General features: G+C 34.3%; 50 protein-coding genes (1 of these 50 running past the window's edge). 22 read left to right on the plus strand and 28 right to left on the minus strand.

All coding sequences use genetic code 11. From position 1 onward, the window contains the following. Positions 1–269 precede the first annotated feature (269 nt). From ACODSB_RS02600 to ACODSB_RS02645, 10 genes are all read right to left on the minus strand, one after another. Positions 270–1,619 carry a glycoside hydrolase family 28 protein gene (locus ACODSB_RS02600; RefSeq protein WP_488935886.1) on the minus strand — a complete coding sequence of 450 codons (1,350 nt, stop codon included), beginning with the start codon at positions 1,617–1,619 and terminating at the stop codon, positions 270–272. 100 nt (positions 1,620–1,719) lie between these two features. Beyond that, complete coding sequence (gene pelA / locus ACODSB_RS02605) at positions 1,720–3,729, minus strand: pectate lyase (RefSeq protein ID WP_488935887.1); 2,010 nt, start codon at positions 3,727–3,729, stop codon at positions 1,720–1,722. A gap of 26 nt (positions 3,730–3,755) precedes the next feature. Continuing rightward, complete coding sequence (locus ACODSB_RS02610) at positions 3,756–5,351, minus strand: glycoside hydrolase family 43 protein (protein WP_488935888.1); 1,596 nt, start codon at positions 5,349–5,351, stop codon at positions 3,756–3,758. A 294-nt stretch (positions 5,352–5,645) separates the two neighbouring features. Beyond that, complete coding sequence (locus ACODSB_RS02615) at positions 5,646–6,866, minus strand: glycoside hydrolase family 88/105 protein (protein ID WP_488935889.1); 1,221 nt, start codon at positions 6,864–6,866, stop codon at positions 5,646–5,648. 22 nt (positions 6,867–6,888) lie between these two features. Then, entirely contained in the window at positions 6,889–8,079 is a 1,191-nt protein-coding gene (locus tag ACODSB_RS02620; protein WP_488935890.1) for a glycoside hydrolase family 88/105 protein, read from the minus strand. 321 nt (positions 8,080–8,400) lie between these two features. Beyond that, positions 8,401–9,366: a DUF4861 family protein gene (locus tag ACODSB_RS02625; RefSeq protein WP_488935891.1), complete on the minus strand. Its 966-nt coding sequence runs from the start codon at positions 9,364–9,366 to the stop codon at positions 8,401–8,403. An 11-nt stretch (positions 9,367–9,377) separates the two neighbouring features. Beyond that, positions 9,378–10,313, minus strand: coding sequence for an alpha/beta hydrolase fold domain-containing protein (locus ACODSB_RS02630; RefSeq protein ID WP_488935892.1), 936 nt, complete (start codon positions 10,311–10,313; stop codon positions 9,378–9,380). A gap of 104 nt (positions 10,314–10,417) precedes the next feature. Continuing rightward, the gene (locus ACODSB_RS02635) at positions 10,418–12,091 is read right to left on the minus strand and encodes a RagB/SusD family nutrient uptake outer membrane protein (protein WP_488935893.1); all 1,674 of its coding nucleotides are present in this window, start codon (positions 12,089–12,091) and stop codon (positions 10,418–10,420) included. A gap of 12 nt (positions 12,092–12,103) precedes the next feature. Then, positions 12,104–15,208 carry a SusC/RagA family TonB-linked outer membrane protein gene (locus ACODSB_RS02640; protein WP_488935894.1) on the minus strand — a complete coding sequence of 1,035 codons (3,105 nt, stop codon included), beginning with the start codon at positions 15,206–15,208 and terminating at the stop codon, positions 12,104–12,106. 42 nt (positions 15,209–15,250) lie between these two features. After that, a complete protein-coding gene (locus ACODSB_RS02645) occupies positions 15,251–16,681 on the minus strand; it encodes a glycoside hydrolase family 28 protein (protein ID WP_488935895.1) in 1,431 nt (476 codons plus the stop codon). 290 nt (positions 16,682–16,971) lie between these two features. On the opposite strand from ACODSB_RS02645, the gene ACODSB_RS02650 reads away from it, so the two are divergent. Beyond that, the gene (locus ACODSB_RS02650) at positions 16,972–18,000 is read left to right on the plus strand and encodes a LacI family DNA-binding transcriptional regulator (protein WP_488935896.1); all 1,029 of its coding nucleotides are present in this window, start codon (positions 16,972–16,974) and stop codon (positions 17,998–18,000) included. Positions 18,001–18,223: 223 nt separating this feature from the next. Here ACODSB_RS02650 and ACODSB_RS02655 read toward each other — a convergent pair whose 3' ends face one another. From ACODSB_RS02655 to ACODSB_RS02690, 8 genes are all read right to left on the minus strand, one after another. Then, the gene (locus tag ACODSB_RS02655; protein WP_488935897.1) at positions 18,224–19,846 is read right to left on the minus strand and encodes a UxaA family hydrolase; all 1,623 of its coding nucleotides are present in this window, start codon (positions 19,844–19,846) and stop codon (positions 18,224–18,226) included. A 41-nt stretch (positions 19,847–19,887) separates the two neighbouring features. Further along, positions 19,888–21,336, minus strand: coding sequence for a tagaturonate reductase (locus ACODSB_RS02660; protein WP_488935898.1), 1,449 nt, complete (start codon positions 21,334–21,336; stop codon positions 19,888–19,890). Between the two features lie 206 nt (positions 21,337–21,542). Beyond that, entirely contained in the window at positions 21,543–22,211 is a 669-nt protein-coding gene (locus ACODSB_RS02665; RefSeq protein WP_488935899.1) for a bifunctional 4-hydroxy-2-oxoglutarate aldolase/2-dehydro-3-deoxy-phosphogluconate aldolase, read from the minus strand. 12 nt (positions 22,212–22,223) lie between these two features. After that, entirely contained in the window at positions 22,224–23,246 is a 1,023-nt protein-coding gene (locus ACODSB_RS02670) for a PfkB family carbohydrate kinase (RefSeq protein ID WP_488935900.1), read from the minus strand. 109 nt (positions 23,247–23,355) lie between these two features. Further along, positions 23,356–24,762: a glucuronate isomerase gene (uxaC, locus tag ACODSB_RS02675; RefSeq protein WP_488935901.1), complete on the minus strand. Its 1,407-nt coding sequence runs from the start codon at positions 24,760–24,762 to the stop codon at positions 23,356–23,358. A 25-nt stretch (positions 24,763–24,787) separates the two neighbouring features. Further along, on the minus strand, positions 24,788–25,579 hold the full coding sequence (locus ACODSB_RS02680; RefSeq protein ID WP_488935902.1) for a gluconate 5-dehydrogenase: 792 nt from the start codon (positions 25,577–25,579) through the stop codon (positions 24,788–24,790). 4 nt (positions 25,580–25,583) lie between these two features. Then, positions 25,584–26,423 (minus strand): 5-dehydro-4-deoxy-D-glucuronate isomerase, encoded by an 840-nt coding sequence (gene kduI / locus ACODSB_RS02685; protein ID WP_256635295.1) that lies wholly within the window; start codon positions 26,421–26,423, stop codon positions 25,584–25,586. A gap of 92 nt (positions 26,424–26,515) precedes the next feature. Next, the gene (locus ACODSB_RS02690) at positions 26,516–28,075 is read right to left on the minus strand and encodes an MFS transporter (protein WP_488935903.1); all 1,560 of its coding nucleotides are present in this window, start codon (positions 28,073–28,075) and stop codon (positions 26,516–26,518) included. 403 nt (positions 28,076–28,478) lie between these two features. Here ACODSB_RS02690 and ACODSB_RS02695 point away from each other — a divergent pair, with 403 nt between their 5' ends. The 9 genes from ACODSB_RS02695 (at position 28,479) to ACODSB_RS02735 (ending at position 38,628) form a co-directional block, all read left to right on the plus strand. Then, the gene (locus ACODSB_RS02695; RefSeq protein WP_488935904.1) at positions 28,479–29,420 is read left to right on the plus strand and encodes an alpha/beta hydrolase; all 942 of its coding nucleotides are present in this window, start codon (positions 28,479–28,481) and stop codon (positions 29,418–29,420) included. A 764-nt stretch (positions 29,421–30,184) separates the two neighbouring features. Continuing rightward, positions 30,185–30,499: a hypothetical protein gene (locus ACODSB_RS02700; RefSeq protein WP_053472007.1), complete on the plus strand. Its 315-nt coding sequence runs from the start codon at positions 30,185–30,187 to the stop codon at positions 30,497–30,499. A gap of 228 nt (positions 30,500–30,727) precedes the next feature. Next, a complete protein-coding gene (locus tag ACODSB_RS02705) occupies positions 30,728–31,417 on the plus strand; it encodes a hydrolase (protein WP_073488212.1) in 690 nt (229 codons plus the stop codon). Between the two features lie 228 nt (positions 31,418–31,645). Further along, positions 31,646–33,433, plus strand: coding sequence for an amidohydrolase (locus ACODSB_RS02710; protein ID WP_488935905.1), 1,788 nt, complete (start codon positions 31,646–31,648; stop codon positions 33,431–33,433). Position 33,434: 1 nt separating this feature from the next. Beyond that, positions 33,435–34,805, plus strand: a complete 1,371-nt coding sequence (locus ACODSB_RS02715) for an alginate export family protein (RefSeq protein ID WP_488935906.1) — start codon at positions 33,435–33,437, stop codon at positions 34,803–34,805. Positions 34,806–34,830: 25 nt separating this feature from the next. Continuing rightward, entirely contained in the window at positions 34,831–35,394 is a 564-nt protein-coding gene (locus tag ACODSB_RS02720; RefSeq protein WP_488935907.1) for a 2'-5' RNA ligase family protein, read from the plus strand. A gap of 197 nt (positions 35,395–35,591) precedes the next feature. Continuing rightward, on the plus strand, positions 35,592–36,515 hold the full coding sequence (locus ACODSB_RS02725) for a helix-turn-helix domain-containing protein (protein ID WP_488935908.1): 924 nt from the start codon (positions 35,592–35,594) through the stop codon (positions 36,513–36,515). 332 nt (positions 36,516–36,847) lie between these two features. After that, a complete protein-coding gene (locus tag ACODSB_RS02730) occupies positions 36,848–37,573 on the plus strand; it encodes an SDR family oxidoreductase (RefSeq protein WP_488935909.1) in 726 nt (241 codons plus the stop codon). A 290-nt stretch (positions 37,574–37,863) separates the two neighbouring features. After that, positions 37,864–38,628, plus strand: a complete 765-nt coding sequence (locus ACODSB_RS02735; RefSeq protein ID WP_256635303.1) for an SDR family oxidoreductase — start codon at positions 37,864–37,866, stop codon at positions 38,626–38,628. A gap of 86 nt (positions 38,629–38,714) precedes the next feature. Here the strand turns inward: ACODSB_RS02735 and ACODSB_RS02740 are convergent, their stop codons facing one another. The 4 genes from ACODSB_RS02740 to ACODSB_RS02755 all read right to left on the minus strand — a co-directional run bounded on the left by ACODSB_RS02740 (position 38,715) and on the right by ACODSB_RS02755 (position 41,668). Beyond that, entirely contained in the window at positions 38,715–39,221 is a 507-nt protein-coding gene (locus ACODSB_RS02740; RefSeq protein WP_488935910.1) for a hypothetical protein, read from the minus strand. A 163-nt stretch (positions 39,222–39,384) separates the two neighbouring features. Continuing rightward, entirely contained in the window at positions 39,385–39,843 is a 459-nt protein-coding gene (locus ACODSB_RS02745) for a PepSY-like domain-containing protein (RefSeq protein WP_488935911.1), read from the minus strand. A gap of 89 nt (positions 39,844–39,932) precedes the next feature. Then, a complete protein-coding gene (locus ACODSB_RS02750) occupies positions 39,933–40,631 on the minus strand; it encodes a LytR/AlgR family response regulator transcription factor (RefSeq protein WP_488935912.1) in 699 nt (232 codons plus the stop codon). Then, positions 40,631–41,668, minus strand: a complete 1,038-nt coding sequence (locus ACODSB_RS02755) for a sensor histidine kinase (RefSeq protein WP_488935913.1) — start codon at positions 41,666–41,668, stop codon at positions 40,631–40,633. Before ACODSB_RS02755 ends, ACODSB_RS02750 begins: the two co-directional genes overlap by 1 nt. A 162-nt stretch (positions 41,669–41,830) precedes the next feature. Here ACODSB_RS02755 and ACODSB_RS02760 point away from each other — a divergent pair, with 162 nt between their 5' ends. From ACODSB_RS02760 to ACODSB_RS02775, 4 genes are all read left to right on the plus strand, one after another. Continuing rightward, the gene (locus tag ACODSB_RS02760; RefSeq protein ID WP_053472019.1) at positions 41,831–43,216 is read left to right on the plus strand and encodes a TolC family protein; all 1,386 of its coding nucleotides are present in this window, start codon (positions 41,831–41,833) and stop codon (positions 43,214–43,216) included. A 12-nt stretch (positions 43,217–43,228) separates the two neighbouring features. Next, complete coding sequence (locus ACODSB_RS02765) at positions 43,229–46,519, plus strand: efflux RND transporter permease subunit (protein WP_053472020.1); 3,291 nt, start codon at positions 43,229–43,231, stop codon at positions 46,517–46,519. Positions 46,520–46,590: 71 nt separating this feature from the next. Then, positions 46,591–47,676, plus strand: a complete 1,086-nt coding sequence (locus tag ACODSB_RS02770) for an efflux RND transporter periplasmic adaptor subunit (RefSeq protein WP_488935914.1) — start codon at positions 46,591–46,593, stop codon at positions 47,674–47,676. 235 nt (positions 47,677–47,911) lie between these two features. Then, positions 47,912–48,457, plus strand: a complete 546-nt coding sequence (locus ACODSB_RS02775) for a hypothetical protein (RefSeq protein ID WP_488935915.1) — start codon at positions 47,912–47,914, stop codon at positions 48,455–48,457. A gap of 35 nt (positions 48,458–48,492) precedes the next feature. Here ACODSB_RS02775 and ACODSB_RS02780 read toward each other — a convergent pair whose 3' ends face one another. Beyond that, positions 48,493–48,792, minus strand: coding sequence for a hypothetical protein (locus tag ACODSB_RS02780; RefSeq protein WP_488935916.1), 300 nt, complete (start codon positions 48,790–48,792; stop codon positions 48,493–48,495). A gap of 422 nt (positions 48,793–49,214) precedes the next feature. Here ACODSB_RS02780 and ACODSB_RS02785 point away from each other — a divergent pair, with 422 nt between their 5' ends. From ACODSB_RS02785 to ACODSB_RS02795, 3 genes are read left to right on the plus strand one after another with little or no spacing between them, the layout of a single operon-like run. Continuing rightward, positions 49,215–49,823, plus strand: coding sequence for a hypothetical protein (locus ACODSB_RS02785; RefSeq protein WP_488935917.1), 609 nt, complete (start codon positions 49,215–49,217; stop codon positions 49,821–49,823). A 48-nt stretch (positions 49,824–49,871) separates the two neighbouring features. Next, entirely contained in the window at positions 49,872–50,567 is a 696-nt protein-coding gene (locus ACODSB_RS02790; RefSeq protein ID WP_488936024.1) for an AAA family ATPase, read from the plus strand. Continuing rightward, a complete protein-coding gene (locus ACODSB_RS02795) occupies positions 50,560–51,216 on the plus strand; it encodes an HNH endonuclease (protein ID WP_488935918.1) in 657 nt (218 codons plus the stop codon). The genes ACODSB_RS02790 and ACODSB_RS02795 overlap by 8 nt, the downstream gene beginning before the upstream one ends. A gap of 66 nt (positions 51,217–51,282) precedes the next feature. Here ACODSB_RS02795 and ACODSB_RS02800 read toward each other — a convergent pair whose 3' ends face one another. From ACODSB_RS02800 to ACODSB_RS02815, 4 genes are all read right to left on the minus strand, one after another. Further along, the gene (locus tag ACODSB_RS02800; protein WP_488935919.1) at positions 51,283–51,516 is read right to left on the minus strand and encodes a hypothetical protein; all 234 of its coding nucleotides are present in this window, start codon (positions 51,514–51,516) and stop codon (positions 51,283–51,285) included. Between the two features lie 694 nt (positions 51,517–52,210). After that, entirely contained in the window at positions 52,211–52,759 is a 549-nt protein-coding gene (locus ACODSB_RS02805) for a type 1 glutamine amidotransferase domain-containing protein (protein WP_488935920.1), read from the minus strand. A gap of 348 nt (positions 52,760–53,107) precedes the next feature. Beyond that, on the minus strand, positions 53,108–53,341 hold the full coding sequence (locus ACODSB_RS02810) for a hypothetical protein (protein WP_488935921.1): 234 nt from the start codon (positions 53,339–53,341) through the stop codon (positions 53,108–53,110). After that, positions 53,310–53,462 carry a hypothetical protein gene (locus ACODSB_RS02815; protein ID WP_488935922.1) on the minus strand — a complete coding sequence of 51 codons (153 nt, stop codon included), beginning with the start codon at positions 53,460–53,462 and terminating at the stop codon, positions 53,310–53,312. The genes ACODSB_RS02810 and ACODSB_RS02815 overlap by 32 nt, the downstream gene beginning before the upstream one ends. A gap of 175 nt (positions 53,463–53,637) precedes the next feature. Here ACODSB_RS02815 and ACODSB_RS02820 point away from each other — a divergent pair, with 175 nt between their 5' ends. The 5 genes from ACODSB_RS02820 to ACODSB_RS02840 all read left to right on the plus strand — a co-directional run bounded on the left by ACODSB_RS02820 (position 53,638) and on the right by ACODSB_RS02840 (position 56,426). After that, positions 53,638–54,135 (plus strand): hypothetical protein, encoded by a 498-nt coding sequence (locus ACODSB_RS02820; RefSeq protein ID WP_488935923.1) that lies wholly within the window; start codon positions 53,638–53,640, stop codon positions 54,133–54,135. A gap of 6 nt (positions 54,136–54,141) precedes the next feature. Next, positions 54,142–54,750, plus strand: a complete 609-nt coding sequence (locus ACODSB_RS02825; RefSeq protein ID WP_488935924.1) for a hypothetical protein — start codon at positions 54,142–54,144, stop codon at positions 54,748–54,750. Between the two features lie 52 nt (positions 54,751–54,802). Then, positions 54,803–55,399 carry a hypothetical protein gene (locus ACODSB_RS02830; RefSeq protein ID WP_488935925.1) on the plus strand — a complete coding sequence of 199 codons (597 nt, stop codon included), beginning with the start codon at positions 54,803–54,805 and terminating at the stop codon, positions 55,397–55,399. Further along, a complete protein-coding gene (locus ACODSB_RS02835) occupies positions 55,399–55,980 on the plus strand; it encodes a hypothetical protein (protein ID WP_488935926.1) in 582 nt (193 codons plus the stop codon). Before ACODSB_RS02830 ends, ACODSB_RS02835 begins: the two co-directional genes overlap by 1 nt. A 101-nt stretch (positions 55,981–56,081) precedes the next feature. Then, complete coding sequence (locus ACODSB_RS02840; RefSeq protein ID WP_488935927.1) at positions 56,082–56,426, plus strand: hypothetical protein; 345 nt, start codon at positions 56,082–56,084, stop codon at positions 56,424–56,426. A gap of 580 nt (positions 56,427–57,006) precedes the next feature. Here the strand turns inward: ACODSB_RS02840 and ACODSB_RS02845 are convergent. Then, on the minus strand, positions 57,007–57,671 hold the 3' portion of the coding sequence (locus ACODSB_RS02845) for a gluconokinase (RefSeq protein ID WP_488935928.1). Its footprint extends 772 nt past the window's final position; 665 of the gene's 1,437 nt are visible here — the last part of the coding sequence; the start codon falls outside the window, past its right edge; its stop codon occupies positions 57,007–57,009.

A 57,671-nucleotide genomic window follows, 5' to 3' on the forward strand; every position in this document is an offset into this window, starting at 1 on the left:
GATTTTAGATTTTAGATTTTAGATTTTAGATTTTAGATTTTAGATTTTAGATTTTGAAATGCGGAGCTACTTGCGTTCCTTCGACTTCGCTCAGGAGGACATGTCTTTACGGATGCTCTTTGCGTAGACGCACTGCTGTGCGTCTCTACAGAAAAACCTTTGTACCTTTGAACCTCTGTAACTTTGTACCTAAAATAAACGCACTTCTGCGCACCTCTACAGAAAAAACCTTTGTCCCTTTGAACCTCTGCACCTTTGAACCTAAAAAATTAAGGTTTCGAAACCGCCGTAGGTACTGTCGCTCTTTGTCCTATAAAAACATCTGTCATTAAAACATTTTCGGCATTTTCGTTGGAGAGGGCGTTTTTTGCTTCTTTAATTTCAATATTTTTCAGTGAGATGTTTTTGATTTTTTTATCGGGAAAACCCTGAATTACAATTCCGGATTCTGATGCTTTATTACAAGTAATATTCGAGAATGAAACATTCGATATATCCGATTGAAATCCTTTTCCTTCTCCGTGATAATTGGCTGTAATATAAATACAATCTTCAACCTGATCCAACTGAATATTCCGAACGAATATATTTTTAATAAAACCACCTCTATCGGCATTGGTTTTTAAATAAATTCCTCTTTTTAAGTATCCGATAGTTTTGCAGTTCTCTACAAAAACATTTTGAACTCCGGCCGACATTTCGCTGCCAATTACTACGCCATGAAGTCCTTTAAAATTACAGTTTCTAATGATTATATTTTCACTTGGAGTCGCTGTATTGGCTCTACCTTCGTGATCTCTGCCTGCTTTTATAGCAACGTTATCGTCACCGTTATTAAAAGTTACATTTTCTATTAAAACATCTTTGGCATATTCTGGATCGATTCCGTCGTTATTGTGATTTAAAGATTTATAACTGATACCGCGAATAGTTATACTTTGCGATTTTAAAAGATGCAGACACCAAAACGGCGAATTTTCGATTCTCACATTTTCGACTAAAATATTTTTAGAATTCAAAAATTGGATCATCTGCGGACGCAGGAAATAGCCTTCGCCAAATTTTCTGTCTTTCAGCGGAACATTATTATGGTTCATTTCACGGCTTAAATCCTTGCCTGAACCTTCTTTTGCTTTAAAACTTTTCCACACTTTTCCTCCTTCTCCATCAATTGTTCCTTCACCTGTTATGGCAATATTGGTACATTCATTAGCATATATAAGCGGACTGTAATTATATAGCATAGTTCCTTCCCAGCTTGTTAAAACCATTGGAAGGTATTCCTGCGGGTTGTCACTAAATTTAATCTTTGCTCCTTTTTCTATTTTCAGGTTTACATTGCTTACAAAATGAATTGGTCCGTTTATTTTATAAATGCCTTTTGGCACAATAATAGTTCCGCCATTATTCTTTTTGCACAATGCCATCGCTTTATCAAAAACAGCTTTGTTATTTGTAATTGAATCTCCTTTTGCACCTAATTTTAAAATATTTACCTGATAAGCAGGAAAAACCGGAAGCTGGATTCTGTTTACAATAGAATCAACTTTTGCCGTTGGAAAATCATTGTTCTGAGCAAATGAGCTAAAGCTGATTAATATGAGGATAAGATATTTCATTTTTTTAGGTTCTAAGGTGCTGAGATGCAAAGTTTCTGAGATACTGAGATGCTAAGATTCTGGAGTCAAACAAAACTTAGAGTCTTAGCATCTTAGAAACTTAGTAACTAAGATACCAAGGTATCGTTGTATCTTTTAAAATATTTTCTATCGAATATTGATCTGCTTCTGATTTTGTAAGCTGATGTGACCATGATACTCTTTTCGCTGGTTGAAATCCTTCTCCGCTGTTATTGTATTCGGCATAAAAGGTGTTTTTTTCTGCATCTGGTTTTGACCAGTTTTCCCAGCCTTCGGGTTTTATATGTTTTCCTAATTCGCAGTTTATATAAACGGTTTTGGCATAAATTCGCCACGGCCTTCCTAAATAAACGGCATTGGCAGAAGGTTCTGCCGTTAGTTTACAATTTTTAAAAACAAAGCCGTACGCTGTTCCTTCTGGAGTTGAAGCGGCTGTTACGTAGGAACTTTTAATGCTGTGAATGACACAGTTTTCAAACAATGCTGTTGCACCTCCAAAAATAAAATCGGTTGTTCCTTCAATATAACAGTCTTTAAAATATTGTTTGGCATTTTTTCCTGATAAATAAAGAGTATCCTGATTTCCCAAAATAATACAATTTGAAATTTTAGCCCGATTGCTTACCACTGATAATGCAATTGCCTGACCTTTATCTCCAGAAGCATTTTGAATCGTTAAATTTGATGCCGAAAAATCATCTCCTTCCACTAAAACAGTTGAAGTATAAAAGGTGCTGTTGCGTCCTAAATTGATCTTCGAAAAATTGTCATCAAAAGTAATAATGGTGTTTTCTTTGCTTTCTCCCAATAAAATCAAATTGTTGTTCCATTCCGGGATTCTAAGCTTTTCTTTATAGGTTCCGTTTTTTATAAAAATAGTCACTTTTTCATAAGGAAATGACGGACTTGCATAAATAGCATCTTGTATTTTGGTAAAGTCACCAGAGCCATCCTGAGCAACCGTTAAGAAGTTAGCTTTTTTTTTCTCTGATGCTGTTTCCGAAACTTTTACACCATTTTTAACTGCCCAGGAATCGTATTTTTTCAAAACTTCTTTTGGCTCGTCTGTGTACCAGGCGTAACCATTTCTTCGTTCTGCCCCTATTTCATCCAGTGATTTCTTTTTGATTCCGTCACGATCACTAAAGAAAGGTTCGTTATTGTCCAACTCCATAAATCTCGCCCAGATTGGTGAAGCATTTTGAACCGGAATCATTTTTTTATCGATAATTTTTCCGGCGTCATTTAAAACACATTTTTCTTCCAGATTGGTAATTTTTGTTTTTTCAAACCAGATATTGGCACTTTTTACAGCAGTAATTATTTCTGGTGAAGGTTTTTGAATGGACATTAAAAGCAAAACAATTTTAGCCGATTCTTTTCCGCTAAGCGAAGGAAGTTCATACGCTCTTGCCTTTGCCGGAAGTAATGTAACCTCATCATGCTGCGCGCACCAAGCCGTTAAAACTCCGTTTTGTTTGTATTGTGTTTTAATAATGCAGTCAATACCTTTATCAAAAGCTGTTTTTGTTTTGGCAACGATTTCTTTTGAGGGTTTAATGCTGTAAAAATCAGTTTCTTCAGCAACTTCTTTCATCACATTTAAAATGCGAACCATCGAATCGTCATTATATGTTATATGGGTGTAATATCCTTTTTTTAAGGGATAAAACTGAGGCCAGCCGCCGTTTGCATATTGCGCTTCTAACAAATAATTTAAACCTTTTAAAAAGGATTCTTTATAGCGTTCGTCTTTAACCTGCGCATACATTTTAGACAAAAAAAGCATTTCCTGAGTCGTTGCTCCATTGTCTGTCGTGGTTTCTTTTGTGGTTTTCTTTATTTCAAGTAATTCTTTTTTCTGCGATGGAGTCAGCTCATTCTGCATTTGAATGTTCTTTGGCCAGCCTCCAATATCTCTTTGATAAAGCAAAACATTTTCGGCAATCTTTTTCGCTTCTTCTGTACCAAACCAGGACGCATCACTTTTGCGAATAATATCCGGCCAGTTTTTATAAGTATTTTGCGCATTTACTGCGAAACTAAAACCAACAATAAAAAGCAGTACTATTTTTTTTAGTGGAATCATTTTATTCTTTTAGTTTTTGATCATTTTTATTTCGTTATTCTAAACCAATCAACGGCAGCATTTCCAGAATCGTTTGTTATTTTTTCGCCTAAAGCAAAAAGCCCGACTTTCGCTCCAATCCATTTTCCTTCTTTCGAAATAAAATCAGTTCCTATTGATTGATAGTTTTTATCGTCTAAACTGTAAAAGAAACTACACACTCCGCCTTTCTTAATTTTAACTTTTAAATAAACAGTATTGTTAGCAATCAAAATAGGTTTTGTTTCTGTTTCTGAAACCGTTTTATTGAAAGTTCCTGTTTTTTGGTTTAGATATAATTTTCCTTCTACATTTTTAAAACATAAATAACTATAATCTAATCCCATGATAATTAGTCCGGTCGATTCGCCGTTTAATCTGGTATTGAAAGTTATTTTGGCTGTAGCCGAAAATTCTTCGGCAGGAAACTTTTGAAGAAGCAAATTCGGTGCATCAAATATTTTATTATCCTTGATTGTTGTTACGCAAAATAAATTCAGATATCCCATACTAGTAGGAAATCCCCAATTAATCTGCGAATTTGCCTGCCACTGCCATTGTAAACCTAATTTTGGTTCATTAAGTTCATCTGAAGCTGCCGGATTTTCAATTGGATATTTTTTGCCAACATTTGGCTTTTTAAATGTTTTAACTGGTTCGCCTATTCCGTTTTTATCAAAATCCTGTCCCATAACCGGCCAGTCGTTTTCCCATTTCATAGGCTGCAAATGCACAATTCTTCCGTAAGCGCCTTTATCCTGAAAATGAATAAACCAATCTTCACCCGTTTGTGTCTGCACCCACGCGCCCTGATGCGGGCCGTTTATTTGGGTTGATCCCTGTTCTAAAACTTTTTTCTTTTCATAAGGCCCAAAAACATTTTTAGATCTTAAAATAGTCTGCCAGCCAGTAGGAACGCCGCCTGCCGGAGCAAAAATGTAATAGTAATTGTTTCGTTTGTAGAATTTTGGACCTTCAATTGTGCCTTCGCTTTCATGTCCGTCAATCACCATAACCTCATCATTATTAGCAATTGTTCCTTCTGCATTCATGGTGCAGACTACCAATAAACTTTTAATCTGCGCACGGCTTCCGGCAAAGGCATGTGCTAAATATACTTTTCCATCGTCATCCCAAAGCGGACTCGGATCAATCAATCCTTTTCCGGCTTTTACCAAAAGTGGTTCTGACCAAGGCCCTTCAGCCTTTTTAGCTTTTATCATGTAAATCCCAAAATCAGGATCTGGATAATAAATATAAAATTCGTTGTTATGAAAAGTAATACTTGGTGCCCAAACTCCATTTCCATGCTGTACTTTATCGTAAGTTTCAAAAGGCGGCTGTTTTGGCAATGCATAACTTAAAATTTTCCAGTTTACCAAATCCTTAGAATGCAGAATCGGCAGCCCGGGAATACAGTTAAAAGATGATGCTGTCATATAAAAATCATCTCCAACCCTAACAACATCAGGATCTGAATAATCAGCATGAATGATAGGATTGGTATACGTTCCGTTCCCATTATCCGGTGTCCAGACTTGTGCCGAATTTTTCTCCAAAGAGAAAAAGGAAAGGAAAAGGAAAATGATTTTTATATTTTTCATTTTTGTATTGTTTTGTTTTTTTGTCATTTCGAGGAACGAGAAATCGCACTAGAAACTCTACAAAGTATGTTGACAATCTGTGTCGATAAACGAGTGCGATTTCTCGTCCCTCGAAATGACAAACTATGTGCTTTAAACCCGACAAGTTTTAAAAACCTGTCGGGTTTCTATCGTGATTTGCAATTGGAGTTTCTTTGCGGTGCTTCGACTTCGCTCAGCAAGACAAAGCGTGCGTTCACTCTTAACTTATAATTCAAAATTCATAACTCACAATTAACAATTAACAATTAACCTCTATCTGTTTAACTCCAAAGCAGCCAAAATAAAAGGCCCGGTCGCTTTAGGGTCATTGTCTTTTTTCTTTTCATTTACGTAATATTCATAAGAACCATCACGATACGGAGTTCCACCTAAACCCGCAACCTGACAGCAGTTTGTTAAGGTAATACCGCCGTCTTCGTCAACTTTTTTGATTAAGATTTTAGTCAGTCCATCAAAAGCTTTGTTGGCCAGTTTTTTATATTTTGCAGGTAAATATCCTTTATTTGCTCCTTTTGCAAAAGCATAAGTAAACATTGCTGATCCTGAGGCTTCTAAATAATTTCCTTTTTCTCCACCTTTATCTGTAACCTGATACCACAATCCGGATTTATCCTGATATTTAGCCAAAGCTGCCGAAGCATTATTCAAATACTTAATTAACTCTGCTCTTTTTGGATGGTCTTTTGGCATATAATCCAGAACATCAACTAGAGCCATTACGTACCAGCCTAAAGCTCTTGACCAAAAGTTTGGAGAATTTCCTGTTTTTTTATTTGCCCAAGGCATTGCTTTGCTTTCGTCCCAGCCGTGGTATAACAATCCAGTTTTTGGATCTGTAGCATGAAGCTGAATCAACTCAAATTGTTTTGCGATATCGTCAAAGCTTTTTCCGTTTTCAAACGTTGCTGTGTATTGTGCGTAAAATGGTTCTCCCATATACAAACCGTCTAACCACATTTGGTTTGGATAAATTTGTTTGTGCCAAAAACCGCCGCTTGCTGTACGAGGCTGTTCTGCTAATTGCTTGCGAACCAATTGCATTGCTTTTAAATATTTATGCTGTTTTGATTCTGCATAAATATCAAAAAGCAAACGTCCCGGAACAACTAAATCAATGTTGTATTTATCAAATTCGTAAGTTTTAATACTTCCGTCTTCCTGAACCAATTCATCAACATAACCTCTTACATAAGCTTTGTAGCGCGGATCTGGATTTTTCTTGTACAATTCTTCTATCGAATGCAAAACTAAGGCATGAACATAATCCCATTTTGGTTTTTTAGAATCGTCAAGCATATAACTTTCAGGATGACGTTTCATTAAGGTTAAAGCCATTTTATCTGACCATTTCAGGTCTTTAGAAATCACAATTTCTTTTTTTGCAGGTTCTTGCGAAATCGCTTTACAGCCTGTTAAAGCAATAGCGCAAACTAATAAAACCGACATAAAACTTTGTTTCTTAGTATTTTTCATTTCAAAATATATTTTAATTCTATTATTTTTCTAATTCAATTGAAGCCATTAAAAATGCTCCCAAACCGATCGCACCATTCTCTTTTGTTTTGGCAATAAGATAATAATCATTTGTACCGTCTCTAAATGGTTTTCCTCCTAAACCTACATTTGCCGATACATTCAGAATATTTACTTCTCCTTTTTTATCAACCTTAACAAACTCTTTTACAAAACTGTCAAATGATTTCTTTGCTGTTTTTTTATAACTGGAAGACAAATATCCTTTGCGTGCTCCTTTTGCAAAAGCATAAATGATCATTCCTGAACCAGATGGTTCTGTATAATTGGCATATAACTGTGTTTTATCTGCTACTTGGTACCATAATCCTGTATCGCTTTTGTATTGATCTACAGCCGCTGCAATTTCATTTAAATACTGAACCAGAACTTTATATTTTGGATGAGATTTTGGAAAATAATCCAGCGTTTCTACGAGCGCTGTCATATACCAGCCAATTCCGCGTCCCCAAACTGTTGGCGAAGTTCCGGTTTGTTTGTCTGCCCAGGCAATTTCCTTGCTTTCGTCCCAAGCCTGATAAACCAGTCCGCTTTTTTTATCGATCATATGATCGTGAACTAATTCAAATTGTTTTGCAATATCATCTAAACTTCTTCCTTTTTCATATTTCACCGTAAATTGGGTATAAAAAGGTTCAGCCATATACAAGCCGTCAATCCACATTTGATTCGGATAAATCTGTTTGTGCCAAAATCCTCCGCTCGCCGTTCTTGGCTGATTTTCTAATTGATTTCTCAATTTTCCAATAATTTCAAAATAGCGCGAATCCTTTGTTACATCATATAAATTGAACAGCAGTTTCCCCGGATTCAAACAATCAATGTTGTATTCTTTAGTTTCGTATTTTTTAAGATTTCCGTCACTGTCAATCATACCGTCAACATAGTTTTTGATATAATCGAGATATTTTTTATCACCTGTTTCCTGATATAATTTCTCAAAACCAGACAATACAAAACCCATTTTATAATCCCATTTCGGACTGTCATTCCCATCTAATTTCCATGCTTCGGGATATTTATCCAAAATAGAAATTGCAGTTCTCTCAGACCATTTTAAGTTATCCGGAAGCACATTTTCGGGATTGTTTTGCGCAATTACAAAAACATGGAGAAGCAGAAATAATAGTACGGATGCTTTTTTATACTTCATAATTTATATATTTTTTTTGCCACAGATTTCACAGATTAAATGGATTATTCTTTGCTTGTTTTTAATTAACTATGTGTTAAATGCATTTCACGCAGATTAATTTAAACACATAGAAACATAGCTTTTAGTACTTGATAAAAGGCGTTTCACTTGCATTAACAAACATAGTACGCTATGTGTTAGAAGCGAGCTTCTTTTTATACTCTTTTAAAACATCATAAATTCTATGTTTCTATGTGTTAAATATTTTTCACGCAGATTTTGCAGATCAGCAGATTTTTTAATCTTTTTTAATCCTTTAAATCTGTGGCAAAAAATAACTTACATCTTCCCTTTTTTATTTAAAACCTCTAATTGTGCATCTAAATATTTAACGAAATCTTCCTGTGATTTTATTCCGTTTTGTTCTTGTTCCCAGGCACCTAAAAGATAAAAAGAATTTGCTTTTGTTGTTGGTTTAAAAACCAATAAATAATCTAAATCCGTATCGGCGATATTTTCGATTGTGTTGACTTCATAAAAAATACCCAGTCCTAATTTATCCGGAACCAAAGACTGTATGCCATATGTGGCTATATAAGCCCATTTTTTGTTTTTACTTTCTTTTTTAAGCAATTCCGTATTCTTTTGTTTTACAATTCCCGTACAGATTCCTTTAATTTCTTTGGAGGCCTGAATCGTATGTTTTGTATATAATTGATCTGGCTTTATAGTTAAAGTAGAAGTAAAATCAATTTTATCAGATGCTGTCTTCCATCCATAATAATTCACTTTCACGCCCGATTCGTTGTCTTTATTTACAACTGTTGCAATCGTAGAATCTACTTCACGGAAATGCAGTTTTTCATTGTTTAAATAACGATCGATAGAACCAATTCCGATTGCTTTTCCGGCTTTTAGAATATCAGCTCCCCAATCGCTCATTTCATGATACGAATCAAAATTATCCTGCCCGACTTTTGGTAAAATTATAGCTGGCGTTTTCTTTCCAAAAATATCAATCGCATTTCTCCAGTCTAAGTATAAACGGTAACCAATTCTGTTATTTTCCCATCCCGGACCTTCGTAACGAATATCAAAAGAATGATCTGTATGTTCCGGTGCCAGTTTTAATCTGTCTACATTATTAAAAGTCGTTCCGCCAATGTATTTGCGTCCTTCCCAATGTCCGTCTGTTTTTGCCGAAATTTCAGCATACGTTTTAGCCGTTTTAATATCATATTTTTGAGCATTAACTGATGTAAAACCAATTAAGAATAAAGCTGCGGCTGTAATTTTTGTTTTCATTTTATGGTAAATTATTTGAATATCTTATTTAGAAATTGGACTGTAAAATTGGCTGTTTTAGAAAACCAGGGTTCAAAAAACCAAAAAGAATGCGGTGAGTTTTCTAGTGTTTGAACTTCATTGTAAATTTTATACTGGTTTAAAATTTTTATCATATCATCTCTCCCGGCATGAAACCTGTCAATACTGCTGTTTATAAACAATGCTGGCGGCGTGTTTTTATCAGTATGGCTTAAAGCCGATGCATTTTTCCAATTTTCCGGTTTTTCCTCATAAGAACCTCCAAGCCAAAACGATGCCATTTCTCCTTCTGAAGATTCCGGATGCCTGAATGCCAAAACGCCGTCTATATCAATAATTGCATTTACTTTTGATGATGATTTACTTTGATTTGAAGCATCTTCAAAAGTTGGATTTTCATTTGTTGTACCAATCAAAGCTGCCATTTGTCCGCCCGAAGAACAGCCTAAAACCGCAATTTTGTCTAGATCTACTTTGAATTTCGCTGCGTTATCTTTTATAAATTTAATCGCATTTTTTACATCATAAACTCCGTAAGGATATTTTGCCTCAAGCGACAATCTGTATTCAATTGTAAAACAGGAATAACCGTAAGATGAAATTTCTTCTGCCAAAGCGTTCATCTGAATTTTATCTCCAGATCTCCAGCCTCCGCCATGAATCATAATAACGGCAGGATTTTGCTTTTTTGTGTTATATACAAAAGCATCAAAATGCAAGGTTCTTTCGTTCTCTTTAAAGTAAATTATATCCTTAATTTGAATCAGACTCTTATGATTTTCTAAAACCGGAATTGTAATTGACGGATATTTTTTTATCAATTTAGCATACGTGCTTTTTACCGTGTACGAGGTGTCAACAGCGTAAGTCTGCTGCGCGTTTATTGCACAAGACAGCATGAATAAAATCAATATTATTTTTCGCATTACAATCCTTTTTACTTTTTAGTCAGAAAGGAGTCCGACACTTGGGTCGAACTCCTCCTTAACTTCTTCAAAAAAACTAATAGTCTCAAAAAACTAACAAATTACTAATAACCAGGATTCTGAGGAAAATCTTTATTCTGGTTTAAATCCAATGCCACTTGCGGAATTGGTCTTAAAATTTTAAGTTGTCCGCCAACACCAACAAAATTTGCGGCCTTAATTTTATAATTATGAGCCGATGCTCTTGCAACTAATGTTCCCGTACGTTTTAAGTCAAACCAACGCTTATATTCTCCTAAAAGTTCTCTACCTCTTTCATCTAAAATATAATCGATGTTGAATTCTGCCGCTGTCGCATTTGCAACTCCGGCTCTTCTTCTCACTTCGTTTAAACGGTCTAAACCAGTTCCCGGCTGTCCTGCTTTTAAATAGGCTTCGGCAGCGATTAAATAGGTTTCTCCCAATCTTGAAACAATAATATCTCTTGTACTTACTGGCCCTGTACTTGAAGGCGTTGTAGGATCTGGATCGTCAAATTTCTTAACCGGAATTGTATAGCAGTCTAAGTTTTTAATTAAAGTATGCGCCGCAGAATATTCGCCCCAGGGATGGTATACAAACGTTGCCGATTTTCTAGCTGCATTTGCTGTTTCCCAAGCTGTTCTGTCTGCTGGTGTAAACCATTTTGGCTCGTAAAAATGTCTCACTTTTAATGAAGTCGGATTTGTGCTTCTGTAATATGGATAATACAACACGTTTTTTGTAACACCGTTTGTAGTTTCAGGACCTTCTAAGATTTCTGTCATAAAAGTTCCTTCCCATCTTTTATCTCCTTTTTCATAAAGACCCAAAGCGTAATCTGTTGGACATAAATTATAACTTCTTAATGGCGCGCCCGTTTCTGCTCCGCCTAAATACGAACTGAAATAATAAAACTGATTGTTACCCAATTTTGTTGGGTCTGTGCTTGTTGAAGCTTTATCGTATTGTACAGAGAAAATAGTTTCGGCATTTAAATCGTTTCCGGGTTTAAATAACTGGTCGAAAGCAAGCGCTAAAGTTTGTCCGCCAATTGCTGCATCGGCATAAGCTGCTGCTTTTGCAAAATCATCGGCTTTGCCAAACGTTTCATATCCTCTCGTTAAATATACTTTTGCCAATAAATCGTTTACCGCTCTTTTGTTTACTTTTCCGGTTGTGCTGTACGAGTTCGTTCCTACGCTTGCCAAAGCTGTATCTAAATCTGAAATGATCTGTGTATATACTTCCTCAGCCGTATTTCTGTGGAAAGATAAAACTGGCGTTGTAATATTTTCATTTACGATTGGAACACCGCCATAAGTCTGAACCAACAAGAAATAAGCTTGCGCTCTCAAAAATTTAGCTTCACCAACTAAAGTGTTGAAATTAGCCGTTTGTTCTGTTATCGCCGAATAATAAACGGCTTTATTTACAGATTGAATCAATTGATAACAAGGCGTATACAAATCTGCAACGTTGTCTGAAGAAGGTATTAAAAGTGCATACTGGCTTAAACCTGCTGGTTCCGGCGTTCTTCCTTCGGCGTACATATCGGTTCCGGCTTCAAATAACCACGGATTTCCTCCGTAAATACTTTTAAGCCATGCATAATTTGTATTGATCAGTAACTGATATCCCGCTGCGGTTTTATAAGTAGCATCGGCAGGAACATTCGAAAGACTTTCTTCTTCTATATAATTGCTGCATGAGTTTAAAGACAAGGCAGCAATTCCTAATATTATTATTATTTTTTTCATTTGATATCTTTATTAAAATTTAACACTTAATCCCAATTGCGTTGTTACAGATGCCGGACGGTTTACCCCAAAAGGAGAAGCGGCCCATTCTGGATCATATCCATCAAAATCTGTAAATACAAATGGATCTAAAACATTTACATAAATTCTCAAATTACTGATTTTAAGTCTTTTCAATAATTCTGAATTTAGTGTATAACCTAAAGATATATTTTTGATTTTTACATAAGAAACATCTCTGTAGTACCCAAATAAAGAAGTCCAGTAAGCTCCTGCACCCGTTGCAACCGGTCCCGGTCTTGGGTTTGTGTTATTAGCATTCGCTTCGATACCTGCACCGTTTGTTGGAATAAAATAATCCATCGCCAGTTTTTGACGTCCTCTGTCGCTTACATCGGCAAAGTTTTGGTGAAATGTACTTAGAACGGTTTGTCCCTGACTTGTCAAAACTGAAAAATTGAAATCAAAATTACCAACTGTCAGTTTAGAATATAAACTTCCCTGCCAATCCGGATTTGCGTTTCCAATTACCGTTCTGTCATCCTGATTAAATTTACCGTCGCCATTCAAATCTTTTGGTCTCGCCTGCCCCGGAGCTTGTCCGTAAGATGCTGCACGAGCCGCTTCGCTTTCCTGCCAAACACCATCATAAACGTAGTTGTAATTTGGGTTTAGTTCTGAACCCAGAATTAATTTATTTCCGATATCACTAACTTTATCCTGATTGTAAATTGACTCTAATTTGTTTACGTTTTTAGTAAAAGTAAAAGTCGTTTCCCAATTTACATTTTCGCTTTTAATGTTCTTTGTAGTTAATAAAACCTCGACACCTTTATTACTTACAGAACCAACGTTGGCAAAAGTATTTTTCCAGCCGCTTTCTGCAGGCAATTGCTGTTTGTAAATTAATTTATCTGATAATCTGTCATAAACATCAACACTTCCTGAAATTCTGTTTTTTAAGAAACCGAAATCAAGACCAAAGTTTAATTCTCGTGTTTTTTCCCATGTTAAATCCTGATTCGCCAAATTTTCTGACTGCCAGCCCGAAACTACATTTGCTCCGTTTGCATAAAAAGTCTGCTGATTTAATAAAGCCTGAGAAGTGTAAGGCGCTACGTTGTCGTTTCCTGTATAACCTAAACTCGCACGAAGTTTTAAGTCTGAAATTACATTACTGTTTGCTAAGAAAGATTCCTTGCTGATTTTCCATCCTAAAGCTACAGAAGGGAAACTTTGCCATTTATTGCCTTCTGATAAAACAGATGAACCGTCCCATCTTGAAGAAGCAGTCAATAAATATTTATCTTTAAACGTATAGTTTAAACGAACAGCATAAGAACTTAATGTATTTTTTTGATATCCTGAACTAATATTATAACTGGTCTGAACTCCAGATCCCATATTGTTTGATCCAGTATCAAATGGCTGATTGTTAGAATACAAATACGAAGTTTCATCAACATTTGAATACAAACTCTGTAATAATAAAACACTAAAATCATGAACTTCGGCAAAAGTATGTTTCAAATCAATTTGATTGTCCCAAGTATAATTGAAGTTATTGAAGTTTTTTATAGATGCCGAGTTTTTTCCGTTTAAGGTAACTCCGGCATTTGACTGTGCACCATAAGCTGCGCTTGTAACGGTATTTTCGATTCCGGCAGAAAAAGTGGTTTTAAACGAAAGCCATTTTAAAGCTTGGTATTGAAAGAAAACATTTCCAACAGTCTGCCAAGTTTTTTCTGTCTGCGAAGAATTAGCAATTTCCATTAACGGATTTACCGCACTGGTTTTATTAATTGCCCACGAACCATCAGGATAAGTTAGTTTTCCCGGAAGAAAAAATAAAGTTCCTACTCTTTCATTTCCAGCGGCATCAACTGCCCAAGGCGACATTAACGGACTAAGTCTAAAAGCGTCCTGCATCGCTAAATCACTTCCTAACTGCGTGTCAACACGGGCAATTGTAACGTTTGCACCCGTTGTAAATTTGTCGTTTATTTTATGATTTAATCCTAGTTTAAAAGAATATTTATCAGTTCCGTCGTTATCGATAAGACCTTCATCACTTTGAATTCCGAATCCTAAATTGTAGCTCAAACCAGAATCTGAACGGCCTGTAACATTTAAGTAATTATTTTGTGTCATTCCTGTTTTTAGAACCGCATCGGCCCAGTCAAAATTGTAACCGTTGTTGGCTCTTGAAACTAATAATGGACTTTGATTTCCTGCTAACGCTGCAAGCTGCGCAGGAGTCTGCGTTGCCGGAGTTGCGCTCATATAAGCAACCTGGTGAAATTTCCACCATTCTTCACCGCTCATCATTTTTGGTAATCTTGCCGCTGTTTTTGTTCCGTAAGAAGAATCAAAAGTTACATTGATTCCTGATTTTACGTTGGCACCGCTTTTTGTTGTAACAATGATAACACCGCTGGCTCCTCTTGAACCGTAAATTGCTGCAGAAGAAGCATCTTTTAAAACGTCCATTCTGGCAATATCCTGTGGATTCAAAAAGTCAATATTATCAACCGGAACTCCGTCTACAACATATAAAGGAGACGATCCGACTAAAGAGTTATTTCCTCTAATAACCACTTTAAATCCGTCACCTGAACGTCCTGAAGTTGACGAAATCGTAACTCCGGGTGTACTTCCCTGAATGGCTTCAAGCGCACTTGTTGTATTTCGTTCTGTAATCGTTGCCGCGCTGATGGTACTTACTGATCCTGTAAGATCTGTTTTCTTTACAGAACCGTACCCAACAACTACAACTTCGTTTAATGAATTTGACTGTTCTGCAAGACTTACATTAATTGTTGTTTTTCCGGCTACGCTTACTTCCTGTGTTTGAAAACCTAAATAGCTTATTATTAAAACAGCTTTATTATTGGTTACGTTTATTTTAAAACTTCCTTCAAAATCTGTCGAAGTTCCGTTTTTAGTTCCTTTTTCCTGGATATTAACGCCTGGCAGCGATAATCCTGTTGCATCTGTAATTTTCCCTTCTATTGTTGTAGACTGTGCGTTTATCGTATTGCACAGCAGGAAATTCAGGAAAAATAAAAATACGAGATTGTATTTTGTTTTTTTCTTTAATGGTTGTTTAATTTTCATAAGTGGTTTCGTGGTTTGGTTAAATGTTATAGTTACTAGTTTTTATTTGTTTACTTTTTTTCCATTTATATAAGTGTTTATAAAATTGATATTCTTCACGTTTTTTAATGAATAAACTGAGTCAGCTTTTTCGATTTTTACATTTTTCAGCGTAATATTTTCTACTGGGGATTCTGGATAACCTTCTGCCAAAATGCCAAATTTTCCGCTGTTTTTTACTGTAACATTTTCGAGGTTTATATTTCGTACTGTTGGTATAAAATTTCCGGTTTGCGAGCCGTACACGTTATAAAACATGGTTACGAGCAAAACGCATTCTTTTACTGTTCCTACTTCAAGGTTTCTAACAAAAATATTTTCAATTACGCCACCTCTTTTTGAATTGGTTTTGATGCGAATGGCACGATCTAAGTTTGGACTGTCCATTACACAATTCTCAACAAAGACATTATTTACTCCTGCAGAAATTTCGCTTCCTATTACAACTCCGCCATGACCGTCGATCATTTTACAGTTTTGAACAATGATATTTTTACTCGGAATCGCTACTCTTCGTCCGTCTGCGTCGCGTCCGGCTTTTATAGCGATGCAGTCGTCGCCCGTATTAAAAGTGCAGTTTTTGATTATTACATTTTGAGAATATTCAGGATCGCAGCCATCATTGTTTGGTCCGTGGCTGTTTACCGTTACGCCGTCGATAACAATGTTGTTGGTTTTTATGGGATGCAGAATCCAAAAAGGTGAATTGATAACCGTTATGTCTTTTACCAAAACAGTATTGCATTCAAAAAACTCAATAAAGTTGGGACGTAAATATCTTCCTTCTCCAAAAATTCTTTCTGAAACTGGAATATTTTTCTCAGCCATATCAACTAAAACCTCACGATTTGTTGGATCATTTTGAGATGGAATTCCTTTTTTCCAGCCGTATCCTTTTCCGCCAGACCAAATCCACCAGTTGGTGCTGTCTGCCTGACCGTTTAAAGTACCCTTTCCGGTAACGGCAACATTGGTTTTATTTTTAGCATAAATAAGCGGAGAATAGTTCATTACTTCTGTTCCTTCCCACGAAGTATGAACGATTGGATAATCTTTTGGATTTAAGCTGAAAAGAATTTCGGCATGATCTTCTAAATGCAGGTTTACATTGCTTTCTAAATGAATCGCTCCGGTTAAGTATTTTCCATTTGGAACCAGCACTTTTCCGCCGCCATTTTCTGCACAGGTTTTAATGGCTTTTTCAAATGCCAAAGTGTTTAAAGTTTTGCCATCTGCAACAGCACCAAAATCGTTTATATTATAGGTTTTATCCTGAAATTTTGTTTGAGGAAGACTTTTTATAGTTAATTCCATATTTTTCCACGGATCAGATTCAGAGGCACTCGCAACTTTTTTAGCACAGGATATAGTCAAAACAACCATTATACTGGCAAAAACAATTGATTTATACGCTATAACCTTGTTTATAATCATTTTTGTAGAATTTCAGGTAAACATTGAAAAATCATGAATAATCATGTAATCGATTACACGAAAGTAGAAAATATGTTCCATCCAACCAAATTTATTTAGAAATTTATTGTATTTTTAATTTTTATTAAGAATTATAATTACATTTAATGCAAAAATTATTGTAATTTATTATCATTGTAAAATAAAAAACGTTGTAGTAATTCGTTACGGTAATCGATAACATTAAATATTAGGTTATCTAAAAAAAATGTATTTTTGTCTAAGAATTTAACTTGTAAAAACCCTTTTTAATGAGCGAAAAAGTAACCATTTATGATATTGCCGAAAAATTAAATATCACTGCAGCTACTGTTTCCAGAGCGTTGAATAACAACCCGAAGATAAAAGAAAGCACTCGTGAGTTGGTTATTAAAACCGCTGCCTCAATGAACTACAAGCAAAACAAACTTGCTTTAGCATTAAAAAGCGGCCGAAGTAACAATATTGGCGTGATTGTACCGCGTATAGACAGTAACTTTTTTGCCTCTGTGATCAGGGGAATTGAAGAAGAACTGCACCCTCATGGTTATCAGGTAATTATTTGCCAGACGCATGAAAGCAAAAAAAGAGAAAACGAAAACTTATATACTTTAATTGATGCTCAGGTTGACGGAATTTTAATGTCTGTAACTGATGTAACCGATGAAAATGATGCTGCATTTCAGTATGTACTTCAAAAGAATGTGCCGCTGATTTTTTTCGACAGAAGCAAACATATTGAAGGCGTAAGCTCTGTAACCATAAACGATTTTAGAGGCGGTTATTTAACGACCAAACATTTAATTAATGAAGGTTGTAGAATAATTGCACATTTCTCTGGAGATCAGTCGCTGGAAATCTTTAAAAACAGGTTTTTAGGTTACAAACAAGCTTTGCTGGATCACGGAATTGATTTTAAGGAAGAATATGTTATTTATACAAAAAGTGCCGTAGAAGCCGGAAAAGAAGCGGTTGATAAACTTTTGCAATTAGAAACGCCACCGGATGCTATATTTTCTGCGAGTGATTTTGCTGCATTAGGCGCCATTCAGGAATTGAAAGAACGAAATATCAGTATTCCTAAGGAGTTTTGTGTGGCTGGTTTCAGTAACGAACCGTTCACTAAATTCATGGAATTATCAATTACTTCTGTAGATCAGTCTCCGCTTGAAATGGGAAAAATGTCCGCGCGCGTTTTCTTGGAACAAGTCGACAAAACAGAAACCATCAAAATCGAAAAAAAGGTAGTTCTCGCACCCGAATTACACATTCGCAAATCATCTTCAAGAAGCACCTTTTAGTTTTTTTTTAAACCATATAAGTTATATAAGTTCATTTTAGAATATACTTAGAATAAAAAAGCAGCTCTTTATGGAGCTGCTTTTTTATTGCTATATTTAAGAATCAAACTTAAATTTACTTATATAACTTATATGGTTAAAAAATAAAAAAAAGACGCACTGCTGTGCGTCTCTACATATAAACCTTTGTCACTTTGTATCTCTGTACCTTTGTAACTAAAAACTAAAGCGATACTCCTCTTTTCCAAGGGATGAAGTCGTTTTGGTTTAATAATGCTGCTTTGGTTTTGATTGTTCCGCTGGCAACATCAATAATAAACTCTAACATTTCATCTGCCATTTCATCGATTGATTTTTCTCCGGTTATGATTCCTCCGGTGTCAATATCGATAATATCCGACATTTTGTTTGCTAATTGTGTATTAGAAGAAATCTTAACAACCGGAGCGATTGGATTTCCTGTCGGCGTCCCTAAACCTGTAGTAAACAATACCATGTTTGCTCCGGAACCTACCATTGCTGTTGTACATTCCACGTCATTTCCTGGTGTACAAAGCAACGTTAAACCTGGTTTCGTGATATATTCTCCGTAATCAAAAACTCCTGTAATTGGTGAAGTTCCACCTTTTTTAGCCGCTCCTGCAGATTTCATGGCATCGGTAATTAAACCGTCTTTGATGTTACCCGGAGAAGGGTTCATATCAAATCCTGAACCAGCATCAACAACTGTTTTTTCATACCATTGCATTAAGTCTAAGAAACGTTTTCCGCCTTCGTCTTCAACACATCTGTTTACTAATTCCTGCTCTACTCCGCATAATTCAGGGAATTCAGAAAGAATGGTAGTTCCGCCTAAAGCAGCCAGTAAATCTGAAGTTACACCTAAAGTTGGGTTTGCAGAAATTCCAGAGAATCCGTCAGATCCACCGCACTCTAAACCTATTCTTAGTTTCGATAATGGAGCTGGTTCTCTTTTTATTTCGTTTGCTTTTTTAATCGCTTCAAAAGTATCTTTTACCACACTGCTCAACATCGTTTCAATTGTTCCGATAGCTTGCTGATCGTAAATTAAAACCGGTTTTTTACTGTCTGGATTTATAGCATCAAGAGCATCTTTGAAGATTTGAATCTGAAGATTTTGACATCCTAAACTCAAAACAGTTGCTCCGGCAACGTTTGGATTGTTTACATAACCAGCCAAAAGTTTAGCGAGACTATGAGAATCCTGACGAATTCCGCCGCAGCCGCCTTGGTGCGTGATGAATTTTACCTCAATATTGTTGAATAAGTTAGCATCATTTGAAGCTTCCTGATTTCCTGCACCGCCAGTTTCTGATTTTACTAAAGAACGTAACAATAATTGATAATCGTTTTCTTTAGGTTTCATCAATTCTTTCTCAAAAATATCTTTTAAGATTTCGATGTTTCTGTTTTCACAAAATACTAACGGGAAGAATAACCAAACATTTTCAGTACCAACTTGTCCGTCTTCTCTGTGATAACCCTGCCAGGTTCTGTCTTTCCATTTATCAACATTTGGAGCAGTCCATCCAATTGTTTCTGTTTTACCAGTAACTTTATCACTTTCGTGTTTTACATTTTCAGTAGAAAGCAATCCTCCTCTTTCGATTCTTGCACTAGCTTTCCCTACTAAAACTCCGTACATAATGATCCTGTCCCCTACATTAAAAGGAACCATTGCAATCTTATGTTTCATTTTCACATCTGTCTCAACCGTAACTGATTCTCCTTCAAAATCAATTACTTCGCCAGCTGTAAGGTTCACCAAAGCAACCGCAACATTGTCGGTTGGGTGAACTTTTATCAATTTTTTCTGCGCTGCCATAATCCTTATTCTTTTTGCTTTTTGTTTTTTTTGCTTTTCTTTTATTTTATTCTTTCCTGAAACCTGGCAAAACCAGCTTCAATTCCATTTGTATCAATTTCTTCTAAGGCAATTGTAATCGCTTTTGTTAAGCCTGAAATTTCAGTTAAATCTTCATCCCAAAAACTTTTGTTTTGCAAAGTCAATCTCGCTATTTTTTCATAATCATCTGATTTCCATAAACCATCAAAAAACGAAACGATATCTTCACTATCATTTACTGGTAAACTTTGTCCGTTCCAGGTTCCTTTGTAGAAACGAATTAAAGCGGCAAATGCAAAAGTTAAATGAACCGGAAGTGTTTTGTGAATATCTACATATCCTGTTAAACTTGGTAAAACACGAACTTTAAATTTCGAAATTGAATTTAAAGCAATTGATGATAATAAGTGCTTGATAAACGGATTTCTAAAACGGTCTAAAATTTCTTCAGAGAAACTTGCCAATTCTTGTTTATCCATGTTTAAGGTTTCGTTGATTTCCTCAAAAACAGCTTTATTAATGAATTCTCCTGTAAAAGCATTATCAACGGTTTCTTTTACAGTTTCGTTCCCGTAAAGTAATGAAAACGGCACCATTGCAGTGTGCGCTCCATTTAAAATTCTCACCTTACGTGTTCTGTAAGGCTGCATATCTTCAACAATTTTTACATCTAAATCTGTTTTTTCAAACGGAAGTTTTGCTTTCAATTCATCATCACCTTCAATAACCCATAAAAAGAAACTTTCTGCACTTACAATCAAATCATCTTTATACGCTAACTGACTGTTGTATTCTTCGATTTGATCTTTTGGATAACCCGGAACGATTCTGTCAACTAATGTATTGTGGAATGAACAGCTGTTTAAAAGCCAGGAAACAAAATCCTGACCTAATTTCCAGTCTGTACAATATTTTAAAATAACTTCTTTTAAAGTATCTGAATTATAATTAATTAACTCACAAGGAATGATTGTTAATCCTTTATCAGCTGCACCATTAAAATGTTTAAATCTTTCATACAAAAGTACGGTTAATTTTGCCGGGAAAGATATAGGAGGCTGCATTGTAGGCAAGTCCGAAGCAATATATTCGATACCTGCTTCTGTTGTGTTTGATATAATAAAAGCTAATTCTTCTTCTTTTGCCAAAGATAAATATTCGTTGAAAGAAGCATAAGGATCAACTGCTTTTACAATGTTGGTTATCAATTCTTTTTCCTGAATTTCCTCGCCTTTTTTTACACCTTTCATAAACAAAGTGTACAAACCATCCTGTGCATTGATCATATTCACCAACCCTTTATCAATAGGCTGAACAACAGCGATTCCGGCATTAAAATCAGCATTTTGGTTTAATTTCTGAATAGCGTATTCTACAAAAGCTCTCAAAAAATTACCTTCTCCAAATTGAACTATTTTAATTGGAAGCCTGTTTGAAAACTCTGAATTTGATCTGTTAATTTTTTCCATTTTAATTTTTGCTTTAAAGTGTTTTAAATAACCACTTAATACCTTATTGACATTTTAATACATTGTAAATGAAACATTACACTCGTAATTAAAATAGATCTTGCTGTGAGGAGTGACAAGATTTATTTTTCAAGCGTAATGCTCAATTACAATCTCTAAAATCTAAAAAAAACGCATAAATAAGGATTGGCATGATTACTCCTTATTTATTTTCTAATATCTTTTATAATGTCAAGAACTTGTTTAACCTTAGCTGTCAAACCATCGAAATCTTTATTGTCTAATATATCTTTTGAAATCAATTGTGATCCTAAACCAACACAAGTTGCTCCTGCGTTTAGCCATGAACTTAAACTTTCAACTGTTGGATAAACACCTCCAGTAGGCATAATACTTGTCCACGGAGATGGCCCTTTTATGGCTTTGATAAATTCTGGACCGTAAGTATCCGCCGGAAATAATTTTACAATTTCACAGCCTAATTCTTCTGCTCTTGCAATTTCAGTAAGTGTTCCGCAGCCTGGCGACCATAATACTTTTCTACGATTACAGGCAATTGCAATATCTTCTCTAAATACCGGAGTTACGATAAAATTAGCTCCTAAACTCATATACAATGAAGCCGCAGCAACATCTGTAATAGAACCAACACCCAAGATCATTCCCGGTAATTCTGCTAAAGCGTATTTATTTAAAGCTCCAAAAACTTCATGTGCAAAGTCACCTCTGCTTGTAAATTCCATCAATCTGGAACCTCCATCGTAACAAGCTTTTAAAACTTTTTTACTTAATTCAATATCCGAATGAAAAAACAACGGCACCATTCCGTTATCCTTCATTGTCTTCGCAACCTCTATTCTTGAATATTTTGCCATATCTCTAATTAATTATCTTGATACTAATGCAGATCCATCACCATCAATCATATTTTCAACTTCTTTTAAAGTAACCAAATTGTAATCGCCGGCAATTGTGTGTTTTAAACAGCAAGCTGCCACTGCAAAATCTAATGCTCTCTGGTTATTATTTTGATATTCTAACAATCCGTAAATCAATCCGCCCATAAAAGCGTCACCGCTTCCTACTCGGTCTACAACTGGTGTAACTTCCTTTACAGCAGCCTGATAAATTGTTTTTCCGTCAAATAAAACACCGCCAATTCTTTGGTGCGATGCACTTACAGAATAACGAAGCGTTGTTGCTGCAATTTTTAAATTCGGAATTAATTCAAACAACTTTGAGTATAAAACCGGAAGCGATTCCTGATCCTGATAATTAGGATTTTCCTTTGGAATTCCTAACATGAAATAAGCCGTATCAATGTCTCCTAAAATAACATTGCAATATTTTAGCATTTCCGGCATAACTTCGCTTGGCGTTTTGCCATACTGCCACAATTTTGATCTGTAATTTAAGTCGCAGGAAATTTTGATTCCTAGTTTATGAGCTGTTTTAATAGCTTCTAAACAAGCTTCTGCTGCGGTTTGAGAAATTGCCGGAGTTATTCCGCTCCAGTGGAACCACTCTGCTCCTTCTAAAACTTTTTCCCAGTTTATCTGGCCTTTTTCAATAGTGGCCATTGCACTGTGTGCACGATCGTAAACTACATTACTTCCGCGTGTTCCTGCTCCGGTTTCCAGAAAATAGATTCCTAAACGATCTCCTCCGTAAACTATGTTTTTGGTTTCGACATTCATTTTTCGCATTTCTTTTAATGCTGATGAACCAATTTCATTTTCGGGTAATCTTGTAACAAATTCGGCATTTACACCATAATTAGCTAAAGAAACACACACATTAAATTCTCCACCTCCGTATGTAGCACCAAATGCTGTAGATTGCGAAAAGCGTAAATATCTTTCTGTCGATAAACGCAGCATAATTTCTCCAAATGCAACTACTCTACTCATATTATATTTTTTTGCCACAGATTACAATGATTAAAAGGATTTTAAAAACTTTGCGTTCCTTGCGTAATCTTTGCTCCCGATAGCTATCGGGATTGCGGTTAAGCTTTAATTAAAATTTAAAATATTCTTTTGCGTTGTTGTATGAAATGTCGGCAACTAATTTTCCAATCCATTCCATATCGTTTGGAAGTTCTCCGCGTTTGATTTCATCTCCTAAAAGATTACATAAAATACGTCTGAAATATTCGTGTCTTGGGAACGATAAGAAACTTCTTGAATCTGTCAGCATTCCAACAAAACAGCTGATTAATCCCATATTTGAAAGCGCATTTAACTGCTTTGTCATTCCGTCTTTTTGATCTAAAAACCACCATCCAGAACCAAATTGTACTTTTCCGCGAACGCTTCCGTCGTTGAAATTTCCAATCATTGTTGCCATAACCTCGTTATCAGCCGGATTTAGATTATAAATAATAGTTTTAGACAATTTATCTTTGCTATCCAATGCATTTAAAAAGCTTGATAATTTTTGTGCCTGCGGATAATCTCCAATAGAATCCCATCCTGTATCAGGACCTAAAATTCTGTGCATACGTGCATTGTTGTTACGCAAAGCACCTAAATGAAACTGCTGTACCCATCCAAATTCATGATAAGTTTCAGATAAAAACAATAGAACAGCACTTTGGAATTTTAAAGCTTCTTCTGAAGACAGAATTCTGTTTTCTCTTTTCTTTTTGAAAATTGAATTTATTTCAGATTCTGTAAATTCTTCAAAATAAATCTGATCTAAACCGTGGTCACTTAATTTACAGCCATTTGCATTAAAAAATTCAATTCTGTTTCTTAATGCAGTTTGTAAATCAGCATAAGTATTAATTGCAACTCCGGACACATCCCCTAATGTGTCCAGATATGCATTATAACCATCATTAGCAATTAAGATGGCTTTATCAGGTCTGAAAGCCGTACTCATTTTAGTTCCAATTGGATTTTTTGCCAGTTTTTGGTGAAACTCTAAACTGTCAATTGGATCTTCGGTAGTACAAACTAATTCAGCGTTTACTTTTTTAAGAAGGTTTTGTGTGCTGTAAGCCTGAGAATTTATTTTCTCAGTTGTTTCGATATAGATTTTCTCTGCATTTTTTTCATTCAGCAGATCATAAATATCAAAATAGCGCGCTAATTCTAAATGTGTCCAATGGTACAAAGGATTACGCATTGTGTACGGAACTGTTTTTGCCCAGTTTAAGAACTTATCTTTATCTGAACCATTTCCGGTTACAAACTGCTCGTTGATTCCTAATGTACGCATGGCGCGCCATTTATAGTGATCTCCATTAATCCATACATTTGTAATGTTATCAAAAATCTTGTCTTCGGCAATAAACTGCGGATTTAGGTGATTATGATAATCAATAATTGGCTGGTTTTTAGAGTAATTGTGATACAACTCTTCAGCATATTTATTTTCTAACAGAAAATTATCGTGTATGAATGTCTGATTCGCGCTCATGTCTTTTTAAAATATATTTTGAGAATTATTCTTCGTTTGAAGGTTTTCCTATTGTTGCCAGGATTCCGCCGTCAACATATAAAATGTGACCGTTTACAAAATCACTCGCTTTTGAGGATAAAAATATTGCTGCTCCGGCTAAATCACCTGGGTCTCCCCATTTTGCAGCAGGTGTTCTGCTAATGATAAAATCGTTAAACGGATGTCCGTCAACTCTAATAGGTTTTGTTTGTTCTGTAGCAAAATAACCCGGCCCGATTCCGTTGATCTGAACATTGTATTTTGCCCATTCTGTTGCCATATTTTTCGTCAGCATTTTTAAACCGCCTTTTGCAGCAGCATACGCCGAAACCGTATTACGACCTAATTCACTCATCATTGAGCAAATGTTAATGATTTTCCCTTGTCTTCTTTCAATCATTCCTTTTGCAACGTGCTTAGAAACAATAAACGGGCTTACTAAATCAATATCGATTACTTCTCTAAAATCAGCAACTTCCATTTCAAGAAGCGGAATTCTTTTAATAATTCCTGCGTTATTAATCAAAATATCGATTGGTCCAACTTCACTTTCAATTTTTGCAACAGCAGCTTTTACTTCCTGCTCTTCGGTTACATTAAATTTGTAACCAACCGCATTGATTCCTTCGCTCTTAAGTGCTGCCACAGCATCGTCAATTTTTTGTTGAGACGAATTTCCGTTCACCACAATTGTTGCTCCGGCTTGTCCTAAACCTTTTGCCATTGCCATTCCCAGTCCGTGTGTACTTCCTGTAATAAGGGCAACTTTTCCTTTTATATCAAATAAGTTTGTCATTTTCTTATCTTAAATCAGTGATTTTACAAACATCCATATCTCCGTAATCTAGGTTTTCACCCGCCATTCCCCAGATAAAAGTATAATTGCTGGTTCCTGAACCTGAGTGAATTGACCAAGGCGGAGAAATTACTGCCTGATGATTGTTCATCCAGATGTGTCTTGTTTCCTGCGGCTGCCCCATAAAGTGACAAACAGCTTGATTTTCTGGAATATCTAAATAAAAATAAACTTCCATTCTACGATCGTGAACGTGAGCCGGCATGGTATTCCAAACACTTCCTGGTCTTAATTCCGTCATTCCCATTTGTAATTGGCAGGTTGTTACAACACTTCCAATAATCATTTGGTTTACCGTACGGTGATTTGCCGTTTCCATCGTACCTAATTCTAATTTATTTGCTTCTGCCAAGCTTACTTTTACCGTTGGGTAAGTTGTGTGAGCCGGTGCAGAATTGATATAAAATTTAGCCGGATTTTTACTGTCAGCACTTTTGAAGATTACTTCTTTATTGCCGCTTCCAATGTATAAGGCATCTTTAAAACCAAGTTCATAAGATGTTCCTTCGACTACTACAGAACCGCTTCCTCCAACATTAATAATTCCTATTTCTCTTCTTTCTAAAAAGTACGGCGCTTTAAGCGGATCGATTGTTTCCAGCGCTAAATCACCTTTTACAGGAACTGCAGAACCTGCAATGTATCTGTCGTAATGCGAATAAACCAATACAACTTCATCTTCCTGCATTAAGTCATCAATTAAGAATTCTTCTCTTAACTGCTGTGTGTCGTATTTTTTAACTGCTTCTGGGCTTGACGCGTATCTTGAGCTATATTTTGTCATAATTTTATTTTAATGTAATCGATTGCACAAATTTAATTTTTTATATTGAAAAAAGCATAATTCCAACTAAAAAATATTTCAACAATGCTAAATTACAGATTTGTAATTGGACTATACTTAGGAACTAAAGTTTTCATTACTGTCCAGCCAATTAAATAACATACCGCACAGATTGAGAAAATAATCATATATCCTGTATTGATTCCATCAGAAATTACGGCTCCGCTTTTCTCTAATTCTTTAAAGAAAGTTTCAGGAATAGGCTGAGTTACAAATTGCGGGAATTTCTCTAAAAACGGCTGTCCGTTTACGGTTGTCAATGTTTTATGTGTATAATCGAACAATAATCCTGAACCTTTATTAATCAAAGTAGAACCTAAACCTCCTGCTAAACCTCCAATTCCTGTAATGGTTGCAATTGCTTTTTTAGGAAACATATCTCCAACGGTTGTAAATATATTTGCTGACCAAGATTGGTGCGCCGCTCCTGCGATACCGATGATAATAATAGGAACCCAATAACTAATATATCCTAAAGGCTGTGCGACTAAAGCTAATAGTGGAAAAAATGCAAAAATCAGCATCGCTCTCATTCTTCCTTCGTAAGGGTTCATTCCTTTCTTTTCAACAAAATAAGTTGGAAGCCATCCACCAATAATCGATAGTAAAGTAATCATATATAAGACGAATAATGGCAACGCAGCTTCTGTAGAATCCATGTGGTATACAGAACTTAAATAAGCCGGAGTCCAGAATAAAAAGAACCACCAAACACCATCTGTCATAAATTTACCAAATGCAAAAGCCCAGGTTTGTTTGAATTTTAAGCATTCTATAAAAGATACTTTTGAAGTTGTTTCAGGAACGTAACCTACTAATTTACTGTCTGCAATATCGTCTTGCTGAATATAAGCTAATTCTTCTACACTTACTCTTTTATGTCTTTCTGGTTTATCGTACATAAAAACCCAGAATCCCATCCAGATAAAACCTAATGCCCCGATGATAATAAATGCCATTTCCCATCCAAATGATTCTGCGATAAAAGGAATTGAAATTGGAGCTGCCAATGCACCAACTGTTGCACCAGCGTTAAAAATACTGGTAGAAAAGGCACGGTCTTTTTTAGGAAAATATTCGGCAGTGGTTTTAATTGCTGCAGGAAAGTTCCCTGCTTCACCAACTGCTAAGATAAAACGGGCAAAAATGAACAATGTAACACTTACATTAATTACTTTTCCGGTATCACTTAAACCGCTGATTATTTCTTTTGATCCTTCAAAACCAACCAACCAGTTGCCAGTTATAATTCCTGAAGTTGCAATACCGCAAAAAGCGTGTAAACAGGCTCCTACAGACCAAATTCCAATAGCCCAAAGAAATCCTTTTTTAGTATCTAACCAATCTACAAATCGTCCTGCAAATAATAATGAAACAGCATAAAAAATAGAAAACAGCGCAGTAATGTTTCCGTAATCGTTATTTGTCCAATGAAACTCAGGCGCAATAAAATCACTCCAGGTTAACGAAAGAACTTGTCTGTCGAGGTAATTAATGGTGGTTGCAAAAAACAAAAGCGCACATATACTCCAACGATATTTTCCTGCGGATTTAATAGTTTCATTTACTGTAACAGCATCGGTTTGACTCATGATTGTGGTTATTATAGTTAGATTATTTAATTTTAAGATCCGTATAAAAATGCATAATTTAACACATTAGAATCAAGAGATTAAAATTATAGGATTGCAATAATGTAATCGATTGCACAAATATAGTTTTTAATCTTTATATTCCAAATAAATTATATATAAAATTATTTTCAGTACCAAATTTAAGACATTGCATAAAAAAAAGAACTCAAAATTACACATTAACCAATATATTTGTTAAAAGCCAATAGGTGAAATTTATCCGTATTTAGGGATAAAATTGTCCCGGGATTTAATCCTCATGAAATTGTTTTTAATTACCTTTCATTTATTCAAATTCAAATTTATAAATCTGCCCGACCAAACAAGTAAACAATTGTAAAACAACTAATTAAATTCAACATTGAAAAATTCAAAAAAACAATATTTTAGAAAAACTGTATTTAGTTTTATCCTTTTTGCAGGAGTATTATTCAATATAAAGGCGCAAAATCAGGTAATTCCGCTTTGGAATAAAATTCCGGATGAAATTAAAGCACCAGATTATAAAGAAAAAGAAGTCATAACTGACGGAAAAGTTCAAAGTACCAGTTTAGTTACAATTCCAACTTTAACGGCGTTTTTCTCGAATGTAACAAAACCAAATCAGACCGCTGTAATTATTCTTCCCGGCGGAGGATATCAGCATTTGGCTATTGATAAGGAAGGAACAAAAGTAGCGCAATGGTTTAATAGTTTAGGAATTCCGGCTTTTGTATTGAAATACCGACTTCCGAGTGATTTAATAATGAAAAACAAAAATGTCGGCCCATTGCAAGACGCGCAGGAAGCGGTTCGCTACGTAAGGCAAAATGCTGCAAAATGGAACATTGATCCTAATAAAATTGGAATTTTAGGTTTCTCCGCGGGCGGACATTTGGCTGCTACTTTATCTACTCATTATGACGATAAAGTTTATGAATCTGCTTATAAAGTAAGCGCCCGCCCCGATTTTTCTCTTTTAATTTATCCTGTAATTTCAATTCAAAATGATATTACACACAAAGGCTCGCAGATTAATTTATTGGGAAACAATCCTTCACAAGATTTAATTGATTCCTTTTCAAACGAAAAGAAAGTTACCACAAAAACACCTCCCGCTTTTTTAATTCATGCTACAGATGATACCGTCGTTTTACCGGAAAACAGTATCGATTATTATTTAGCACTCAAAAAAAATGGTGTTACAGCGGAGTTACATTTATATGAAAAAGGTGGTCACGGTTTTGGTTTAGGCGTAAACGACACCAGCAAATATTGGACAAGAGATTGCCAGGAATGGTTAAAAGTAAACGGCTATAACTAAAGCCAAAAAAGTATGAAACAAAAAAAAGGTTTTTAGAAGAGGCCAACCAATTAACCAAATCTAAAAACCTATAAAAAATTAGACATCTGTTGTATTATTTGCAAATTTCTACAAGTTACCCATGATAAAGTGAATATGTCAAATTTTTAAAAATTAAAAAAATTGTTTCTCCAAAAACAGTTTAACCGCTAAGATCTTTGAGGAATAATTTAAAAGGTAGTAAATCATTATCTCAATCTCAACAAGACAAATCTAATACAGCCTTTTGAAATCCCATTACGGGTTTCCCGTATATTTTTTTTAAAGTTGCTAAGGTTCTAAGATTCTGAGGTTCTAAGTTTTTTTTTAAAGCTTAGAACCTTTCTTGTTCTAGGTTAAGTTGAAACCGTAATCAAACAAATAAATTTGCATAGTAAATTAAACGTTCTGTCATAAACTGAAACCAAATAGAGAAGAAAATCTTAGAATCTAAGCATCTTAGAACCTTAGTATCTTTTCTTATTCTAGATTAAGTTGAAGCAAAAACAAAACAAATAAATTTGCATAGTAGATTACAAGTTCTGTCAAAAACTGAAACCAAATAGAAAAAGAAAAAACTTAGAATCTAAGCATCTTAGAACCTTAGTAACTTCTTATTCTAGATTAAGTTGAAGCCATGATAAAACAAATAAATTTGTAAAGTAAATTAGAAGTTCTGCCAAAACTAAATTCAAAGTAAAAAACTTAGAACCTTAGCATCTCAGAACCTCAGAAACTTAGAAAAAATGAAAACACTTGAATTCTTATTACTTGGAAAAAACGAAGACATATTGGCCATTTTACTTCGCCTTGTAAACGCATATGAAGATTGGAACGCAGTTTCTTTCAACAATGAAAAAGAAGCTCAGGAATATTTTCAAAATCACAAAATCGATGTTGTTCTTTTGAGTTCCGGAATCGAAGATCATGTCGAAAAAGAGTTTACTTCATTTTGCTTAAAACAGCAGCCGGAAGTTGAAGTAATTGAACATTTTGGCGGAGGAAGCGGTTTATTAAAATCAGAAATTCTCCACCGATTACATCTAAAAGGAAAAATTTAGGTACCAGTATTTTTCTCTTTTAAAATTCATTAAAAGCTTTACGATAATACATTAACGAATATCCAATTTTTATTGACGATATATCGCTAGGATCACTATTGCCTTTTCTGAAAAACCTTTTAAAATCAACACATTACAAACAAGGCATTTTATTTGAATGCAAAACACTGAAAATCAAATACAAAATATTTTTTAAAACCTTTTAATTAACAACAAAATCACATTATCATGAAAAAATTAATCCTTACCGCAGCTTTATTATTTGTAACATTTATTGGATTCGCTCAAAAACCAAGTCCGGCATTGTTAGATCCAACAAATCATACATTAGTTCTAATCGATTACGAAAGCCAAATGGCATTTGCAGTAAGCAATATTCCAATCGATCAGCTTAGAAATAATACCGCTCTTGTAGCCGGAGCTTCAAAAATATTCAAAGTTCCAACTATTGTAACAACCGTTGCAGAGAAATCATTCAGCGGACCTGTTTTTAGAGAAATTGAAGAATTCTACCCACAAAAAACTTCAAACTATATCGATCGTACTACAATGAACACTTGGGAAGACGCTCCTGCACGCAAAGCGATTATTGCAACTGGTAAAAAGAAAATCGTATTTGGCGGTTTATGGACAAGCGTTTGTATTGTTGGACCAGTTTTATCAGCAATCAACGAAGGTTATGATGTTTACGTAATTACAGATGCAAGCGGAGATGTTTCTAAAGAAGCTCACGAAATGGCTGTAACTCGTATGGTACAAGCTGGTGCGCATCCTGTAACTTCATTACAATATTTATTAGAATTACAACGCGACTGGGCTCGTCAGGAAACTTATGTACCTGTAACAGATTTAGTTAAAAAATATGGTGGTGCTTATGGTGTAGGTGTTCAATATGCACACGAAATGTTGAAACACTAAATGGTAAATGGAACGCGGATGAAACGGATTCGCTATCGCGAAGGCGCGGATAAAACGGATTTTTAAATCATTAATTATAAAATAAAATCTGTGTAAATCCGCGTCTTTGCAAAGCAAATCAGTAAGATCCGCGTGCCATTTCGCACTAAAATACTTCCAGAAAAACAAAGAAAGGCTGTGTAACCCCACAGTCTTTTTTTCTCCCAAAACCAACTAAATACCACTATTATGAAACTCTCTTTCAAAATATTAGCTTTTCTATTATTGCTTTCTGTTTCAATTTTCGCTCAAGGCAAAAAAGCTACACTTATCGTTCATCATGCTGTAATTCATACTCTAGACGATAAAAATACAATTGCCGAAGCTATGGCTGTCGCCGATGGGAAAATCCTGAAAACAGGAAAAAACAGCGAAATCTTAAAATTAAAAGACAAAAAGACAACCGTAATCGATGCCAAAGGAAAAGTAATTATTCCCGGAATATTCGATTCTCACATGCACATTATTCGCGGCGGAAGGTTCTTTAATACCGAATTACGCTGGGACGGCGTTCGTTCTCTCAAAAAAGCTTTGGCAATGTTGAAAGAACAAGCACAAAGAACTCCAAAAGGACAATGGGTTCGTGTTGTAGGCGGGTGGAACGCATATCAATTTGAAGAAAAAAGACTCCCAACTTTAGCTGAAATCAACGAAGCAACAGGCGATGTTCCGGCATTTATTCTTCACTTATACGGACACGCTTATTTAAACAAAGCAGGATTACAAGCTTTAAAAATTGATGCTAATACGCCAAACCCAAATGCGGGATTAATTGAAAAAGATCCTGAAGGAAACCCAACCGGATTATTAGTTGCTGAGCCAAATGCTTTCATTTTATATTCAACACTTTCTAAACTTCCGGAATTATCCCCAGAAGAAAAAATAAACTCCACAAAACAATTTATGACCGAAATGAACCGTCTTGGCGTAACCGCTATTATGGATGCAGGAGGCGGATTTCAAAACTTTCCGGACGATTACGGTGTAACAAATGGTTTGTGTAAAGACAGCGATCTAACGATTAGAATGCCGTATTATTTGTTTGCACAAAAAGCCGGAAGCGAACTAAACGATTACACTAAATGGATTAATACGGTTGAAATTGGCGAAGGCTGTGACGACGATCATCATTCAGATAAAGTAGAATATCATGTGCAGGGCGCAGGAGAAAATTTAGTTATGAGTGCGGGAGATTTTGAAAACTTCGACAAACCAAGACCAGAATTAAGTCCGGCGATGGAAGGACAATTAAAAGAAGTTCTATCATTATTAATTAAAAACAGATGGCCGTTTAGAATTCACGCCACTTACAATGAAAGCATTACAAGATTTTTAAATGTAATTGAAGACATTAATAAAGAAACACCTTTAAACGGACTTTTATGGTTCTTTGATCACGGAGAAACTGTTTCTGTAGAAAATTTAAAACGAATCAAAGCTTTAAACGGCGGATTAGCGATTCAACATAGAATGGCGTATCAGGGCGAAAGTTTCATTAAAAGATATGGAAAAACGGCAGCTTCGAATACAGTTCCGTTAAAGAAAATACTAGAATTAGGAATTAAAGTAGGAATGGGAACTGACGGAACGCGTGTTGCAAGTTACAATCCGTGGGTTGGCTTATATTGGTTAACAACCGGAAAAACTTTAGGCGGTTTAAAATATATGAATGATGAAAATATTCTGGACAGAACTACTGCTTTAAAATTATTCACTTACGGAAGCGCACAATTAATCAATATTGAAAAAGACCGTGGAATGCTGACAGCAGATAAACTAGCCGATTTCTCTATTCTTTCTGATGATTATTTCGCAACTCCTGAAGAAAAAATCTTAAATATAGAATCAAAATTGACAGTCGTAAACGGAAAAGTAGTTTATGCCGATAATGAATTTAGAACCTTTGCCAAAGAAACCCCAAAAGCGATTCCGGACTGGAGTCCTGTAAATTACTTTGGAGGTTACCAAAAAAACTAATATGAAAAATACATTCCGATTATTGTTGCTTTTGGGAATCATTTTTTCTGCAAATGCACAACAAAAACCAGTTTTTCAAAAGCTGCGATATGACGATGATTTCCAATATCTAAAAGCCGATTCGACGAAAAACTGGTACGAGAAAATCAAATATATTCCGTTATCTAAAAACGATAAATATTACGCCTCCATTGGCGGCGAAATCAGGGAACAATATTTTTATACAGTAAATGATAAATGGGGCGATGAAACCACAGGCGGCGACGGTTATTTATTGTCGAGATATTTACTAAATGCCGATGTTCATTTAGGAAGATTCAGAACTTTTATTGAATTCCAAAGCAGTCTCGCTAACAGTAAAATTGACCCAAGCCCGGTTGATGAAAACGAACTCGATTTTCACCAAGCCTTTATAGATGTTGATTTCATTCAAAATAAAAATCAGCAGTTAACTTTTAGAGTTGGAAGACAAGAAATCGCATACGGTTCGCAGCGTTTAGTCAGCGTTCGCGAACGTCCCAATAACAGAATTGCATTTGATGGAATGAAATTATTCTATAAAAACAATAATTGGCAGACGGATGCTTTTTACTCGCATCCTGTTGCCAATAAACCCGGAGTTTTCAACGATGATTTTAATGATAACGCTAAACTTTGGGGAAATTATACCGTATTTCACAAAGTGCCATTTATTCAAAATATCGATTTGTACTATTTAGGTTTATGGAAAAATCATGCAGTTTTTGATAACGCTATTGGCGAAGAAACCAGACATTCTATAGGAACAAGAATCTGGAAAACAAAAGGAAACTGGAAATATGACTTTGAAGGTTTGTACCAATTCGGCAAAATCGAATCGCAAAATATTTCGGCTTGGACACTTTCATCTAATACATCGTATACTTTTGAAAACATAAAATTCAATCCTGAAATTGGTTTAAAAACCGAGTTTATTTCCGGAGATAAAAACAGCAATGACAATCAATTGCAGACTTTTAATCCGTTGTATCCAAAAGGTGCTTATTTTGGTTTAGTCGGTTTAATTGGCCCATCAAACTTAATCGACATTCATCCGTCAATTGCTTTAGATTTAACTGAAAAATTAGGTTTTGGAATTGATTATGATATTTTCTGGAGAAGTTCCATTCACGACGGTTTATATGCTCCAAATATGCAGCTTTTGTATTCTGGAGACAATACAACCGAACGTTTTATAGGAACACAATTAATTACAAATTTTGATTACAATGTAAATTCTTTTTTAACCGTTTCTGTAGAAGGTGCCTGGTTTGACGCAGGTGCATTTTTAAAAGAAGCAGGTTCTGGAAAAGATTATTTTTATACCGCTTTGACAGCACAATTTAAATTCTAAATTTGTGTAACTCAAAGTCCTAAAAATGGAAAAAAAGTATTCCGTTGCCATTTATCCTTCGCAAGATGTTATTGATTCCGTCAAAACAATGAAGGATTATTTAAAAAGCAAAATTGATTGGTACAACAGCTGTAATTCTGTTGGACATATTACGATTTGTGAATTCACAATTACCGAATCCGAAATTGATAAATACAAACAAAAGATTTTTAAAGTTTGTGATACTTTTACTCCTTTTCAGGTCCATTTAGATCATTTTGGTTCTTATGACAATGCCGGAGCGTTTTATATAGCTCCTAACGAAGAATCAAAAAATAACCTGAAACCTATTATGAAAAGGGTTCAGGAATCTTTAAAACCTTTAAAACTCAAAAAAAGTGACGATCCACATATGTCAATTGGAAGGAAATTAACGCCTGAAAATCTTAAAATAGCCTCGCAGCTTTTTACTACAATCGATATTGATTTTTTATGCAAGGAAATTGTTTTAAGAGAATTAGATCCTGTTAAAAAACAGTTTTTTGTAATTGATACTTTTTCTTTTAATGGAAATGCACAAGCTGAGTTTGTTCAGGGCAGTTTGTTTTGAGGTTTTGCCACGAAGGCACTAAGACACAAAGTTTTTTTACAAAGTATTGTCATTGCGAGGAACGAAGCAACCACACTATAACTTGATTCAGCAAATGAGATTGCTTCGTTCCTCGCAATGACTGTGCAAATCTGTTCTATCCGTAAAATCTGCGGGCCAAAAAAATTTCGTATATTTGAATTTTACAATTCACGCATATGAAATCCCTAGATTCATTTTACAAAGATATTACCGGAGACGAAACTGTTAAACCCAATTCATTACTGCCAAATGACATTCAAAAAGAAATTGGTCATTTTAATGTATTTGATATCAAAGAACTTTTAGAACGTCTTCAGGGAAAACCAACAATGCCTTATGACAGAAGAGCTTATTACAAAATAAGTTTGATAAGAGGTCATAATAAAGCAGAGTACGCCGACAAAGTAATCGAAATCGAAAAACAAGGACTTTTATTTGCAACACCAAAAATTCCGTATAATTACGTTCCGCAAGACACGAACCAATCTGGGCAGTTTTGTGTTTTTACAAGCGAGTTTTTATCTAAAAACAAAAGCGGAATTGACTTAGACGAACTTCCTATTTTTGCTTCAGACGGTTATCCTATTTTTCAATTATCAGATGAAGAAGTAGAAGAAGTCGCCTTGATATTCAATAAAATACAAAAAGAAATCAATTCTGATTATATCTACAAATATGATTTGATCAGAAATTATGTGGCTGAATTAATTCACTTCGGACAAAAATTACAGCCTATAACTGCTCTTTATTCTAAACACAATTCTGCAGCGAGGGTTTCGTCTTTATTTGCCGAATTATTAGAAAGACAATTTCCAATAGAATCTCCGCATCAGCGATTAGAATTAAGAACCGCAAAGGATTTTGCAGCGAGATTATCTGTCCACGTTAATCATTTAAATAAGGTTTTAAAAGAAAATACCGGAAAAACCACAACTGAATTAATCAGTTCAAGATTGACAAACGAAGCGAAAATCCTTTTAAAACAAACGGATTGGAATATTTCTGAAATCGCTTATTCTCTTGGTTTTGAAGAATTAGCGCATTTTTCTAACTTTTTTAAAAAACAAACTACTTTAACGCCGCTGGCTTTTAGGAGCTAAATAATTTTAGATTTTATAATTATTTTAGATTGCTGATTTTAGATTTTAGATTCCCACAAAGCTTGTCCTCCTGAGCGAAGTCGAAGGATCTCATGCTGAGTCCATACAGTATGTTCTTATAGGGCGTGTCCTTCGACTTCGCTCAGGATGACATAAAATGAGAATTTTTATTTGAGCCAGTAATAATTGGAATTTCGTCCCGAAGCCTCGGGATAAAAAATTGGAATTTCATTACTCCTGATTTGAATTTCGCAAACATCGGTTTGATATTTACAATTCCCCAGCTCTACTTCACTCCTACCTTTGTCTTATCAATTTAAAAGATCGAAAAGATGAATTTATCAAACAACAAAATTTTAATAACAGGCGGTGCAAGCGGAATTGGACTTGGACTTACTGAACGATTTATTCAGGAAAACAATACCGTAATTATCTGCGGCAGAAGAGAATCTGTTTTAAACGAAGTGAAAGCAAAATTTCCTTCTGTAATCACAAAAGTATGCGACTTATCTTTAGAAGAAGAAAGAATCGCACTTTACAAATGGATTCAAGAAAATCATCCTGATTTAAACGTATTAATCAACAATGCAGGAATTCAAAAATGGGTTTCTGTTACAGATGCTAATTTCTACGAAAGCATGAAAGCAGAAATCAGTACTAATATTGAAGCACCGCTGCATTTAACCTCTTTATTTATTGAGTTGAAATCTTTAACAACGGTAATGAATGTAACATCTGGATTGGCATTTTCACCTTTTGCAAAAGTTCCGGTTTATTCGGCTACAAAAGCATTTTTCCGTTCGTTTACAATTTCACTTCGTCATTTATTAAAAGAAAAAAATATCGAAGTAATCGAAATTATTCCGCCTGCATTGAACACAGATCTTGGCGGAGTTGGTTTACACGACGCACATCCGAGTGTGAGTGATTTTATTCTATCCATTTTTGAACAAATAAAACAAGGAAAAGAAGAACTTACTTTTGGAACCAGCGAAACAAGATTAAACGCAAGCGTTCCGGAATTAAAAGCGTCATTTAACGCATTACACGGTAACTGAAATTAATTTTTAAACACATAGAAACATAGTTTTTGCAAACACATAAAAGGCATTTCATTTTATCTAAACAAACATAGAAATGCAGCTAAAAGAAATTTCATTTATCTAAATCCCACATCGCTATGTGTTAGAAACTAGTTTCTTTTTGCAGTCTTTTCAAATCAAAATAAAATCTATGTTTCTATGTGTTTAAAAAATCACACTGTGCGGGGTCTTCGACTTCGCTCAGACTGACAGAACAACAAACAAACTATCAACAATTCACAATTAATAATCAACAATTATAAAAAATGGCAGTAAATACAAAAATAGCTCTGGTTACAGGAGGAAGCAGAGGTTTAGGAAAAAACATGGCAATAGCAATTGCTAAAAAAGGATTAGATGTAATTATAACATACAACAGCAAAAAAGACGAAGCAGACGCTGTTGTAAAAGAAATCGAAAGTTTAGGTCAAAAAGCGGCTTCTCTTCAATTAAACGTTGGAGATTCACAAACTTTTGATGGCTTTTTTGAAGGAGTTTCTTCCACTTTAAAAAGTACTTTCAATACGGATAAATTTGATTTTTTAGTAAACAATGCCGGAATCGGAATTCACAATTCATTTGTTGGCACAACTGAAGCAGAGTTTGACCAATTGACTAATATTCAGTTTAAAGGTCCGTTTTTCCTGACTCAAAAAGCTTTGAACGTAATGAACGACGGCGGCGGAATTGTAAATATTTCAACTGGTTTGGCTAGATTTTCATTTCCAGGTTATTCGGCATATGCTTCTATGAAAGGCGCAATCGAGACGTTAACAAAATATCAGGCAAAAGAATTAGGTGAAAGAAAAATCAGAGCCAATGTTGTCGCTCCGGGTGCCATCGAAACTGATTTTGGCGGCGGTGTTGTTCGTGATAACGAACAATTAAACAAAAACTTAGCCTCAATTACAGCTTTAGGAAGAGTTGGTTTGCCAGACGATATTGGCGGTGTTGTTGCTTTTTTATGTACCGAAGATGCACGCTGGGTAAATGCACAACGTATTGAAGCTTCTGGTGGAATGAATTTGTAATTCTTATTTACGTTAAATATTAAACCCGACAGGTTTTTGAAACCTGTCGGGTTTGCTGTTTTAAATATGTTTGAGTAAGTATTTTTTTACCCTATTTGAATTGTTTTAATTAAGTTTCCTTCTTCATCAAAAATCAGATTATAATTTTTTCCGTCTTTTGCGGCTTTCACTTCATAAGTTGTTTTGTTTTTAGCATCCAACGCAGAGTAAGCTTCTCTTGGCGGCACTACGGCTTTAGCTTTTGTTTTTGACTTACTTTTTGATTTCAAATTTGATTTAATCGGATAATTGGCATCAAGATAATCCTGTGCATTTTTTGGAAGTTTAGCGCTTGAGATTTGCTCTTTATACTTTTTAAAATTTCCATCACTGTCATAAACTGCATAAGCCTGAGTTTTGGCTGCCACAGTAAATTTTGCGGCAAAATAAATGTCATTCTCAGTCTTTCCATATTCCATCGACCAAATTGGCTTTTTTTGTGGATATTGCTTTTCAAATGCCTTTACTGTCTTTTCTGACGGAAGCAAAATACTCTGCTGGCCTATTAAAAAATTGAAACACAGGAAGGCGGTAAATAGTAAAATCTTTTTCATAGTAATACTTATAAAATTAAATAAAGTAATAAAATTACTACATTTTAACCGTATTAAAAAGTTAAAATTTAGAATATCTTCTAACTACAAAAACAAAACCCGACAAGTAAAAAACTTGTCGGGTTTGCCGTTTTAAATATAATTGAATTAGTAAGTGTTCTTTTTAATTTTTTTCGATGATTACGTCAAAACCTCCATTTTGATCAAAAACAACATCATAAAATCTGGAATCTTTTTCTATACCTACTTCATAAGTAGTTTTGTTTTTATCATTTACTATCACAGCGATTTCTCTGATTGCTTTTGGTGAATAGTTTTTCTTTAAATAAGTCTGCGCTTTTTGAGGTAATTGACTTAACGGAATTTGTAATTCATACGCTTTTAAAATTCCCAAATTATCATAAACTGCGAGAGCTTTGGTATTCTTATCGGTATTAAATTTTGCCTGGTACCTAATTTCATCATTATCATCGCCAACATAATCTATAGACCAAACCGCAACTTTGTTTGGATACTCTTTTTCAAAAGTAAACCGAACTTTTTCGGGCGGCGTTACTACTTCATTTTGAGCGTTTAAAAAACCACCGTAAAGTAAAATCAGCAGTAAAAATACTTTTTTCATGATCCTGACTATTAAAATTAAAAACTCAAATAAGTACTAAAATTATTACTTTTAAAATGAAATCCAAATATTTTTTAATAAAAAAAATGTTACTTTTTTAATCTGTCCGTCAATTCCCTTTTGTAGGTTATTCCAACGGGTAATTTTTCATTTTTAATTACTACAAAATCTTTTTCAGTTGTATCAATTTTGTCCAATGCGACAATATAAGATTTATGAATTCGGATAAAATTTTTCTCCGGAAGGCATTTTTCAAGCTCCGTTGTGGTTATTGAAGCGAGATAAGTTCGTTTTGTCGTGTGCAGTTTCACATAATTTCCAAAACTCTGTGCATACAAAAGCTGATCTAATTCAATATCAATAAAATAACCGTCAACTTTTACGCTCACTTTATTTACAACTACCTCTTCTTCTTTTGTTTTTAAATTTTCTGTAGAGAAAAAACGATCTACGGCTTTTAAAAATCTTGGAAAATAAATAGGTTTCAGTAAATAATCAATTACGCCGTAATCGTAACTTTCGAGTGCAAATTCAGAGTAAGCGGTCGTTAAAATAGTTTTAGGATGATTGGGAATAATCTTCAATAATTCCATTCCTGAAATCTCAGGCATATTGATATCCAAAAACATCAAATCGACTTTGTTTTCCCTAAGATAATCCATTGCTTCAATGCCATTATATCCCTGAAAAACCAATTCTAACTGCGGATTCTGTTTTATATAATTAGCTAAAACATAATGCGCTGCCGGCTCATCATCAACAATAATACATTTTTTTGGATCTCTCATTATGCAAATCTTTTCAACTGCAGTTTTAAATCAACAATGTAAGTTTTTTTATTCTCCTGAATATCGAGTGTATAGTTTTTTCCGAAAATCAAATTCAGTCTTTCAATGGTATTTTTTAAACCAATTTTGGTCGAAACAACATCGGTTTGCTTCGTTGGAATTGAATTTACTACATGAAGATGCAGCTGTCCGTCTTGCACAGTAATAAAAATTTGAACGAAACATTTTTCAATCGCGCAGGTTCCGTGTTTAAAAGCATTTTCAATAAAAGCAATTAAAAGCATCGGCGAAATTTTATACGCATTTTCATTATCAACTTTAGAATCAAAAGTAATATCACAGCGATATCCTACTCGTTCTTTTTCAAGCTGCACATAACTGTTTATAAACTCTAATTCGTCTTCTAAAGATACGCATTGTTTGCTGTTACTTTCTAATTGATAACGCATTAACTGCGAAACTTTCATGATTAAATCCGGCGTTCTGTCCGGAAATTCAAGACTGATTCCGTAAAGCGTATTAAAAGTATTGAATAAAAAGTGCGGGTTCAATTGTCCTTTTAGAGAATTCAACTGCATTTGGTTGAATAACAAGGCTTCTTCTGTACGTTTTCTGTGGATTCTGTAGAATTTAAAAACAATAATCGGACTTAAAATACAAACCAAAGTTCCCAGAACGCTGGCCAATTGGTACAAATAACTTCTTTGATGGGAGTTTTGATAAAAATAAAGATTTCTAAACATGTCCAGCATCGTAAGCTCATACAACACAATCGAGAAAACAAGAACTCCAAAAAGCGTTAATACCAAATAAGTAAAAGGACGACGGGTTTTAAATAATATGGGAAAAAGGAAGAAACGATTGAACTGTGCGTGCACATACAGAATGCAGTAGAAAAAAACGCCCATTAAAACAGATGTTATAGAACTAAATAGCATCCAGTCGTTTTTTAGGGTATATATGGTAAAGGAAAACGCGACGACGGCAATTTCCTGCCACCATTTGTTATCCAGAATATTATCAAATTTTATGCTCATTTTTTAAACTTAAATAGTTCACAAAGTACGGACAAATATTTAATTATCATTTCTAAAAAATGACCAATTGAATTGGTCATTTTTTATCGCAGTACATCACTTAACATGACTTTTATCAGTACAAGAGAAATAAATTTGTGCTATAATTTCACACTTGAGTTTATGTATTTCAAAAAAATTACCTTATTATTTTTCTTGATTTTTGCATCAATCGGTTACTCTCAAACCCTTTCTTTAAAAGAAGCAGTTAAAACTGGGCTTGAAAATTACGGTTCGATCAGGGCAAAAAACAATTACACCAATGCATCAAAAGAGACCCTAAAACAATCTCGACGTGATTACCTGCCTAACCTAAATTTATCGGCACAGCAGGATTACGGAACTGTAAATGGTCAAAACGGACCGCTTTATGGATTTGGAGGTCTTGGAGTTGCTTCATCAGGATTACCGCTGCCGGAACAAAACTGGAATTCGGCTTTTGGCGCGCTTTATCTGGTCAACATGAACTGGGATTTTTTCACCTTTGGAAAAACACAGGAAAAAATCAATTTGTCTAAAATTGATGTTCAGGCCAAAGAAAAAGATTTACAGCAGGAAAAATTCCAGCAGGAAATCAAAATTTCTGCTGCTTATTTAAATTTACTGGCAAGCCAGAGATTGTTGATCTCTCAGCAAAAAAATCTGGATCGCGCAGAGGTTTTCAAAAAGACTGCGGTTGCAAGAGTTAAAAACGGATTATTGGCCGGCGTAGATTCTACATTGGCTACAGCCGAAGTTTCAAAAGCTAAAATTGCTTTGAACCTGGCGAAGAATTTCGTTAAAGAACAAAACAATAAACTGGTCGATTTAATGGGCGTTGCGCCTCAGGATTTTGTTACCGATACTCTTTTTGTAACGCAGATCCCGAAAGAATTAATTAAAACAAATGCAGCTACAGATAGTCTGCATCCTTTATTACAATTCTATAAAACAAAAATCGATTACAGCAATCAGCAGGTTAAATTATACAAACGTTTTTATTACCCAACCATGAGTGCTTTTGGTGTTTTACAAACCAGGGCTTCGGGATTTGAAAATAGTTATGCTACAGACCAGCATGCTTTTAGCAGAAATTACTGGGATGGCGTAAATCCGGATCGCACCAATTATTTGGTTGGAGTTGGAATCACTTGGAATTTAACCACACCTTTTAGATCAAGCAAACAAGTAAGCGCTCAGAAATTTGTTTCTCAGGCTTTACAGGAAGAATACAATCAGGCAGACAGAGAATTAAAATCACAGCTGACTTTTGCCGAAGATAAGATCAAAATTACACTTGATAATTATGCCGAAGCGCCTATTCAGGTTGATGCGGCAAAAAGAGCTTACATTCAAAAATCGACTTTATACAAAAATGGTTTAACAGATCTAACCGATTTGACCCAAACGATTTACACTTTAAATCGTGCCGAAATCGATCGTGATATTGTGAACAATAATGTATGGCAGTCGTTTTTACTGAAAGTTGCTGCAACGGGCAATTTTGACTTATTTATAAATGAATTTTAATTATAACGTCTAATGAATTTAATACGTTTTGCACTCCGCAAACCCATTTCCATATTAGTATTGGTTGCGGGTCTATTTTTCTTCGGAATTGGTGCCATCAAGGACATTAAGGTAGATATTCTGCCAAAAATGAATTTGCCGGTTATTTATATTGCACATCCGTTTGGAGGTTATACACCAGACCAGATGGAAGCTTATTTTGCTAAAAACTACGTGAATGTTTTGCCTTTTTCGAATGGTATAAAATCCGTAGAAACCAAAAATATTCAGGGGTTAATGATCATGAAATTAACCTATTATGAAGGTACAAATATGGCTCAGGCTGCTGCCGAGTTAAGTGCGCTTTCAAACAGAATTCAGGCGGCTTTTCCTCCGGGAACTCAGCCTCCGTTTATCATTCGTTTTGATGCTTCTTCTCTGCCAATTGGTCAATTGGTTTTAAGCAGTAAAATACGTTCAAACAACGAATTACAGGATTTAGCCAATGTTTATGTTCGTGCTTCGTTTACTGCAATTCCCGGTTTATTATCGCCGGCTCCCTTTGGCGGAAGCCCAAGAACAATTGAGGTAAATGTTGACCCAGATTTATTGCGTTCGCATAATATGACGCCGGATCAAATTGTGGAAGCGATTCGTTTAAACAACCAAACGGCTCCATCAGGAAACGTTCGTATGGGCGACAAAAACTATATTACGCCAACTAATAATACAATTAAAGAAGTTAAGGATTTTGAGCAGATTCCATTATTTAAAGGCGGCGTTCAAAATCTAAAATTAGGTGATGTTGCTTCTGTAAAAGATGGTGCCGATATTACGGCAGGTTACGCTTTAGTAAACGGAAAACGTTCGGTTTATATTAGTATTGCAAAAGCGGGAGATGCTTCGACCTGGGATGTGGTTCAGAAATTAAAAGCCGAACTTCCTAAAATTCAAAGTACACTTCCTGAAGATGTAAAATTATCTTATGAGTTTGACCAGTCGGTTTATGTAATCAACTCGGTTAAAAGTTTAATTACTGAAGGAATTATTGGTGCGGTTTTAACCGGATTAATGGTTTTATTATTCCTTGGCGACCGTCGTGCGGCTTTGATTGTAATTATGACGATTCCTATTTCGGTTATTTCAGGAGTTTTATTTTTGAAATTATTCGGGCAAACGATCAACTTAATGTCTTTATCAGGATTGGCTCTTGCTATTGGTATTTTGGTGGATGAAAGTACGGTAACTATTGAAAATATTCACCAGCATCTTGATATGGGAAAACCCAAGGCGCTCGCCATTTGGGATGCGTGTCAGGAAATTGCATTGCCTAAATTATTGATCTTACTTTGTATTCTTGCCGTGTTTGCGCCAGCATTTACTATGGTTGGTATTCCGGGAGCGTTGTTCCTGCCTTTGGCTTTAGCAATTGGATTCTCGATGGTTATTTCGTTTTTATTATCTCAGACTTTTGTTCCTGTAATGGCAAACTGGTTAATGAAAGGTCATGAAAAACATACACATGGCCCGGAAATTACAGATGATGAAGCTGAATTTAGAGACTGCGGTTTAACTCCGGAATCTGAAAAAGATTTGATTACACAGAAAAAAGGCTACGTTGAAAAAATAGATACAGATAATAATGGAAAAATAAGTCTTTTTGAAAGATTCAGAGTTCGTTTTATGAGAACTTTAGATCGATTATTTCCATATAAAAAAGCGACAAGTATTATATATCTGGTTTCGGCTACCGCTTTAGCGATTGTATTTATTGGGTTTATTGGAAAAGATGTATTCCCAAAAACGAATTCAAGTCAGTTTCAATTGAGAATGCGTGCTGTTGACGGAACTCGTTTAGAAAGAACAGAAGAACAAGCCAGAATTGTTTTAAAAGAATTGGAGAAAATGGTTGGAAAAGAGCATATCGGAATCACTTCTGTTTATGTGGGTCAGCACCCGTCTTTATTCTCCATTAACCCTATTTATTTGTTCATGGCAGGTTCTCATGAAGCGGTATTTCAAGTGAGTTTAAAAGAATATCATGTTGATATGGATGAGTTTAAAGATGACTTTAGAGCAAGACTTAAAAAAGTGCTGCCAAATACTAAAGTTTCTTTTGAACCAATCGAATTGACTGATAAAGTTTTAAGCCAGGGTTCTCCTACTCCAATCGAAATTCGTATTGCAGGAAAAGATAAAAAGCGAAATGAATTATACGCGAATCAAATTGTTGATAAACTAAAAGCGATTTCATATTTCAGAGACGTGCAAATTGGTCAGCCAATTCACTATCCGGCAATGAATATTGATATTGACAGAACTCGTGCTGCAGAATTAGGCGTTGATATGAACGATATTTCACGTTCATTGGTTGCTTCGACTTCATCATCAAGATATACCGAAAAAAATACGTGGGTTGACGAAAGAGCGGGATTATCATACAACGTTCAGGTTCAGGTTCCTTTGAATAAAATGAAAAGCAGAACCGATATTGGAGAAATTCCGGTATTAAGAAACTCGATTCGTCCGGTTTTGAGCGATGTTGCTAAAATTACACCAACTTATGTAAGTGGAGAAAATGACAATTTAGGGGCTATGCCATACATTACCGTTACGGCAAACATCAACCAAACCGATTTAGGTACGGCTGCAAAAGATGTGGGCAAAACAATTAGTTCATTAGGCGAATTACCTCGTGGTTTGTTCATTTCGCCAATTGGGTTAAGTACTGTATTGAGCGAAACATTAAGTAGTTTACAAACAGGATTATTGGTTGCCGTTTTTGTAATCTTCTTAATGTTAGCCGCTAATTTCCAATCGTTCAAAGTTTCGTTGGTAATTTTAACGACAGTTCCTGCGGTTGTTTTAGGAGCTTTATTAATGCTTACGCTTACAGGTTCAACGCTAAATTTACAATCGTATATGGGAATCATTATGTCGGTTGGGGTTTCGATTGCCAATGCCGTTTTACTGGTCACGAATGCCGAACAATTGCGTAAACGAAACGGAAACGCATTAGAATCTGCGCGTGAAGCTGCGGCGCTGCGTCTTCGTCCTATTATTATGACATCTGTGGCTATGATTGCGGGAATGCTGCCAATGGCAATTGGACACGGCGAAGGAGGCGATCAGGTTTCTCCGTTAGGAAGAGCGGTTATTGGCGGATTATTATTTTCTACTTTTGCCGTATTATTAATTCTTCCTCAGATTTTTGCCTGGGCACAAGAAAAAACATCGACACAATCTGTTTCTTTAGATCCTGAAGACGAAGAAAGCATCCATTATATCTCATCAATAAGTAAGTCGAAAGTTGGAAAGTCATAAAGTTAAAAGTTCAATCGTGGTGAAAAAACTTCGATAACTTTTATCCTTTAATAATCATATAAAACCAAAAAATGAAAAATAAAATACAATATAGCGCGCTGTTTTTTGCAGCATTATTTTTCCTTAACAGCTGTAATTCAAAGAAAGAAGAACCTGTTGTGGCAGAAATTGAACCTAAAACCGAAACGTTTCTTTTAGAAAAAGAAAAACTAAGCACAGAATTGCGTTTACCAGCCGAATTAACTGGTTTTCAACAAGTAGATTTGTATGCTAAAGTGAGTAGTTTCGTAAAATTATTGAAAGTTGATATTGGTACGAAAGTAAAAAAAGGACAGCTTTTAATTGTTTTAGAAGCTCCTGAAATCAGTTCACAGCTGGCTGCTGCCGAATCAAGATTAAAATCGATGGAAGCGATTTATACAACGAGCAAAAGTACTTACAACCGTTTGTATGAAACCAGCAAGGTTGAAGGAACGATTTCTAAAAACGATTTAGAAATGGCAAGCGGGAAAAAGAATTCTGATTACGCACAATACCAAGCCGCAATTGCAGCGCATAAAGAAGTTTCGATTATGAGAGGTTATCTTGAAATTCGCGCTCCGTTTGACGGCGTTGTGACAGCAAGAAACGTGAATTTAGGAACATTTGTTGGTCCGGCAGGAAAAGGTTCAGATTTGCCTTTATTGACGATTCAACAGCAAGATAAATTACGTTTGGCAGTTTCTATTCCGGAATTGTATACAGGATATTTACACGAAGGCGACGAAATGAGTTTTAATGTAAAATCATTGCCTGAAACTTTTAAAGCTAAAATTACCAGAATGTCTGGCGCTTTAGATTTAAAATTACGTTCTGAGCGCGTTGAAATGGACGTTGTGAATACTAAAAAAGATTTATTGCCTGGAATGGTTGCCGAAGTTTTATTACCGCTTAACGCGAAAGACAGTACATTTGTAGTTCCGAAATCTGCGGTGGTGAATTCTGCTGAAGGTTTGTTTGTAATTAGAGTTGTGAACCATAAAGCAAACAGAGTTGATATTAAAAAAGGAAGAGAAATCGACGATAAAATCGAAATTTTCGGAGATTTAAACCTTAAAGATAAACTGGTAAAAATTGCCAGCGAAGAAACTAAGGAAGGCGATATCATAAACGAATAACCTGCGTTTAGTCTTCAATTTAGTGATTACCAAAAACTGTACGCATTCTTGAATGCGGCATTTTAAAATTGTTACTGATTTTAAAATGCAAATTTAAAATTTGCCTTGAAGGACGATACTTGATATAGTGTCGTCCTTTTTTTCTTTTGCCACGAAGGCGCTAAGGCACAAAGTTTTTTCTTATTTTTGGATTAAACATATCTGATAATCCTTTCTATAATCACAAATATTTAAAATGAAATTATCGATAATTCTATTTCTTTTTACTTCACTTTCGTTTGCACAAATGCTAAACTACGAAATGATGAAAAAAGATTTATTAAATGATGTTATTAGACAAGAAGCTTTCAATAAAGGAGAAACTTTTATTGCTACAAAAATTGATTCTGTAAACGTAGAACATTTATTAAAATTAATGCTTGAAAAGCCTTATATAACTAATTCAGACATTCAAAGTGAAAATCTTATATTGACTGGTGAAGAATTACAATATCTTTCTGAAGGTATTCGAAAACAATACAAAAAGGAATGGAAAGAAGAAGATTTTAGCAATCGTAAATTAATTAAGAAATCGGATATTTTAGAATACCTTGATAAAGACATTAACAATCAAGTTATTATGATTTCAGATCCTATATATATTAAAACTTATAACACTGTATGCATATATCTTGCAAAATTATGCCGCAGTACAGGTTACGGAAGTTCAAGTATTGTCCTCTACACTAAAAAAGGCGAAATATGGAAAAAGTCTTTTGATATTATTGAAGATAATTATTAACAAACTATTTATAAATGAATGCTTTTACAATTCTATCATTCAAATTTTTTTGGCCAGCCAAGTGTGTTTATTTGTACAACAAATTCTTCTGCTTCTTTATTTGTTTCAATTACAAAGTCATATAAAGAAAAATCAACTGATGGTTCTTTGGTTACTGTAGCAAACTGAATGTTTTTATCTGAAACTGCAATCGTTAGTTTATGTTTGGAATCCTGAGAAAAACAGTCTATCTTAAAAAAACTTACAAATTCATTAAACTCTTCATAGAAAGTTATTTTTGATTGATAAACATATTTTAAATAATCTCTAAAACTTTCTTTGTCTATTTTTTTCATGTTTCTAAAATAATATATTTTTTGAATGCTTGTAGTTTTGAATATACATTTTTAAGTAAAAAAATACACCAGCATTACTTTCCCGCTAGTGGGGGATTTTTTCTAAACTTTTAAAATACAACTCTAATGATTTTATAATAAACAGGTAAAAGTACGTGGTTGTTTAGATTTGTAAATTGATATTTTTGAAATATTATTTCATAGGGAATTTACCTAAAAATATATTTTTATAAAGAATGTAACTCTATATCATTGATTTAGATTACTTCACGAACGAAAACTCACGAGAGCAGGGTTTCATAAAAAATATTGTTCTTATGATTTTCCGTAATAAACGTAATTAAATTATATCTACTTTAGCCATCTAATAATAGCTTTTAGAAAATTAACAATATCGACTTAAAATCATCTTAGTAAATTATATGATTACTGCATTTAAAAAAGGAAATAAATTTTATAATCTTTATGATGATAAGGATCATAAAAATCAAAATATTTTTACTGTTATTGTAGGTAAAAATGGAACTGGAAAAAGTAGATTACTAAATGATATCATAAGTAATTTCATTCCCATTAAACAAATGAATTCGTTAGATATTTTGGTGGCAAGAGATATAGCAACAACTCCAAAAATAGATTTACAAGTCTCGAATAATCCTGATAAAGTCATAGCAGTATCAACAAGTCCATATGACAAATTTCCTCTCAACCGATTATATTCGCATTCTAAACAAATCGAAAACTATTGCTATTTAGGAATTAGGGATTTGCGAACTACTAATTTTTCTTTGGGATTTATATCCAAAATAATTAGTCAATTATTATACGTAAGAAATAACGATTCTGCAAGATTTAGCAAAATTGTAGAGGTTCTTAATTATTTAGGTTATACAGAGGAATTTCATATTACATTTGAATTAAGAATATTGAATGAACAAATAAATGAAATCCTTAATTACGAGAATCCCGAAAAAGATTTTATTGAAATTTTTTCAAAGGTAAATATGCGTTACTATTTACATTTTTTTTAAACGGAAGACGAAACATTTAATATTGAAAAGTTTAGAAGATTTATCGACATTTTAGAGCGCATAAAAGATAGAAAAAGAAGGATCCATAATATAGTTGTAGATGCTCAAAATATTAATTCAGAAATTGAAATCGACGATATCTCATTTTTGATTGAAACAGGATTAATAAAACTTCGTAATGTTAGTTTAAGAAAGCTCAATTCCGATAAAATATATAAAATAAGTGAAGCGAGCTCTGGGGAGCAATGTATTTTTACGACCCTTGTTGGGATTAGTTGTAATATTTCTGATAACAGTTTAATATTAATTGACGAGCCTGAAATTTCATTACATCCCGAATGGCAGGAAAAATATATTACATTATTAATGGAAACATTCAAAAACATCAAAAATTGCCATTTTATCATCGCAACACACTCTCCACAGCTTATTTCAAAATTAGCGACTGAAAATTGCTATATTCTTCAAATGGACACTAAAGAATTAAAGAATGCTAAATACTATGCAAATAATTCAGTAGACTTTCAGTTGGCAAATATTTTTAATTCTCCTGGCTTTAAAAATGAATATTTAAGCAGAATAGCTTTAAATATTTTTACAAAGGTTGGGCAAAATAAAAATTTTGATGAAGATGATATTTTAAAACTAAAGATTCTTGAAAGTCAAATGCAATTTATGGATTCTGAAGACCCAATCAAAGGAATTTTTCAAGCAATCAAAGAAATGTATAAAATTTATGCCTGATATTCAAAACGAAATAACCTATAGTTTAGTAAGCGAAACTATTATTAATCAAAAGAAATCTCAAACAGGATTTAATCATACAAATTGGTCTGATCCTGATTTAGAAGCAGTGAGAGTAGAAATCAGAACTTTTTATTCTAAGGAACAAGTTGGACTTTGTGCGTTTTGCAAGCAAAATGTATCTACAACTTCAGCCTTAAACTGCCACGTTGAACATATCGTACCAAAATCTAAGCACATTGATTTTATTTTTACACCAAAAAACCTATGCGTAATATGTGCTGATTGTAATACCATAAAAAGAGAGCAAGAAACACTAGGTATAATTCACAATACTATTACAAAACCAAATCTTAGACGCAAATATCCTAGAACACAAAATGCTTTCAAAATAGTTCATCCTCATTTTGATATATATGATGATCATATTTTAATTACAAATGGATATTACATAGACAAATCAATAAAAGGGCATTTCACAATTGGTGCGTGCAAATTAAATAGAAAACTTCATCAATTTGGTTGGGAAATAACCAATATAAATGATGCAATAGTATCAGATACAATGAATAGGTATTTAGAAGAAAAAGACCCCATAAAAAGAAATTCATATTTGATTAAATTAAAAAAACAGTTAATATTGACTTAGATATTATTAAAAAACCTCGACTTATTGTCGAGGTTTTATTTTTGAATATAATTTTAAAAGAAAAACTTATTCCCCATCTAAATAAGGATTCAAAACTTCAGCCAATTCATTCAGCCAAAAAAAGCTGTTTTCTAAATTATCTATTCCGTTTTGAAGAGTTTCGTGTTCTCGCATTACGCCTAGAGCTAAAATGTAATTTACTTGTCGTAATGCTTTAGCCATATCTTCGGGATCTATAGTATGGTTAAAAAAATTAATCAGCCTTGTTTCGGCTTCTTTGGAAAGGGTGTTTGGATTCATAAAGTCGTAGTTTTTAAGAATATAAAACCCTTGCATTTTAGTGTTCTTAACGCCTACGACAGCGCTTACGGGCATTTCCGACACCGTACACATAATACAAGGGCAAGACTATTTTTTCTTAAAGTCGTAGTTTTAAGAACTTCAAATGTAGAGAAAAACATTTTAAAAAGAAAGATTTTTCTTTCAATTAATATGTTGCTTTTATCAAATATAAGAAATCTATATTTCAGGAGGTATCTATTGCATTTTTATCATTTCGACCGAAGGGAGAAATCGCACTAGAAACTCCGCAAAGTGAGTCCACAATCTTTGTCGAGCTACTTGTGGAGATTTCTCCCTTCGGTCGAAATGACAAACTAGACGTAAAATAGGAACGCTAACACTAGCAAAAGACAAAAAATCAAAATAAACTCCACAATTATTTTAAAACATAGCCTCTGGTTTCAACCAGAGGAACGCAAAGATTAATCCTCAATTAATTAAGAAAATCAATTGCCTCCAGCTTTAGCTGGAGGTATAAATAAGAATCATAGTAAGGCTTTAGCCAAAATGCGTGTTTTGGCTAAAACCTTATTACTATTGCATCTTTTAATTCCCCTAGTTAAAACTGGGGGCTATTCAATAAAAAAAATGCAAGACCAAAATATGATCCTACATTTTTCTATAATTTGACAAATCTAAATAAAATATATTTTTAGACTGTTTGACGCTCGTGTTTTCCTTCTTTAATTTCTTCCACCATTTTTTTATTAAAAGCGGGCAAATCATTCGGGTTTCGGCTGGTCACTAATCCATTGTCTACGACAACTTCTGAGTCTTCCCATTGTGCTCCGGCATTTTTTAAATCGTTTTTAATAGAGAAAAACGAAGTTACTTTTCGACCTTCTAAAACATCAGCATCTACCAAAATTTGAGGTCCATGACAAATAGCTGCTACTGGTTTTTTACTTTCAAAAAAGGAACGTACAAAATTTACTGCAGCTTCTTCTCTTCTCAATAAATCAGGGTTTATAACTCCTCCTGGAATAACCAAAGCATCGTAATCTGCTTCATTTGCCTGATCTAATACAACGTCAACATTATATTCGTTACTCCAGTTTCCGTCTTTCCAAGACTTGATAGTTCCAGATTTCAAACTCACGATATCTGCATTCCAACCTTGCTCTTCCAGATAGGCTTTTGGTGATGATAATTCTGATTCTTCAAAACCGTTTGTGGCTAATATTGCTATATTCTTTTTCATGATTTTAAATATTTAAAACGTTATTAATTTGATTTAAGTTAAAATTAGTTATTTCAAACAGCCAGCAGAAAAAGACGCTGTTAAAGCTTTCTTTAATAAAAGTTAATTAATTGAAAATCAAATTTTTATTAAAAATTAAACTGAAATTATATAAAATTGATGTCAATGTGGTTTACTATTTTATAGGAATTTAATAGAGAATAATTGCACAATTCGTTTACTACGAAGTAAAAGGAAATTCCAGAATCAGAATATACCTTTTGGTGCGCGAAGTGTCGCTCGTAAATTAAAGAATGATAACAATCAATAAAAAACCTCGATTTTTTCAAATCGAGGTTTTTATAAAATTTATTCTCCATCCAAATAAGGATTCAAAACTTCGGCCAATTCATTCAGCCAAAAAAAGCTGTTTTCTAAATTATCTATTCCGTTTTGAAGAGTTTCATGTTCCCGCATAACGCCTAAAGCAAGGATATAATTTACCTGCCTTATTGCTTTGGCCATGTCTTGCGGATCAATTTTAGTGTTGAAGAAATTTAGAAGTCTTGTTTCAGCTTCTTTTGAAAATGTGTTTGTACTCATAACTCTGTAATTTAGGAAATATAAAACCCGCATAGCTAAGGTGTCCTACACTTACAGAAGTGTTACGGCTGTTTCCAATACCGTCACCATACCACGCGGGCAAAAGTTTTTTAGATGTCATGATTCTGTAATTTAGGAAAAACAAATATAAGAAAATCTTTCTATTTTATATTTATTTTCTTACAATTACAGATACTTATTTAAATAACAAAAGAGAAAATCAAATTACTTCAAATATATTAAATCATAATCAAAAATTAATACATTTGAAAAATGCTCTTGAAACCAAATTCTATATGAAGATAAAGCCATTTAAAATTATTCTGCCTCTTTTAACTTTCTTTTCGTTGAGTTGTAAAAACCCTGAAAAAAAGAAAATTGACAATCAAGAATCTAACGAAATGACAGAAGCTGATTTGCTTAATTACGTCAGACTTGCTATAAATCCAAAATTTCAAGATTGGGTTTTATTCGAAAACGGAACATATATAATTTTTGACAATGCAGATACCATTCCAGATTTAGAAAGCGAGGCAATAAAATTAATGAAAGAATTTGGCCCGGTACATGTCGGAGGATCCGCCGGAGACTTTAGCGTTATTCATTTAAAGGAAACCGAAGGCTGGATTGTTTCAGGACATGGCTACGGAATGTATACGTATGTAAGTCCGAGCGAACTAGGTTCTGAAAAACCAAATGATGTTCAAATTGGTCTGGAAGGCAGAAGTAAAAGAAATACAGATGGCGAAAATCCTGTAATAATACATATAAATCGAAAAGCAAACAGCCAATAAAAATTTATGATTGAAAGTATTAGTGATTGGGAAAAAAAGCAACAAACTTATTTAATCGTATCTGTAACTTGTTTCATCATTGGGACTTACTTTTTTATGAAAGTCATCAGTGGAAGCTATATCATAAAACAATCAGAACTTCAGGTTTATGAAAATCTAATCACTTCAACCGCGCCTCAATTCAAAGAAAGAAAAGGGAAACATAGTAAAAAATGGATAGAAATTAACTGCATAAATAATCAAACTACTTTTGAGATTGCCAGTTATGATTATAGATGTGTTAATGATGATGAAGTACTAAATGAAATAAAAGCCGGAGATACAATCTCAATTTCCATTTTAAAAGATGATATAGACGATTTTGACACGGAAACTTCCTGTGAAATTCATTCGTTAATAAAAAATAACAAAGAATATCTAAGCCTTGAATGTAGAAATGAAGAAGATAATGATGATGGAAAATTCGGATTTTTACTCCTATTTTCTATATCTATTATGACAGCAATTGTTTATTCTTTATCTAAAAAACCCAAACTTTTTGATGAAGTAAATGCAGAAATTATAATTGGAATTGCAGTTATAATACTTTTTTTTGTTCTTCATTATATCATGTAATATAATCCGATTTTAACTTAATACTACATCACCAAAAACCAGAAAATATCTTATGAAAAAAATTATTTCTTTACTATTTCTTGTAATTCTTTCTTCATGCGATCAGAATAATTTGAATGAAAAATTTGAAAAGAAAACAGTCGAAAATAAATATTCATTATCTGTTCCGGAAAGTCTTGGTGTTACGACTGAGTTAAATGATCAGGCTTCTTTACAATTACAGAATCAGTTTGACGAATTTTATGTTATTGTAATAGATGAATTAAAAAGTGATTTTGTAAATGCTATTGAAAATAATTTATTAAACACAACACCAGATCTCGATGGATATTACAATGCGACTTTGAATAATTTTAAAAAATCAGGTTTAAAAGATTTTAAACTCTACGATGTAAAGAAAAAGAAAATTAATTCCTCAAGTGCTATTGTTTTTTCAGTATCTGGAATCAGCGACGGTTTTAACGTTTTTTATCGATTCGCAATTGTACAGGGAAAAGACCGATACTATCAAATCATGTCATGGACAGAAGCCAGTAAAGAAAAACAATATACCGAAAGAATGAATAGAATTCTAGATTCTTTTAATGTAGAAGAAGCTGGTTATTCTAAAAGCAAAAATCGTTTAGCAAAAGACAGAACGAAAAAATAATGAGAGAAAATATTCTATTACTTCTTCAAATAATAACGGTAGATTTTTTTACAGCCTTTGGTTTATATTCAATTCTATTTCTAATTGTTTCGATTTTTATAAAGAAACCAATTCTGTACAAAATAGATGAAGAAGCCGTTAAATTTATTTCTTTGGCCGGCATAATTTATTTTGCTGTCTGGATAATTGGAATTTTTGTTTTTTATGCAGAAAATAATTCCGAAGAACAAAGCGCTATGCTCAACAGACTGTTTGGCAAATACTGGTTTGGGATTTGGTCGCAGCCTATTTTATGGTTCGCTCTTACGCAATTACTGCGATTTAAAAAAGTCAGCAAAAATGCTTTATTGAGAATCGTATTCAGCTTTTTCCTTATTGTTTCAATTGAACGATTTATGATTTTTATTAGTAGTTTCCATCGTGATTATTTGCCAAGCTCGTGGACAATGTATCGTGATTTAGATATTTATCCCTCCAACTTTTTCCTTGCATTGTTGATTAAAATTATGATGTTTTTGTTATTTGTTGGAATATATTATTTGGTAAAAAATCAGATAAAAACTAAGAGAATTGAGAATTAAAAATACCTTATTTTAATACAATAAAAACTTTTAAGGGTGTAGTAACCAAAAAACACAGTCCTATATTTACAAAACTACACCAAAACTTAAAAGATTTTTATATGCTCAATAACCAAAAAGTAACCGAACTATTATCACAAAAATTCAATTCAAACATCTGTATTTATGGTAGTTTCCCAAAAAGTAAATACACTTCTATACTTGACGTTAATAACGGAACTAACTTTATTACTTCAGATAATCTAGTCTATTCCTTTAAAGATCACGAACGCCATCGGTGGTTTACCGTTGTACATTCATTTCATGCAAATGGAAAAGAATATTTTCCAAACATTGGCGATCATTATACTTTAGAAAATGGAATACAATATAGTTTTACAACCAAAGACGAAATTGTAGAAATGGCGGTTGCGTATTTCAGTATTTCAGTAAACATGTTTCGATAAGTTGATCCTATTTTTAAGAAGAACGAAGGGGATTTGTTACCAGCTCTAAAAATTGTCGATTATGATTGCAGGGCTTCATTTATGCATTTTTAAACTGGACTGAAGTCCAGCCCTACAATATGGATCATTCCTTCGGAATTTTTGTTTTTCATTACATGAAAAAGAAATCTTTTTCTTTTTTTGTATCTATTGTTCATGTTATCTAAGCTAAGAAAAGAGCCAGAGGCTCGGCCTATATTGTAGGGCTGGACTTTAGTCCAGTTCAAGGCATAGTTTGTAGCGCCGGATTTTAATCCGGTTTAGGGTGTAATTTTTATGTACCAAATTTTCACATCAATGTAATTCATTTTAAACTGGACTAAAGTCCAGCCCTACAATATAGGCCGAGCCTCTGGCTCTTTTTTTGGACGGAATAAAATTCCGAAGGAATGATCCATATTGTAGAGCTGGACTTCAGTCCAGTTTAATAACGGGAATTATTCCGTCGTAAATTCGTGTAAAATTACCAACGCCCAACCTTATAATAGCAAAAAAATAATTTTTATGTTTTAATGCTTCTGATGCAAATTCATATTGGCTCTTAAAAATCCTTCAGTAAAGGATATACTTTTTTAAACTTATTGAACGCAGCTTCATATACATTTTTATGTTTCGTGTTAGGAAAATAGGTTTGTCCCGTTTTGTTATCATTTGTGATCTTCTCGCCGACTGATTTTAAACCTATAAGAACAGCTCCCCACGAAGATCCGTCGATAGTTTGTGAGGTTTCAACCTGCATCTGGAAAATATCAGCAACCATTTGGAGCCATAGTTCGCTTTTACCAAATCCACCGCTGGCCATAACTTTTGTTTCTTTTCTATGTTCGGGATCCGGAATTAAAATTTCTGTGATTTGGAACAATCCAAATAAAATTCCTTCTAAAGTGGCTCGCACCAAGTGCGCTTGTGTATGCGTAATCTGCATTCCTAAAAGAGTTCCTTGAGCCGATGCATCCCAGATTGGCGCTCGTTCTCCCAATAAATAAGGTACAAAAAGCAGTCCATCAGAACCCGCAGGAATTTTTGCGGCTTCTTCAATAAGAACTTCTAAAGATTGTTCTGTTTTTAGTAAAGTTTCTTTCAGCCATTGCAAAATTATCGCGCCATTATTGACCGCGCCTAAAGTAAGATATTGATTGTCCATCAAATGATAACACTGCGTGCGCATTTGGTCGTCAAGATACGGTTTGTCAATAGGCAGTCGAA

The organism is Flavobacterium sp. FG68 (genome assembly GCF_057808895.1).

Bases quoted from the DNA above. Each gene is read 5' to 3' on its own strand.
- ACODSB_RS02600 (WP_488935886.1), bottom strand. From the start codon at position 1,619: ATGAAATATCTTATCCTCATATTAATCAGCTTTAGCTCATTTGCTCAG.
- pelA (WP_488935887.1), bottom strand. From the start codon at position 3,729: ATGATTCCACTAAAAAAAATAGTACTGCTTTTTATTGTTGGTTTTAGT.
- ACODSB_RS02610 (WP_488935888.1), bottom strand. From the start codon at position 5,351: ATGAAAAATATAAAAATCATTTTCCTTTTCCTTTCCTTTTTCTCTTTG.
- ACODSB_RS02615 (WP_488935889.1), bottom strand. From the start codon at position 6,866: ATGAAAAATACTAAGAAACAAAGTTTTATGTCGGTTTTATTAGTTTGC.
- ACODSB_RS02620 (WP_488935890.1), bottom strand. From the start codon at position 8,079: ATGAAGTATAAAAAAGCATCCGTACTATTATTTCTGCTTCTCCATGTT.
- ACODSB_RS02625 (WP_488935891.1), bottom strand. From the start codon at position 9,366: ATGAAAACAAAAATTACAGCCGCAGCTTTATTCTTAATTGGTTTTACA.
- ACODSB_RS02630 (WP_488935892.1), bottom strand. From the start codon at position 10,313: ATGCGAAAAATAATATTGATTTTATTCATGCTGTCTTGTGCAATAAAC.
- ACODSB_RS02635 (WP_488935893.1), bottom strand. From the start codon at position 12,091: ATGAAAAAAATAATAATAATATTAGGAATTGCTGCCTTGTCTTTAAAC.
- ACODSB_RS02640 (WP_488935894.1), bottom strand. From the start codon at position 15,208: ATGAAAATTAAACAACCATTAAAGAAAAAAACAAAATACAATCTCGTA.
- ACODSB_RS02645 (WP_488935895.1), bottom strand. From the start codon at position 16,681: ATGATTATAAACAAGGTTATAGCGTATAAATCAATTGTTTTTGCCAGT.
- ACODSB_RS02650 (WP_488935896.1), top strand. From the start codon at position 16,972: ATGAGCGAAAAAGTAACCATTTATGATATTGCCGAAAAATTAAATATC.
- ACODSB_RS02655 (WP_488935897.1), bottom strand. From the start codon at position 19,846: ATGGCAGCGCAGAAAAAATTGATAAAAGTTCACCCAACCGACAATGTT.
- ACODSB_RS02660 (WP_488935898.1), bottom strand. From the start codon at position 21,336: ATGGAAAAAATTAACAGATCAAATTCAGAGTTTTCAAACAGGCTTCCA.
- ACODSB_RS02665 (WP_488935899.1), bottom strand. From the start codon at position 22,211: ATGGCAAAATATTCAAGAATAGAGGTTGCGAAGACAATGAAGGATAAC.
- ACODSB_RS02670 (WP_488935900.1), bottom strand. From the start codon at position 23,246: ATGAGTAGAGTAGTTGCATTTGGAGAAATTATGCTGCGTTTATCGACA.
- uxaC (WP_488935901.1), bottom strand. From the start codon at position 24,762: ATGAGCGCGAATCAGACATTCATACACGATAATTTTCTGTTAGAAAAT.
- ACODSB_RS02680 (WP_488935902.1), bottom strand. From the start codon at position 25,579: ATGACAAACTTATTTGATATAAAAGGAAAAGTTGCCCTTATTACAGGA.
- kduI (WP_256635295.1), bottom strand. From the start codon at position 26,423: ATGACAAAATATAGCTCAAGATACGCGTCAAGCCCAGAAGCAGTTAAA.
- ACODSB_RS02690 (WP_488935903.1), bottom strand. From the start codon at position 28,075: ATGAGTCAAACCGATGCTGTTACAGTAAATGAAACTATTAAATCCGCA.
- ACODSB_RS02700 (WP_053472007.1), top strand. From the start codon at position 30,185: ATGAAAACACTTGAATTCTTATTACTTGGAAAAAACGAAGACATATTG.
- ACODSB_RS02705 (WP_073488212.1), top strand. From the start codon at position 30,728: ATGAAAAAATTAATCCTTACCGCAGCTTTATTATTTGTAACATTTATT.
- ACODSB_RS02710 (WP_488935905.1), top strand. From the start codon at position 31,646: ATGAAACTCTCTTTCAAAATATTAGCTTTTCTATTATTGCTTTCTGTT.
- ACODSB_RS02715 (WP_488935906.1), top strand. From the start codon at position 33,435: ATGAAAAATACATTCCGATTATTGTTGCTTTTGGGAATCATTTTTTCT.
- ACODSB_RS02720 (WP_488935907.1), top strand. From the start codon at position 34,831: ATGGAAAAAAAGTATTCCGTTGCCATTTATCCTTCGCAAGATGTTATT.
- ACODSB_RS02725 (WP_488935908.1), top strand. From the start codon at position 35,592: ATGAAATCCCTAGATTCATTTTACAAAGATATTACCGGAGACGAAACT.
- ACODSB_RS02730 (WP_488935909.1), top strand. From the start codon at position 36,848: ATGAATTTATCAAACAACAAAATTTTAATAACAGGCGGTGCAAGCGGA.
- ACODSB_RS02735 (WP_256635303.1), top strand. From the start codon at position 37,864: ATGGCAGTAAATACAAAAATAGCTCTGGTTACAGGAGGAAGCAGAGGT.
- ACODSB_RS02740 (WP_488935910.1), bottom strand. From the start codon at position 39,221: ATGAAAAAGATTTTACTATTTACCGCCTTCCTGTGTTTCAATTTTTTA.
- ACODSB_RS02745 (WP_488935911.1), bottom strand. From the start codon at position 39,843: ATGAAAAAAGTATTTTTACTGCTGATTTTACTTTACGGTGGTTTTTTA.
- ACODSB_RS02750 (WP_488935912.1), bottom strand. From the start codon at position 40,631: ATGAGAGATCCAAAAAAATGTATTATTGTTGATGATGAGCCGGCAGCG.
- ACODSB_RS02755 (WP_488935913.1), bottom strand. From the start codon at position 41,668: ATGAGCATAAAATTTGATAATATTCTGGATAACAAATGGTGGCAGGAA.
- ACODSB_RS02760 (WP_053472019.1), top strand. From the start codon at position 41,831: ATGTATTTCAAAAAAATTACCTTATTATTTTTCTTGATTTTTGCATCA.
- ACODSB_RS02765 (WP_053472020.1), top strand. From the start codon at position 43,229: ATGAATTTAATACGTTTTGCACTCCGCAAACCCATTTCCATATTAGTA.
- ACODSB_RS02770 (WP_488935914.1), top strand. From the start codon at position 46,591: ATGAAAAATAAAATACAATATAGCGCGCTGTTTTTTGCAGCATTATTT.
- ACODSB_RS02775 (WP_488935915.1), top strand. From the start codon at position 47,912: ATGAAATTATCGATAATTCTATTTCTTTTTACTTCACTTTCGTTTGCA.
- ACODSB_RS02780 (WP_488935916.1), bottom strand. From the start codon at position 48,792: ATGAAAAAAATAGACAAAGAAAGTTTTAGAGATTATTTAAAATATGTT.
- ACODSB_RS02785 (WP_488935917.1), top strand. From the start codon at position 49,215: ATGATTACTGCATTTAAAAAAGGAAATAAATTTTATAATCTTTATGAT.
- ACODSB_RS02795 (WP_488935918.1), top strand. From the start codon at position 50,560: ATGCCTGATATTCAAAACGAAATAACCTATAGTTTAGTAAGCGAAACT.
- ACODSB_RS02800 (WP_488935919.1), bottom strand. From the start codon at position 51,516: ATGAATCCAAACACCCTTTCCAAAGAAGCCGAAACAAGGCTGATTAAT.
- ACODSB_RS02805 (WP_488935920.1), bottom strand. From the start codon at position 52,759: ATGAAAAAGAATATAGCAATATTAGCCACAAACGGTTTTGAAGAATCA.
- ACODSB_RS02810 (WP_488935921.1), bottom strand. From the start codon at position 53,341: ATGAGTACAAACACATTTTCAAAAGAAGCTGAAACAAGACTTCTAAAT.
- ACODSB_RS02815 (WP_488935922.1), bottom strand. From the start codon at position 53,462: ATGACATCTAAAAAACTTTTGCCCGCGTGGTATGGTGACGGTATTGGA.
- ACODSB_RS02820 (WP_488935923.1), top strand. From the start codon at position 53,638: ATGAAGATAAAGCCATTTAAAATTATTCTGCCTCTTTTAACTTTCTTT.
- ACODSB_RS02825 (WP_488935924.1), top strand. From the start codon at position 54,142: ATGATTGAAAGTATTAGTGATTGGGAAAAAAAGCAACAAACTTATTTA.
- ACODSB_RS02830 (WP_488935925.1), top strand. From the start codon at position 54,803: ATGAAAAAAATTATTTCTTTACTATTTCTTGTAATTCTTTCTTCATGC.
- ACODSB_RS02835 (WP_488935926.1), top strand. From the start codon at position 55,399: ATGAGAGAAAATATTCTATTACTTCTTCAAATAATAACGGTAGATTTT.
- ACODSB_RS02840 (WP_488935927.1), top strand. From the start codon at position 56,082: ATGCTCAATAACCAAAAAGTAACCGAACTATTATCACAAAAATTCAAT.